Raw genomic sequence first — 57671 nt, 5'->3', positions numbered from 1 at the left:
ATCGCGGGCCTGCGCGCCAAGTACAACGAACGCCTGCGGGAAGCCCAGCGGCTCGGCTGGCACACCGGGCGCTGGGGCCGGCCGCGGCCGGTGGCCGGGTTGGGCGAAGTCGTGGGGCAACTCGGCGAGCGGGCCTTGGTCAGCTTTGCCGCCTCCGGGAACGAGCTGGTCGCGGTGGTCGTCGCCGGGGGTGAGTGCCGGCTGGTGCGGCTCGGGTCGGCCGGGGACGCCGCCGAGTCCGCGCGCGTGCTGAACGTCGACCTCGACGCGCTCGCGCCGGACAACCTGCCCGAGCGGCTGGCCGAGGTCGTCATGGTGTCGGCGCGCAAGCAGGCCGACAAGCTCGACGCGCAGCTGATCCAGCCCCTGGAGAAGCTGTTCGGCGACCGCGATCTCGTCATCGTTCCCACCGGGCCGCTGTACGCCGTGCCGTGGGGTGTGCTGCCGGGGTTGCGGGGCCGGCCGACCGTCGTCGCGCCGTCGGCGACCGCGTGGCTCGCCGCCGAGCGGACGAAGCTGTCTCGCGCCCGCAAGATCGTGCTCGTCCGCGGTCCGGGGCTGGCCGGCGCGCGCGGTGAGCTCGAGAAGCTGACCACGCACTACCGCACCGCGACGACGATGACCGGCGCCAAGGCGACCGTGAAGTCCGTGCTGCGCGCGATGGACGGCGCCAAGCTGGCCCACTTCGCCGCCCACGGCGCGCACGAGCCGGAGAACGCGCTCTTCTCGCGCCTCGAGCTCGCCGACGGCGCGCTGTTCGGGCACGAGATGGCCGGGTTGCGGCAGCCGCCGCGGCAGGTCGTGTTCGCCGCGTGCGAGCTCGCGCTCAACCGCATCCGGCCGGGCGACGAGGCCCTCGGGTTCGCCAGCGCTTTGCTCGCGAGCGGCTCGCGGACGGTGATCGCGCCGCTGTCCCGCGTCGGCGACCTCGCCTCGGCCGCCGCGATGGACGACTACTACCGGGCCCTCGCGGTTCGCGACAGTCCCGCGCTGGCCCTGGCCGACGCGATCGCGGTCGACCCGTTCCGCCGCCCCTTCGTCTGCCTCGGCGCCGGCTGACGGTCGTTTCGCCCGACGTAGTCAGGTGGATCTGGTCTGTCTGCTTCGGCGCCGGCCGGCAGTGGCCCGGTCCGAGACCCTCGAATTGGCTCTGTGGGCCGGGCCAATCCCGTCTTAGGCTGCCCGGCATGACCAAGCGTCTGCAGCAGGCCTGCGACAACGCCGTCGCGATGTGGACCGTCCTCGGCCGGGCTCGTGGCCACGACGTCCGGGAGCACGACGGCTTCGTGGCGATCGACGGCCCGGCCGGCGTGCGGATCATGCTGACCACCACGGATCCGGGGGAAGACCCGGCGCCGGCCGCGAAGACGTACCAGGACGGCGGCCGCGCCCTGGTCGTCGAGGATCCTTTCGGCACGCTCGACCTCACGGCCATCGGCATGACCGCGCGCTCCCTGCCGGTGATGGTGCGCGAACCGGCGCCCGCGCCCGCGCCCGTCGGTGTCCGCCGTGTCGAGACCGGCGACGACCTGGTCCGGGCCGGGCGCATCGTTGTGGACGGCTTCCCGCTGGAGCACTTCCGGGCCGATGACGTCTTCCCGCCGTCGCTGCTGGAGCAGGACGGTCCGGCCTTCTTCACCCTCGGCGACGCGGGTGCCTGCCTGACCATGGCCCACGGCGGCGTCGGCGGCGCGTACTGGGTCACGACGATGCCGGAGCACCGCTCGAAGGGCGTCGGGCGGACGCTGATGCACGCCGTGCTGCGGCAGTTCGACGGCCTGCCCGTGACGCTGACCGCCGCCCGGGCGGGCAAGCCGCTCTACGACTCCCTGGGCTTCACCAGCGTCGGTGACGCGCACTGGTGGAGCTGACGGCACACGGTGGACTCCGCCCTGTAGTCGCCCAGTAGGGTGACCCCCGTACGCGGCCAGGTGACGCCGGCAGGTGGAGGTCCTTCGATGGCACGCACGGGCGGTGAGGGCGAACTCCCCTCGGTCGCCGAACTGGTGAACCTCTCGCAGACGAAGCCGCTGATGATCCGCGGTGAACTCGACGCGAAGCTCGCCGAGGAGCTTGCCGCCGAACCCGAAGAGCCCAGACCCGACCCGCTCGCGATCCTCGACGCCGAACTGGCGGCCGAAGACGTCGCTGACGACCGCCCGCTCGACGCCCCGCCGGACGACCGGCCGCGGCGCACGCAGCCGTTCGTCATCGGGGCGGTCGCGGCCGTCGCGCTCGGGCTGGCCGCCGTGGTGCTGTTCCAGCCGCACGAGGTCGGCGGGACGGCCGTGCCGCCGCCGGGAGCTGCCGCGCCACCGCCGCCCGCGACCTCCAGCGAGGCCGTCGCGACGTTCAGCGCCTCGGCCGAACCGCCACCGCTCACCGCCGGACTGCAGGACACCCCCGTCAAGACGACGAGCCGGCCCGTCGCGGGGCGCAAGCCCGCGAACCCGGTGGCGACGTCGTCGACGCCGCCACCGCCCGAGGACCAGTGGCGCGACATGGTGAGCTCGGCGATCAGCTCGTGGCAGCACGGCCACGGCCGCCCCGGTCGCTGATCCGCCCCACGGTCGTCGGAGCCTCGTGCTGCCGCCGCTGTCTGACGACCGGTAACGCGGCACGGCCGCTGGTCCGCGCCGCGATCATCGGCTCGTCGGAACCTCGCGGCGCTGCCGAAGATCGGTGGCGCAGCATGGCGCCCGGTCGCTGATTCGCGTCGCGGTCGTCGGCTCGGCGAAACCTCGCGCCGCCGCCGTCCGAACGCCGGACACGACCCAGCCGCCGCGGGAGCTGATCCGCGCCAACAGCCGGTCGACCACCACGATTCCCTGCGCCGCAACGTATCGCGGCCGTCTGAGTGTTAACCGGGCGCGGGGCGAAGCGTTACTCAACGGCGTTCTGGTAACGCGCCGATGTTCCGGATGAAACCGTCCGGAAATGGTTCGCCGTTGCACTGATCGGCATGAACTTCGAGCTCGACGGCCTGCACCGGCCGGTGATCGTGGTCGGCGGCGGCCAGGCGGGACTCTCGATGTCCCACTGCCTGACCTCCGCCGGAGTCGGGCACCTCGTGCTCGAACGCGAGCGCGCGGGGCACGAATGGCGGACCCGCCGCTGGGACAGTTTCTGCCTGGTCACGCCGAATTGGCAGTGCCGGCTCCCCGGTTTCCCCTACCCGGGTGATGATCCGGACGGTTTCATGGTCCGGGACGAGATCGTCACCTACCTCGAGTCGTACGTGAAGGCCTTCGACGTCCCGCTGCGCGAGGGCGTCGAAGCGAAGCGGCTGCAGCCGCTGCCCGGCGGCGGGTTCCGGCTGACGACGTCGGCCGGCGAGCTGACCGCCGACCACGTCGTGCTGGCCACCGGCCCGTACCAGGTGCCGTTGAAGCCGCGGCTGGCCGAGCGGCTGCCGGAGCACGTCGTCCAGCTGCACTCGGCCGAGTACCGCAACCCGGACCAGCTGCCCGACGGCGACGTCCTGGTCGTCGGCACCGGGCAGTCCGGCTGCCAGATCGCCGAAGACCTGCACCTGGCCGGACGCCGGGTGCACCTCGCCGTCGGGTCCGCGCCGCGCGTCGCCCGGCGCTACCGTGGCCGGGACGTCGTGGCCTGGCTCGACGAAATGGGCTACTACGCCCGGGGAATCGACGAGTTCGCCGACGCGGACGCCGTGCGGTTCCGCGCCAACCACTACGTCACCGGACGCGACGGCGGCCACGACATCGACCTGCGCGCGTTCGCCGCCCAGGGCATGCGGCTCTACGGCCGGCTCAGCAGCGTCCGAAGTGGACAGCTGACGTTCGCCGACGACCTGCGCCGCAACCTCGACGCGGCGGACGCAGTCTCCGAAGGAATCAAGGACTCCATCGACACCTACATCGCAAAACGCGGGGTAGCCGCGCCGAGGGAGAACCGCTACAAGCCGGTCTGGGAGCCACAAGACAGCCGGAAATCCCTCGACGCGGAAGCGCTTTCCGCCGTCGTCTGGAGCACCGGCTTCGGCCGCGACCACCGCTGGATCGACGTCCCGGTGTTCGACGGCAAGGGCTACCCGACGCACCACCGCGGCGTCACCAGCTGCCCCGGCCTGTACTTCCTCGGCCTGCCCTGGCAACACACCTGGGGCTCCGGACGGTTCTGCGGCGTGGCGGCGGACGCGGAATACCTCGCGAGGCGGATCACCGGAGGCGGCCGCGGCGACGTCCGCTGGCTGTCGGGCACGCCGGTCAGCACGTACCCGGCCGACGACGACTGGGTCGCACCGAGGACGGTCGCATGAAGCGCTGGAACAACGACGCCCACCGCCACCTGGGCGTGCTCCCGCCGTTCCCGTTCTACGGCGGGCCGCCGGTCGCCCCGGCGATCGGCAGCCGTGCGACGATCGGCGACCTGCTGGCCGACCTGGACCGTGAAGGCACCGAACGCGCGCTGGTGATCCCGAACTACGGCGTCCCGGACCCGGCGATCGCGTTCTCCTTCAACGAGCTTTGCGTCGAGGCGGCGGGCAAGGACGACCGGATCAGTGCCGGGCTGTGGGTGTCGCCGCGAGCCGAAGACGCCGTTCGGACCGACGACGCGTTGAAGCTGGCGGGCGAGGACGGCGTGCGAGCGTTGAAGCTCAGTTTCCTGCTGGGCGGCAAGGCGTCCGACCCTACGTGCAAGCCGCAGCTCGACAAGATCTTCGCCACCGCACGGGAACACGACCTCGTCGTGCACGTCCACACCTCGCCGGGCGCGGCGTCGGACATCGACGAGGTCGGCAAGCTCGTCGACGCCTACGCCGGCGACGTCAAGCTGCACCTCGTCCACTTCGGCGGAGGGATGAGCGGGCACATCAAGCTCGTCGGCGGCCGCTTCTTCGACTGGATCGCCACCGGGAAACAGGTCTACACGGACCTGTCCTGGGCGATCGGCTTCACGCCGCGCTGGCTCGTCGAGGAGATCTCACGCCGGGGCCTCGGCCACGACCGCGTGCTGTTCGCCTCCGACGAACCGTGGGGTGATCACGAGGGCGAACTCGCCAAGCTGGCCGCCGCGGCCGGCGACGGCGAGCTCGCCGACCTGGTTTTCCGCGGCACGTTCGACGTGCTGTACGGACCGAAGAAAGGGAAATAGACCGATGGCAGAGCTGACCGACACCGAAAAGACCAGCCTCGACGAGATCCCGCACCCGTCGCTGCCGCAGGGCTCCAACCTGTACGGCGGGACCAAGGTCTTCCCGGACTACCAGGCCGAACCCGGCCAGAGCTACTTCACCCTGGTCCACGGCATCGCGCACGAGTCGTCGGTGAGCTTCGTGGCGATCCTGCAGGCGACCCGCGCACTGCGGAAGGGCTTCGAAGCCGCGATCTACTTCTACGGCCCGGGTTCGCTGAACTGCCTGGCCACGCGCGGCTTCCCGACCACCGGGAACGCCGCGTTCCCCGGCGAGCTGAACATCAACGACCAGCTGAAGACGTTCATCAGTGAAGGCGGCAAGGCCTACTGCTGCCGCTTCGGCCTGTCGCTGCACGGCGCCCGCGAGGAGGACCTCATCGAGGGCGTCATCCCGACGCACCCGCTGGACGTCCAGGACGCGCTGATCCACTACGCGCGCAAGGGCGCGATCATCAACTCCACCTACATGTTCTAAGGAGCGGTAGTGCGCGTTGGTATCGAAGAGGACCTGGACACCCGCGCCGACATCGCCGTCCGCGGGGTGCGAATGGACGCACCCGTACAGCGCAGCAAGGGCGCCGGGCCGAGCGACGACGGCCACCTGGTGGTCGACGGTGCCAACGCCACGCTGCCGCTGAACCCCGAAAGCCCGTACGTGGTCCGGGACGGCCGCATCTTCCGCGAGACGATCGACCTCGGCCTCAGCGTGTCCCCAGTGGACCGGCCGCGATTCTACGATCTGTCCACAGCGGATGGTGTGCCCTATCGGAAGATCGCCATGCTGCACGGGAAGGACGTCCTCGCGACGACGGTCGTCCAGACGTGCATCCGGTACACGGAGGATCAGCGCTGCCGGTTCTGCACCATCGAGGAGTCATTGCGAGCGGGGTCCACGGTGGCCGCGAAGACGCCGCAGCAGCTCGCGGAAGTCGCCGAGGCGGCGGTGCGGCTCGACGGCGTCCGGCAGATGGTGATGACGACCGGCACGACGTCCGGGCCCGACCGCGGTGCCCGGCACCTCGTGCGCTGCGTCCGTGCGGTGCTCGACGCCGTGCCGGGCCTGCCGATCCAGGTGCAGATCGAGCCGCCGGGCGACCTCGGCGTCCTCACCGAACTGCGCGACGCCGGGGCGACGTCGATCGGCATCCACGTCGAGTCGCTGGACGACGACGTCCGGCGGCGCTGGATGCCGGGCAAGTCGACGGTGCCGATGGCGGAGTACGAAGCCGCGTGGGCGGAGGCGGTCCGCGTCTTCGGCCGCAACCGCGTCTCGACGTACCTGCTGATCGGCCTCGGCGAGGACCCGGACTCCCTGGTGGAGGGGGCCGGGCGGCTCATCGGCATGGGCGTCTACCCGTTCGCCGTGCCGATGCGGCCGATGGTCGGGACGCTGGCCCGGCGGGACGGCGCCACCGCGCCTTCGCCCGCGCTGGTCGCCGACGTCACCGGCCGGATCGCGGCGCTCCTGCGGGCGGCCGGGATGACCGGCGCCGAGCAGGGCGCCGGCTGTGCCGCGTGCGGTGCCTGCGGCCTGCTCAGCGCGGCGGGAGGCTGACGTGGACCACGACATCCTCGCGTTGCTGGGTGACGTCCGCAGTGTCGCGGCGCGTCCGGCGTTCTCGATCGCCGAAGCCGACCACAGTGGACTGGCCGCGTACCGCACGTTGCGTCACGAGGCGTTCGTGGCGCGGCAGGGACTCTTCGCCGGGCACGACCTCGACGACCACGACACCGACCCGCGCACTCTGTTCCTGGTGGCGAGGGACGCAGCGGGCGAAGTACTCGGCGGCGTCCGTCTCGGCCCGGCGACCGACGGCCCGGACCTCGGCTGGTGGCAGGGCGGCCGCTTGGTCGTCGCCCCCGGCTCACCGGCCGGGATCGGCTCCGCGCTGGTCCGCGCGGCCTGCGCGCGAGCCGAAGCCGAGGGCGCACTGCGGTTCGAGGCGACCGTGCAGACGCGCACCGAGCGGCTGTTCACCCGGCTCGGCTGGCAGCGGGTGCGACCGGTGACCGTCGCCGGTCGCGACCACGTGCTGATGCGCTGGCCGATCGGCCGGATCGCTGCGCTGGCCCGCGCGACCAAGGCCGCGCTCGGCCCGTTGCTGCAGGGAATGACCGGCGTACCCGGCTTCGTCGGCGACGACGGCGTCCCGCTGCCGGGCACCGACGTCGTCGCGGCCTGCGACGCGATCATCCCGTCGATGGTCGAGCGCGACCCGGAATGGGCGGGCTGGTGCTCGGTCCTGGTCAACCTCAACGACCTCGCCGCGATGGGCGCGACACCGACCGGCTTGCTCGACGCGCTGGGTGCGCGTGACGCGTCCTTCGCCGCGCGAGTCCTCGGTGGACTGCGGAAGGCGAGCGAGGCGTACGGCGTCCCGGTGCTCGGCGGCCACACCCAGTTCGGCGTCCCGGCTTCGCTGTCGGTCACGGCGCTGGGCCGCACCACCGACCCGGTGCCCGGGGGCGGCGGCAAGCCGGGGGAGCGTGTGTGGCTCACCGCCGACCTCGCCGGCGGCTGGCGGCCCGGCTACACCGGACGTCAGTGGGACTCGACGAGCTTCCGCCGCACGCCCGAGCTGCGCGAACTGCTCGGCTCGGTCGCGAAGGCACGCCCGGCGGCGGCCAAGGACGTCTCGATGGCCGGCATCGCGGGCACCCTCGGCATGCTCGCCGAATCGTCCGGCTGCGGCGCGGTCCTGGACGTCGACAAGGTGCCACGGCCGCGCGGAGCGTCCACAGGGGACTGGCTGACCTGCTTCCCCGGCTTCGCGATGCTCACCACCGGCACGCCCGCGCCCGCGGGGCCGGCGGTCACCGCGGACTGCGGCGAACTGGTCGCGGGCACCGGCGTCACGCTGCGCTGGCCCGACGGCGAACGGACGCCCGCCATCGACGGCGGCGTCACCGGATTGGGGAACTCATGACGACACTCAGGATGGCCGCGGTCGCCGCGCCGTTCGACCGCGACCTCGAAGGCGACTTCGCGCGCATCGAGAAGCTGATCGGCGAGGCGAAGGCCGAGGGCGTGCGGCTGCTGGCGCTGCCGGAAGCGGCCCTCGGCGGCTATCTCGCCAACCTCGACGGCGGCGCCGAAGGCCCGCCCGCGCTGGCCGTCGACGGTCCGGAGGTGCAGCGGCTGGCCGCGCTGGCCGGCGACCTCGTCGTCACGGCGGGGTACTGCGAACTCGCCGGCGGCCGCCGCTACAACTCGGCCGTCTGCGTGACCGGCGACGGCGTCCTCGGAAACCACCGCAAGGTCCACCAGCCGCTGGCCGAAAACGCCAGTTACGGCGCCGGCCGCGGGTTCGCCGCGTTCGACACGCCGGTCGGGCGCCTGGGCATGATGATCTGTTACGACAAGGCTTTCCCCGAATCCGCGCGGGCGCTGGCGCTGGACGGCGCCGAGGTCGTCGTCTGCATGAGCGCCTGGCCCGGCAGCCGGACCAACGCGGCCGCCGACCTCGCGCAGGACCGCTGGAAACGGCGGTTCGACCTGTTCGACCGGGCCCGCGCGCTGGAGAACCAGATCGTCTGGGTCTCGGCCAACCAGTCCGGCACCTTCGGCGACCTGCGGTTCGTGGCCGGGGCGAAGATCGTCGACCCTGGCGGCGAGATCGTCGCGGACACCGGCATCGCCGAAGGGATGGCGATCGCCGAGATCGACGTCCAGGCCGCGCTGGCCACGGCGCGCCGGTCGATGGGGCACCTGGCGGACAGACGCCCGGACGCCTACCCCGTTAGTGTCCCGTGAATGGGGCAGATCCGGATCGCCGCCGTCGCCGCGCACTTCGGCCGCGACCTCGACTTCGACCTGCAGCGCATCGCGACGCTGATCGACCACGCGCGCTCGGCCGGCGCCGCGCTGCTGGTGCTGCCGGACGCGGCCCTCGGCGGTTACCTCGCCGACCTGCGCCATCCGGACCCGGAAGCGCTCCCGCCGGCCCTCGACCCCGACTGTCCGGAGCTGAAGACGATCCAGTCGCTCGCCGCGGAGATGGCGGTGTGCGTCGGTTACTGCGAAGCCGACGGGCCGCGGCGCTACAACTCCGCGGTGTGCGTCACGGGTGACGGCGTGCTCGGCCGGCACCGCAAGGTCCACCAGCCGCCGGGGGAGAGCATCGCGTACGAGCCGGGCGCCGAGTTCGCCGCGTTCGACACGCCGGTCGGGCGGCTGGGCATGCTGATCGACTACGACAAGACGTTCCCCGAGTCGGCCCGCTCGCTGGCGGTCGACGGTGCGGACATCGTCGCCTGCCTGAGCGCGTGGCCGACCAGCATCACCAACCGCGCGCCGCGGATGGCGCAGGACCGGCAGTCGCGGCTGTTCGACCTCTACGACCAGGCGCGGGCCGCGGAGAACCAGGTCGTGCTCGTGTCGTCCAACCAGACCGGCGCGATGGGCGGCATGCGGTTCCTCGGCCAGGCCAAGGTCGTCGGGCCGGGCGGCGAGATCCTCGCGCGGACCTGGTCCAAGGCCGGCATCGCGGTCGCCGAACTCGACGTCGAACAAGAACTCGCGAACGCCCGTCGCGTGCTGCACCACCTGGGGGAACGGAAACCCGAGGTCTACCGGGAGGCCTGATGCGCATCGCCCTGCTGAGCTACTCGACCAAACCCCGCGGCGGCGTCGTGCACACGCTCGCGCTGGCCGAAGCCCTCGCGGCGCTCGGCGAGGACGTCACGGTGTGGACGCTCGGCCGCGGCGGCGACGCCGGGTTCTTCCGGCCGGTCGATCCCGCTGTCCGATTGTCGATCGTGCCGTTCCCGGACGTCCCCGGCGAGAGCGTCGGCGCGCGGATCCTGCGCTCGATCGCGGTGCTGCGCGCGGCGTTCACGCCGGACGCGTACGACGTCGTGCACGCGCAGGACTGCATCAGCGCGAACGCCGTCGACGCTTGCGTCCGGACGATCCACCACCTCGACACCTTCACCACGCCGGAGCTGGCGGCCTGTCACGAACGCGCGATCGTCCGGCCGTACGCGCACGTCTGCGTGTCCGGGTCCGTGGCCGCCGAGGTGCGCGACGGCTGGGGCATCGAGGCGACAGTGATCCCCAACGGCGTCGACTACGACCGGTTCGTCAACGCCCGCCCGGATAGCGGCCGAGGACGTTATGTCTTGGCGGTGGGCGGAATCGAGCCGCGCAAGGGTTCGCTGGACCTGCTGGAGGCGTACGCGCTGCTGGCCGAACCGGACGTCCGCCTGGTCATCGCGGGCGGCGAGACGCTCTTCGACTACCGCGACTACCGCACCCGCTGGGAGAAACGCGCCGCCGAACTGGGCGTCGAGCCGGAGGTGCTGGGCCCGGTCGCGCACGACGAGCTGCCGTCGCTGATGGCGTCGGCCGCGGTGTTCGCCTTCCCGTCGACCAAGGAAGGTTTCGGGCTGGCCGCGATGGAGGCGCTGGCCGCCGGGGTGCCGGTGGTGACGCGGGACCTGCCCGTGCTGCGCGAAGTCTTCGGCGAGGTGGCCCGCTTCGCCGTCGACCCGCCCGGCTTCGCCCGGGAGCTGCGGACCGCGATGGCAGGGGTCGACCCGGCGCCGGGCCGCGCGCTGGCGCAGCGGTACACGTGGCCGGCGGCTGCGGAAGCGCACCGGACGTTCTACCGCTCCCTGCTCAGCGGCGGCGCTTGAAGTACGGCGCGGCGTCCACGCGGAACATCAGCGCGAACCCCGCCATCGACAAGCCCAGTACGAGCAGGAACGCCAGGCCCCGCACCAGGTCGCCGGTATCGCGGGCGGACGCGGCGAAGAGCGTGAACAGCTGCAGCACGACGTCGAGGATGCCCAGCGCGCCGGCGATCGCGAGCACGACGCGCGCCCACCCCGTACCGCGGAACACGCCGTACACCAGCGACGCCCACAGCCCGGCCGCGACCACGAACGCGAGCACCGCGACCGGCGTCGGCAACGTCGTCGCCAGCAACGCGTCGCGCTCCCCGGTCCCGCCGGCCCCGGCGCCCGGCGTGGCGTGCCCGCCCAGCAGCCGGCCGAGCAGCGAACCGAGGAACCAGCACGCCGTCGCTCCCCACCACGCGAAGGCCGCGCGCCGGACCGGTACGGGCGGCTCGGACATAACGGCAGCGTAGGCGCGGAAACCCGGGTAACGGGACCGCCGCGACCCGAACCGTTATGCACGCGGCGGAACACCGGGGTGCTATAAATCGCTACCCCAGGCGGGGCCGTGTGGTCGTAGGCGGCCGCGCCCGGTGCCGCTAGGGTGATCGCCTGCAAGGTGCCGCTGAACGGGAGAATCCGGTGACCGCCGACTCATCGTGGGATCCCCGCACCCGCTTGCGCGTGCTGCTGATCGAGGACGACGACGGCGACGCGCTGCTGGTCGACGAAATGCTCGCCGACACTTCCGTGCCGGTCGCGCTCGAACGCGTCGAGACCCTGTCCGCCGCCCTGGCCGCGCCGCTGACCGCCGACTGCGTCCTGCTCGACCTCCAGCTGCCCGACGCGATGGGGCTCGGCGGGCTCACCCGCCTCGCCCAGCACGCGCCCGGCGTCGCGGTCGTCGTGCTGACCGGCCAGCACGACCAGGCCACCGGCGTCGCCGCGGTCGCCGCCGGCGCCCAGGACTACCTCGTCAAGGACCAGGTCGACGGGCCGCTGCTGGTGAAGGCCCTGCGCTTCGCCCGCGAACGCAAGCGCGCCGAGCAGGTCGAGCAGCAGTTCCTCCAGCAGCAGCTGCTCGCCCGTGAGAACGCGCGGCTCGAGCGCGGCCTGCTGCCCAGCCCGCTGCTGCGCGACCCGCACCTGGAACTGGCCTCCCGCTACCGGCCCGGCCGCAACGGCTCCCTGCTCGGCGGCGATTTCTACGACGCCATCGAGCTCACCGACGGCAGTCTCAACATGATCATCGGCGACGTCTGCGGCCACGGCCCGGACGAGGCCGCGCTCGGCGTCGCGCTGCGGATCGCGTGGCGCTCGCTGGTGATGGCCGGCCTGCCGATGCCCGACGTGCTCAGCATGGTTGAGCGGGTCTTGGTGCACGAGCGGATCGAGCCGCTGTTCGCGACGGTCTGCATGGTCGTCGTCGCGCCGGACCGAAGATCCCTGCGCCTGTCGCTGGCGGGGCACCTGCCGCCGCTGCTGCTCACCCCCGGCGACGGGCACCTGCTCTCCGGCGAACGCCTCGGCGTCCCGCTCGGCGTCGTCGAGGGCACGAAATGGGAGGCCCTCGACGTGCCGCTGGACCCCGGCTGGTCACTGCTGCTCTACACCGACGGCGTGTTCGAAGGCCGCGTTGGCGCCGGGTCCGAACGGCTCGGCCACGAGCGGATGGCCGAGCTCGTGCTCGACATCCGCCACCAGGACGGCCTCCACGGCCGCGCCCTCCTCGACGAACTGATCGCCCGCGCCGAACGCCTCAACTCCGGCCCGCTGGACGACGACGTCGCCCTCGCCCTGCTCAACCACATCCCCGGGGAGACCAGCCGATGACCGGGACCGTGCGCGGCTGGCCGATCCGCCGCTGGCTGACCCTGCTCGCCATGACCGAGGCCGTGCTGCTGCTCGCGGCCCTGGCCGGCGGCGGGATCGCGTTGAGCAACCTCACCGACGCCCGCAACCGCCTGCTCGACGTCATCGGCTCCCAGCGGCTCGCCGCCATCCAGCTGTCGACGGCCATGCTGAACCAGGAGACCGGCGTCCGCGGCTACCAGCTCGGCCGGCAGCCGGACTTCCTCACGCCCTACACCGACGGCGTCCGCTCGCAGGCCGACGCCGTCAGCCAGCTGCGGCAGCTCGGGGCTACGCCGGGCACGCAGATCGGCGACGACCTCGACCGCGTGCTGCGAGCCGCGTCGGCCTGGCAGGCGACGATCGCGCCCACCATCACCCCGGCCGCGCCGGCGGTCACCCCGGCGCAGGCCGACCGCAGCCGGACCCAGTTCGACGCCGTGCGCGGCGCCCTCGACGCCCAGGCCGCCCACCTCACGACGCTGCGCGGCGAGGGCCGCGCCGACCTCGACAGCGCGGCGAACTTCCTGACCGCGATGCTCATAGCCGTCGCCGTGCTCATCGTGCTGTTGTTCGTCCTGCTGTTCCTGGGGCTGCGGCGCGTCATCACGCGGCCCATCCTGCGGCTGGCCGGCGAGGTCCGGCACGTCGCCGACCAGGACATCCACCGCCCGGTCCGCGGTGACGGGCCGATCGAGCTCGTCCAGCTCGGCAGCGACGTCGAGGCCATGCGGCAGCGGATCCTCGACGAGGTGGCCGAGCTGGAGCGGGCGCACGCGCTCCTGGACCGGCGGACGCACGAGCTGGAGAGGTCCAACGCCGACCTGGAGCAGTTCGCGTACGTCGCTTCGCACGACCTTCAGGAGCCGCTGAGGAAGGTGGCCAGCTTCTGCCAGCTGCTGCAACGGCGGTACGCGGGCCTGCTCGACGAGCGCGGCGAGCAGTACATCGAGTACGCCGTCGATGGCGCCAAGCGTATGCAGGGCCTGATCAACGACCTCCTGTCGTTCTCCCGTGTCGGCCGGAAGCCGGGGGAGCACGCCGTGGTCCCCGCGGGCGAGCTGGTCGACGGCGCGCTCGCGAACCTCGAAGTCGCCCTCTCGCTCAACCGCGGCAAGGTGACCTACGACGACCTGCCCGAGGTCCGCGTCGAGCCGGCGCTGCTGACGGCCGTCTTCCAGAACCTCATCGGCAACGCGCTGAAGTTCCACGGCGAGGTGCCGCCGGAGGTGCGCGTCACCGCCGACCGCGACGGCGACGACTGGGTGTTCGCGGTGCGGGACAACGGGATCGGCATCGAAGCCGAGTACGCCGACCGGGTCTTCGCGTTGTTCCAGCGGCTGCACTCCCGCAGCGCCTACCCGGGCACGGGCATCGGGCTGGCCATGTGCCGCCGGATCGTCGAGTACCACGGCGGCCGGATCTGGCTCGATACCGAGGCCGGTGACGAGGGTGCCACCTTCCGCTTCACCCTGCCCGCGCGGCTCGAGCGCGGCGCCGAGGAAAACGAGGACGCATGACCGAGGCCCTGCCCCCGATCGACATCCTGCTCGTCGAGGACGATCCCGGCGACGTGCTGATGACCCAGGAAGCGTTCGAGCACCACAAGATCCGCAACGCCCTGCACGTCGCGAGCGACGGCGTCGAAGCGCTTCGCTTCCTGCACCGCGAGGGCCCGTTCGCCGACGCGCCGCGGCCGGGGCTGATCCTGCTCGACCTCAACCTGCCCCGCAAGGACGGGCGCGAGGTCCTCGGCGAGATCAAGCAGGACCCGGCGCTGCGGACCATCCCGGTGGTCGTACTGACGACGTCGGAGGCGGAGGAGGACATCCTGCGCAGCTACGACCTGCACGCCAACGCCTACGTCACCAAGCCGGTCGACTTCGAGAAGTTCGTCGAGGTGGTCCGGCAGATCGACGACTTCTGGGTCACCGTGGTGCAGTTGCCGCACCGCTGACGCGGGCGTTGGCGCCGGGGCGCGGATTGGGGCACGATAAGTGGCCGTGAGCCCTTCACCCCGGGATCTCCCCGCCACCGAGCTGGCGGCCACGCTCGACTGGCGCGGCCAGGCCGCCGTGCTCCGCGTGGCGGGCGAAATCGACCTGCTCAGCGCACCGGACTTCGAGGAAGTCGTCGACACCGTGCTCGCCGAAGGCCCCGAAGTGCTGGTGGTCGACCTGCGAGCGGTGACGTTCTTCTGTTCGGCGGGCCTGCAGGTGCTCGCGGCCGCGCATCGCAAACTGGCGGAGCACGCGTTGCGGGTGGTCAGTGATTCGCCGGTGACGTCGGGACCGCTGACGACCACCGGGCTCGACACGTGGATCGGCGTCCACCCGACGGTCGACGAAGCCCTCCGGAAGTGACGGGCACCGCGAGCCCCGGGCCGGGCAGAAAGGCGAACCCGATGCACGAATCCGCCGGGTCGGCGGCCCCGTTCCGCTGTCACGGCGTCGCCGCCGCACCCGAGGCGTTGCGGCGCCTGCGGCACGACCTCACGGCTTGGGTCTTGGCCGCGGGCGTCGAGCCGTCCCGGGCCCAGGACATCGCGCTGGCGAGCTACGAGGCGCTGGCCAACGTGGCCGACCACGCGTACCACGGCTCGGGCTCCGGCCTGGTCGACCTCGACGCCGCGATCCACGCCGACCGCGTAGAGGTGGTCATCACGGACCACGGCCAGTGGCGCACGCCGGTCCCCGATCCCCGCCCGGTTTCGTTGCGGGGCCGGGGGTTGATGTTGCTGCGGGCGAGCGCAGACCGGGCGGACATCGCGTCCGGTGAGGACGGGACTGTGGTGACACTAGCCTGGGATCTGGACCCAGTGCGTCCATAACTCTCCGTCTTTCGCCCGATCGTGTGATGAACGGGTGTTCGATCCTGAGCTAGTGTTCGTGGTGTGGACAACGACCGGATGTGGCAGGCCGACGCGGCGGCATTAGCTGACCGCGTCGATGAGTTGGTGACCCGGATCCGTTGTGCGGAAGCGGAACTGGGCGCGGTGCTGGTCGAGATCGAGCACCGCGGCGTAGACGAGCTGTTCGGATACCGTTCAGTGGCGCGCTTTCTGGTAGACCGGGCGGACATTTCCGCTGGTGTGGCAGGAAAGCTGATGCGGCGGGCGCGAGAGTTGAACGCGGATCCCGCGCTGGCCCCTGCCACCGCCGCGGCGGCCCGGGAAGGCCGGCTGAGCAACCCGGCGATCAACACGATCCTCGACACGGTGCGTCAGATCCCAGGCGAGCATCGAGCGGATGTCGAACGCGAACTGGTGACGCTGGCCCGGACCACGGGCCGAAGACAGGTGGCCGTGTTGGGCGCGCACCTGCTCTGCCGCTTCACCCCGGACGCCACGTCTCCGCCGACTCCCGAGCGCCAGTTGTCGTTGCGGCGCAAGAGAACTGGCGTCTGGGAGCTACGCGGCCGATTCGACGACGAGACCGGCACTCGAGCCCATGCAATGCTGGATTCCCTGACCGAGCGCCGATCCGACGACCCCCGCTCTCCGAGGGAACGTTTCGGCGACGCGTTCTCGGACGTGATCGACCTGGCTCTGAATTCCCTCGAACTCCCGCGCCAGTCCGGCCGGCGAGCCCCCACGCGGGTGACGGTATCCATCGCGGACCGGAAAACCGGCACTGGCTCGAGATATCTGGACGACGCAGGCGAGATCCCGGCAGCGGATGCCCTGGTCCACGCGTGTGACGGCAGCACCATCTCCGCAGTACTGGACGGCGAGAGCGAGTCCCAGGACCCGGGCCGCCTCCGGCGCCTGATGACGGCGGGACTTCGCCGAGCCCTGCACTTGCGTGGCCGAGGCTGCGCGTTCGGTGGTTGCCACCGCCCACCCCGCCAGTGCCAGGGCCACCACATCCGACAGCAGTCCGAGGACGGCCTGGCGAGCTGGGAAAGTCCAGTCCAGCTGTGCGGTTACCACCACCGTCTGCTGCACGGGTTGGGCTGGCAGATCCACATCACCCCGGACGGTCTAGCGGAGTCCGCCCCATCGGCATCCCCCGACCGGCGCCGAAAACCCGAGCACAACAACGTCGACAGCCCGCTGCCCAGGGCGGCTTGATCGGCGGTGGGTTCCCGAACGTGGACGGTCCCAGGCCGACCAGCGAACCGCACCGCGCCAGCAGTCGCTCGCCGGCTTCGACGTCACCGTCCGGACTGATTCGAGGTACACGGCAGTCGACCTTCCGCGCCCTGAACAGCAAGACGGGCTCGCGGCCAACCTGGCCACGAGCCCGTCAAGCACCAAAACTACCGATGTGCCACGGCCCCGGTCTTCGGGTCGAGCGTCAGCTTCGACGCCTGAGGCCACCAGAAGTTGAACATGTTGGACATCGAGTTCGCCCGTGAATCGTACGAGCTGTCGCCGATGCGACCGGCGAACCAGTTGTCCTCGATGAACTTCAGTACCGAGGTCTGGTCCGTCAGTGTGTGGTCGACGTGGTTCACCTTGCTGTACGGGGAAATCACCATCAGGGGGAGCCGCGGGCCGTAGCCGCAGCGGTCCGCGTAGCCGCCCAGTGTCGTCTTCTTCGCCGTGCAGACGGCCTGGTCCTGCGAAGCGTCGTGAGAACCGTTGATCACCGGGGACGAGACGTGGTCGTACCAGCCGTCCGAGTCGTCGTACGCCAGGACGATCGCCGTCGAGCGCCAGTCGGGGGACTGCTGGATCTTGTTGACTTCGCTGACCACGAACTGCTGCTCGTCCAGCGGGTCCGAGTAGCCCGCGTGACCGTCCTGGTACTCCGGGGCCTTCAGGAAACTCACCGCGGGCATCGAGCCGGCCTGCAGGGAGTCGTTGAAGTCCGCGATGTCGTACTGGTGGTTCGCCCGGTCCGTCTGGCCGATGGCCTGGACCGACGACGGCGGCAGGTGCTTCGGGTTAGCCGTCGACGGGTAGTACTGGAACGGCTCGTGGTGCGGGCTGTAGTCCACCGCCGCCGCGCCGCCGATGTTGGCGTGCGTGGTGCCGCAGACCGCGTAACCGTTGGCCGAACCGGTCGGGCGGAAGCCGCCCTGGAACCAGCCCCACGTCACGTGGCGCTGGTTGAGCAGGTCGCCGACGTTGCGGCCGTGCATCGTGGCCAGGTTGTCCGTGCTCGTGTGGTTCTTGTCCGAGCAGTCGTCCCAGGCCGGGTCCGGGTCGTTGATCATCGTGCCGACGCCGTTCGCGTCCGGCGACTGGACCGCGTAGGCGTCGCTGACCGGCTCGTGCGTCACCGGGTTCACGGCCTGGACGCCGTGCGTGTTGCCCGAGACGAGGTTGATCGCGCCCGGGGTCGACGGTCCGAAGTTCGCGTCGAACGAGTTGTCGTTCAGCGAGTAGTGCTGCGCGTAGTTCCACATGCCGGTGACGGTGTTGCCGTCGAAGTAGTCCATCACCAGGCCGGGCTCGCCGAACAGCACGGGCTGGCCGGTGCACTTGTCCGTCTCGGTCTTCTCGACGAACTTGTCCATCTTGCCGCCGTTGAAGGCGGCCTGCTCCGCGCCGTAGTTGTGGTTCTGGTCGCAGGTCAGCGCCTGCTCGTGCGTGAGTCGCTTCGGGTTGTACGCGTTCGGGTTGTCGGTCAGCAGCTTGTGGTCCAGGCCGTTGACCTTCGGGGTGTTGCGCGCGGCCTGGAACGGCGTGCCGTCCGTGTTCGCCGCGTTCGGGTAGGTGCCGAAGTAGTGGTCGAAGGCGATGTTCTCGCCGAAGATGACCACGACGTGCTTGATCGGCGTCGAGGTGGGGATCCGCTGCGCCGGGTACGGGTGCAGCGGCTGGGCTTCCGCGGTGGTCGCCGCGGAACCGGTGGCGACGGCCAGCACGGCGACCGAGGCGAGTGCCCCGGCGCCGAGCAGGCCGCGTCGCCGCCGGCGGGGTCGGGTGTCCACTTCGGATTCCTCCTGGTGTTTCGTGGTGGTGGGGAACGGTGTCAGGTCAGTAATGCTCGGCCGTAGTGGTCGTCCGGGCCTGTGACGCCCGGCAGCGCGAAGAAGTAGCCGCCGCCGAACGGGGAGATGTAGTCGGTCAGCGGCTCGTCGGCCAGCCGGGTCTGGACCGCCTCGAACTGGCGCTCCAGGTCCTGCTGGTAGCAGACGAACATCAGGCCCATGTCGAGGTTGCCGTTGCTGTCGACGCCGCGGTCGTAGTTCACGGCGCGCCGCAGGATCCGGCTGTTGTCGGTCTCGGGGGTGCGCGGGTTGGCCTTGCGGATGTGGCTGGTCAGCGGGATCACCGTGCCGATCGGGTCGTCGGCGTAGCGAGGGACATCCTTCTCGTCGGTGCCGTCGAGCGGCGCGCCCGTGTCGCGACGGCGGCCGAACATGTTCTCCTGCTCGGCCAGTGAAACCCGGTCCCAGAACTCCACCAGCATCCGGATCAGCCGGACGACCTGGTAGCTGCCGCCCGCGGCCCACGCCGGTTCGCCGGCCCCGGTCGTCCACAAGAGGCTGTCCAGATCGGACCCTTCCGGGTTCGCGGTGCCGTCCTTGAAACCCATCAGGTTCCGCGGCGTGCCGGACGGCCGCGGCGGCGAACTGAAGCCGTTCAGCCGCCAGCGCAGCTGCATGCCGCCGCGGGTGGCGCGGGCGATGTCGCGCAGGGCGTGCAGCACCGTGTCGTTGGCGTTCGCCGAAAGCGTCAGGCTCAGGTCGCCGTGGCACTGCGCCGGGTCGAGGGCGTCGTTCGGGAACGTCGTCATCGGCTTCAGCTTGGCGGGCTTGAGCTTCGCCAGGCCGTAGCGGTCGTCGAACAGTGACGATCCGACGCCGAGGATCACGCCCAGTTCGCCGCCCGGCACGACCGGGCCGAGTACTCCGGAGTCGGCGGGCGGGCCCGTGATGCCGAGCGCGGCCGGCGCGCCGCCGCCGGTGAGGAACCGGGTCCGGTCGGTGATGGCGCGGAACAGGTCGGTCAGCTCGGCCTTCGACTCCGCGACGACATCGAATGAGGCGACGACCGTCTGGGTCGGGGGCTGCCGCAGGATCGCGGCCTGGTTGGCGCCGTGAAAGGGAACGGGCGACGTTCTGTCGGTGACGGCGGCGGACGCCCCGAGCCCGGCCCCGGCAGCCACGGTCAGGCCGGCGCCCATCGCGGCCCGGCGCAGGAACGAACGCCGAGGCAGGCCACCGGCCGGGTGCGGCACGGGACAGCGAGGCTGGTCGGTCACAGGACCCTCCTCGGTTCGGCGCCGGCGGTGATCGGTGTCGGCAGGCCACCGGCCGAGTGCGGCACGGGACACCGAGGTTGGTCGGTCACGAGACCCTCCCCGGTTCCACACGGGCGGTGAGTCGGTGCCGGCGGCCGGGCGAGGACGGGACGGCGAGGTTGGTCGGTCACACGACCCTCCTCGGTTCGGCGCCGGCAGTGGTCGGCGCCGGCGGGACCGCGGAGGTGGGGTGCGGCGCGGGACAGCGAGGCTGGTGGGTCATGAGACCCTCCTCGGCTCGGCTATCGCTGCTATCGGGGCCAGAAGCTCCGTCAGCTCGCTCACGTCGGCGTTGAGCTTCTGTCGCTGCTTCACGTCCAGCTGGGCCAGCGGGGTCCAGGTCCCGTCGGGGCGATGCGCGGCGTCCAGCGTTGTCTGTGTGCGGGTCAGCCAGCTGTCCAGCTTGGACAGCTGCTGGTAGCGCGGTGTGAGGAGCGGGCGCAGGACGTCTAGTACAGCTCGGGTGCCGTCCAGGTTGGCGCGGGCGGTGGCCAGGTTGGTGCCGCTGCCGTAGTCCGTGCGGCCCGTCAGTTCGAACTGCAGCGTGTTCTCCATGATCTCGTGCGCGCGCAGGGCTAGGTCGTTGCCGTCGACCTGGCTGTCGGCGAACGACGTCTGCAGTGCGTGGGCGTCCGTGTCCAGCTGGTCGGCGACGCCGGCGAGCGCGCCCAGGTCCTCGCCGTGCCAGAGGCCGGACTCCAGGCGGTGGAAGCCGGTGAAGCCTTCGTCGCTCGTGCCGCCGGGGAGGCCGTCCGCGGTGCCGTTGAGTGCGCCGTCCGTGTCGCCGAACGCGTCGTATGCGGCGCCCAGGCGCTCGTACGTCAGGTGTGCGGTCAGCCAGGCCGTCTCGCTCGCCGTGCGGTCGCCGCCGTGGACGGCGTTCTTCAGCGCGCCCGTGTTCGCGACCAGCTCGCCCAGGCCGGTGGTGACGTGTGCCTGGTACGCCTTGAGCGGGCCGAGCAGGTCGTTGTGCGTCACCGGCGCTACCCCCGGGCCGGTCCGGTCGGCTCCGCCGCTGATCTGCGCGGTCGGCCCGACGATCGCGCCCGCGTCCTCGGGCAGGCAGCGGAACGCGTAGCTGCCGTTGCCCAGGTTGACCTGCAGCGGCCGGGTGGTCGCCGGGCCCAGTCCCTCGATCTCGCCGTAGATCACGCCGGTGGCGGGGTCGATCAGGTCGACCTCGGCGGTCACCGAGCCGGTGTTGTGCACGCGGAACGTCTGCGGGCCCGGCTTCGGGGCCGCCCAGCCGGTGCCGCACGTCGAGCGCGACACGGCGATCTCCGGGTCCTGCGCCTCGGCGTCGCGCGGCCAGAACGCGACGACCGCGCCCGCCACGACGGCGAGGGCGACCACCGCCACGATCCAGCGGGTACGCACTGACCCCGGCACGCGCGCTCTCCCGTCACTCGATCGGACCATTCCCGGTCACGGATCATGCGAGCCTAACGCCCGTAAAACCACTACGGAGGCCGTCGGGAGGAGGAAATTCACCGGGGCTTCAGCGGCACGCTCCCGAAAAGGGGAGGATTCAGACGTTTTACTGTGCCTGTTGTGTCGTTTTGGTCCGATAAGTCGGGGTTACGCAAGTGGGGTGCCGGTCTGCGGGAGCGTCGGCAGCGGTGTGCCCTGCGGTTCCCAGCGTGACCGTGGCCTTCGTGCGGCTTTCCCTGCGCGGTTTCGGTGTTGACGCCTGCGCCTTTCACTCATTCCCGGGTGAAAGGTGCAGGCGCGGGAAAGTCCGCGTAGGGCTCGGATTCGCGGACGACCTGTTCGGAACCACTCGCTTTCCGTTCAAGCCATCGGCGAGCCTTTCCCGTCTTGAAGGAAACAACTGCCGGGCGTTTACGGGAAGCGGATCACTGCGATGCCGGCCAGTACGAAGAACACCAGGATCACGAGGGTGCTCGTCTGCCCGCCGGACGAGCGGGTCACGACCTGGTCGACCGTGCCCGTCAGCCGCACTCCGCATTCGGCGACCACCGTGTGCGGGCCCGCCTCGATCCGGGTGAACTGGACCGGTGCGGTGAAGGCGCCGGTGCTGTCGGTGTAGGCGGAGCCGACCTCGGCGCCGTCGGCCATCAGCGTCACCATCCGGCCGGGCTCGCAGCCCCTCCCGGACGCCGACAGCTCGTCGCCCGGCTGAACGCTTGGCCGATCCAGGACCAGCTCGCCCGGCTTCGGCGTGGTGCTGGTGGTCGTCGGGGCGCCGGGCGTGGTCGGCGTCGTTGACGTCGGCGGTGCGCTGGTGGTCGTGGTCGTGGGCGGGGTAGTGGTCGTCGTTGGCGGGGTCGTGGTGGGGGTCCCGGGCTTCGAGGGCTTGGTTGTCACGGGCGGCGGCGTGACCGGTGTCGTGGTCGGTGGTGGTGGCGGGGTCGTGGTGGTCGTGCCGGTCACGGTGAACCGGCTGCCCGCGCTCAACGGCCCGCCGGTGCGGGCGTTGGTGCACGTGCCGGTGACGGGGTAGGTGCCGGGCTGCGCGCCGCCGGGCACCTTGGCCGCGACCGTGCCGCTCGTGGTCTGCAGGGTGGCCGGGGTCGACCACATCGGCGTGCCGTTCCAGGAAAAGGTGACCGCGCCTTTGCAGGGGTAGAAACTCCAGGAAATGGTGAACGAGCTTCCGGCCGGTCCGCTCGACGGTTTCAAACCAACCGAAGAAGTGTATTGTGCGTTGGCGTTGGACGCGAACACGACCAGGAGCAACGCTCCGGTCACCGCGCCGAAAAACAACCGAACCACGTAACGCATCGGAACGTCCTCCCCAGGTGTGTGCTCGCTGTAGCATCCCGGACCAACTGGATTACGCAAGTAGGGGATGCCCAATGGGACGTGTCATCGCGGCGGGGGTTGCGTTGGGTTTGTGCGCGGTGCTGCTCGGCGCACCGGCCGCCTCGGCGGAGTCGGGTTCGCTCGGACTGCAGGTGTCGATCGACGATCGGCCGATCGCGGACGCCACCGTGCCGATCGACCCGGCGAGCCAGGTCAAGCTCGAGGTCGTGGCCACCAACACCGGCAACGCGCCGGTGAAGGTCCGCAGCGTGCGGGTGTCCGGCGTCGCCCTCGCGCTCACCTTCTTCGCCTACGACACGACGGCGCCGTTCGAGGTGCCGGCGCGCGGCAGCGCGACGCGGACGTTCGTGCTCGACCTCGGCGACCTGTCCGGGCAGGCGACGGGGCTGCTGCCGTCGTCGGTCGAGCTGCTCGACGCCGGGCGCGTGACGCTCGGCGAGGCGACCACGGTCGCCGACGTCCGGGGCTCGTTCTGGTCGGTCTACGGCGTCTTCGGCCTGGCGATGCTCGTGCTCACGATCCTGGCCTGGCTGACGGCGCTGCTCGCGCTGGCCCGCCACCGCCTGGCCGCCAACCGCTGGCGCCGCGGCCTGCGGTTCCTGCCCGCCGGGTTCGGCACCGGCCTGGTCGCGGTGATCACGCTGTCCGTGCTGCGGCTGGTCCCGCCGGAACCGGCGATCGAGATCCCGGTGGTGCTCGGCGCCGCGGCGATCGCGTTCCTGCTCGGCTACCTGACGCCCAACCCGGTGAAACCGGCCCCCGAGCCCGAGTACGAAACGGTCGGTGACCAGACCGTCCGGATGCGCGTGCCCGCCACCCGGGACCTCGGCCGATGAGCGCACCGGCGGACCTGATCGCCGCGCTCCCGCAGTACGACATCGGCGCCGAGATCGGCGAAGGCGGCATGGGTGTCGTGTTCGCCGGGACGCACCGGACGCTGGGCCGCAGCGTCGCGATCAAGCAGCTGCCCTGGGACGTGCTCAACCACGCCGCGAGCAGTGAGCTGTTCGACCGCGAGGCCCGCGTGCTGGCCAGCCTGGACCACCCGCACATCGTGCCGGTGTACGACTACGTCCGCACCGGTCGCGAACACCTGCTGGTGATGGAACGGCTCGACGGCGGCACCGTGCACAGCCGGTTCCACGGCGGTGGCGTCAGCGGCGAGCAGGCGTGCGCGATCGGCCTGGCGATGCTCGCCGGGCTGCACGCGGCACACCGGGCGGGTGTGCTGCACCTCGACGTCAAGCCGCGGAACCTGCTCTTCAGCACGCAGGGCGTGATGAAGGTGGCCGACTTCGGCATCGCGCGCGTCATCAGCGAAGGCGCCACGCTCGTCACGCACGGCGGCGAGATCCTCGGCACCCCGGCCTACATCGCGCCGGAGCAGGCGATGGGCAACGCGCTGAGCCCGGCGGCCGACGTCTACGCGGCCGGCACGGTGCTCTACGAACTGCTGTCCCGGCAGCTGCCGTTCGACAACACGCGCGGCGCGATCAGCATGATGCGCCAGCACATGTTCACCGACCCGCGGCCGATCGCGGGGGTGCCGATGCCCATCGCGGGCGTGATCATGCGCAGCCTCGCCCGCGAACCCGAGTCACGCTACCGGGAGGCCGAGGCGTTCGCGGCCGACCTGGCCGGCGCCGCCACCGCCGTCTACGGCCCGGGCTGGCTCGAACGCGCCGGCGTGCCGGTGCTGCACCTGACGCCGCGGGTGATCTCCGGGCTCAACTCGCCGACCGCGCCGGCCCCGCCGGCAGACGCCCGGACGCGGCCGGTCCAGCGGCCCGCGCCGGACCCGACGTTGTCCGCCACGCGCATTCCGCAGCAGCAGCCCGTGCCCGAAGAAGCGACGCCGTCGTCGGCGGCGACGCTGTGGTTCCGGCTCGCCGCGGCCGCCGCGCTCATCGCGCTGGTCGTGCTCGCGCTGCTCACCCCGGAACGGCTGCCGCACCAGGCGTCGCCCACGCTGAAACTGGGCGACGCGCCCGTGTCGGCGCCGGTCGAGGTGGACCTGAGCAAGCCGCTGACGGTGACCGGCCCCGGCAACCCCGGCCGGATCGCGCTCGACCTGACCGCCGCCGGGATCCCGCTCGGCTCCGCCGAGACGACGGCGAAGGCCGCCGGCAACGGCTTCACCGCCCAGCTCGAGCTGCCGGGCCTGGCGCGGTGGATCGTCGGCGGCGCGGTCACCGCGACCATCCAGACCGGGACCGTCACCCAGACGTTCACCCTGCTCACCTCGCAGCACCCGCTGGCCAGCGCGATGGGCGCGGGCAGCCTCATCCTGGCGCTGTTCGCGCTCGCCTACCTGGAGTCGGTGCTGCGGAACGTCCGCAACGGCCACCGCGGGCGGGGCGCGCTGGTCGCCGGGCCGGTGCTCGGCGTGCTGTTCGGCGCCGCGGTGTGGCTGTGTGTGTCGGTGCTGCGCGTGCACGAACCGGCCGCGGGGTTCGGCGCCGGGTGCGCGGTGGCGGGCGCCGTCGCGGCCGGGTTCGTCGTCGCGGCGGCCCGGCGCAAGTCCACTGTGGCTAGTCGATCAGTGGCTAGTCGATCATCCGGACGGTGACGTTCGGGCTGTAGGTCTTGCGCCGGCTCCACCCGAGCTCGGCGCACAGGCTCAGCTGGATCGAACGGTCGGCGGGCGCCCAGTAGCCGGTGCGGACGAAGTAGCCCTCCATCGTGCTGAGCGCGCCGAGGCTCTTGCGGGCCGAGCACATCTCCCAGCCCCACTGGCGCCCGGACTTCTCGACGCCGTTGCGGCGCACGGACAGGCGCGGGTTGCCGACCGCGCGGATGTCGGCGTCGCCCTGCGCGACGTAGACGACGCCGTCGATCTTGTAGAACCGGTTGTTGTCGAGCAGGGTCACCTGGCCGGAGAGGGTGACTTCGACCCGGCCGCCGTCGTCGCCGGTGAGTGTCCAATCGAGACAGTATTCCTGGAGTGGGAGTTCCAGCGACTGGGTCATGGTGCCTTTCCCCTGTTCTGGCCGTGGCGTCCCTTCCAGAAGATAGGGATTTTCCGGACGCCGGGAAGAGGTGGGGAAGATCTTCACCCGAAGCGGTTCCGGGCCGTCGAATGCCGTGCCACGCATGGGTTTTCAGGCGAGTGGGTGACGGTGGACACGGGACGTGAGAACCGGTCCCACCTCGGAGTGGTGTGGCCCCGCCGCCGGGGTGCCCGGTGCGGACGGTCACCGGCGAAGTCACGGTCCGGAGTCGAAGGTAAAGGAACCATTACCTTCGGCCGGGCGTTGTCAGGGCATGAGCGAGCCCACCGTCATCGAGCTCGGCCCGCGTGACCTGCTCGTCGTCGCCGGGCTGCCCGGCGCGGGCAAGACCACCATGCTCCGCCACGCGGCCGAGGGGCTGCCGGTGCTCGACTCCGACCAGGTCCGGGCGCGGCTGGCGACGGTGCTGCCGGACGCGGTGCCCTACCGCTGGTACCGGCCGCTCGTGCACGCGGGGCACCGGCTGCGGATCGTCGGGCGGGCCATCTCCGCCGACGGGCCGCTCGTCGTCCACGAGCCTTCGACGCGGGCGTCGACCCGCGCACTGCTCGCCGTCGTCGGGAGGCTGACCGGGCGTTCGATGCGGCTGCTGTTCGTCGACGCCACCGCCGAGCAGGCCCTGGCGGGCCAGCGCAGCCGGGGCCGGATGGTGCGGCCGCGCTCGTTCGACCGGCACGTCCGCCGCACCGGGAAGTGGCGGGCGGAGCTGCTCGCCGCCCGGGTGCCGCCCGGCTGGCGCAGCGTCCAGGTGGTCGACCGCGCCGGCGCGAAGCGCACCCGCCTGGTGGCCCGGCTGTTGGTCGCTTGCTGACGAGTTGGTCTGGACATTTCACTCAGTGGTCTAGACAATATGGTTCTCCGCGGTGCTACCGCGTCCCCACTGGAGGACCCGATGAGGCGTTCCAGATTCTCCGCAGCACTCGCCGCCCTCGCGCTGGCGCTCTCCGGCCTGGTGGCCGGCGGAGGCACCGCCGACGCGGCCAACCTGCTCACCAACCCCGGTTTCGAGGCCGGCTCGCTGTCGGGCTGGACGTGCTCGGGTGGCACGGCCGTGACGACGCCGGTGCACTCCGGCGGCTACGCGCTGGCCGCCACCCCGGCCGGCTCCGACTACGCCCAGTGCGCGCAGACGGTGTCCGTGCTGCCGAACACGACCTACACCGTGTCCGCGTGGGTCCGCGGCAACCCGGTCTACCTCGGCATCACCGGCGGCGCGTCGACCTGGTCGGGCAACGCGGGCGCCTACAACCAGCTTTCACTGTCGTTCACCACGACCGCGAGCCAGACGTCGGCCCAGCTCTACCTGCACGGCTGGTACGGCGCGGGCACCTACTACGCCGACGACGTCGTCCTCGACGGTCCCGGTGGCAGCACTCCGGGCACCCCAGGCGCGCCCGGGGCGCCGGCGGTCGGCGCCGTCACGACCTCCTCGATCGCCCTGAGCTGGGGCGCGAGCGCGGGCACCGTCACCGGCTACCGCGTCTACGAAGGCAGCACGCTCCGTACGACCGTCACCGGAACGAGTGCCACCCTCACGGGGCTGACGGCCTGCTCGACGCACAGCTACACCGTCGCCGCGTACAACACCGCCGGCGAGTCGCCGCGCACCGCCGCGGCCACCGGCAGCACCACCGGCTGCGTCGACACGGGGCTGCCCAAGCACTCCCTGATCGGCTACCTGCACGCGAGCTTCGCGAACGGCTCCGGGTACGTCCGGATGGCGGACGTCCCGGCGGCCTGGGACATCATCGACCTGTCCTTCGGCGAGCCGACGTCGGTGACCTCCGGCGACATCCGCTTCAACCGCTGCTCGGTCACCGAGTGCCCGAACGTCGAGAGCGACGCCGACTTCATCGCCGCGATCCGCGCGAAGCAGGCGCAGGGCAAGAAGGTGCTGATCTCCATCGGCGGCCAGAACGGCCAGGTCCAGCTGACCACGACCGCCGCGCGCGACACCTTCGTCAGCTCCGTCTCGGCGATCATCGACAAGTACGGCCTCAACGGCCTCGACGTCGACTTCGAAGGCCACTCGCTCTCGCTCAACGCCGGCGACACGGACTTCCACTACCCGACGACGCCGTCGATCGTCAACCTGATCTCCGCGCTGAAGTCGCTGAAAGCCAAGTACGGCGCGGGTTTCGTGCTGACGATGGCGCCGGAGACGTTCTTCGTCCAGGTCGGCTACCAGTTCTACGGCGGCTCGGGCGGCGGTGACGCGCGGACCGGCGCGTACCTGCCGGTGATCAACGCGCTGCGCGACTCGCTGACCGTGCTGCACGTCCAGGACTACAACTCCGGCCCGGTGATGGGCCTGGACAACCAGTACCACAACATGGGCGCGGCGGACTTCCCGATCGCGATGGGCGACATGCTCAAGGCCGGTTTCAGCGTGGCGAACACCGGTCAGTTCTTCCCGGGGCTGCGGCCGGACCAGATCGCGGTCGGGCTGCCGGCGGCGGTCAGCGCCGGCAACGGGTACCTCGCGCCGTCCGTCGTCCAGACGGCGGTGACCTGCCTGGCAAAGGGCACCGGCTGCGGCTCGTACACGCTGCGCGGCGGTGCGTCGCCGGCGTTGCGCGGGCTGATGACGTGGTCGATCAACTGGGACAAGTACTACAACTGGGAGTTCCAGAACAGCCACGAGCCGTTCCTGAACGCCCTGCCGTGACGCGTCGCGGTGTGCCCCGCCTCCGGGTGGGGCACACTGCCTGACGTGGTGAGACCGGCCCACGGCGAGTCCGTGATTTCGCGCGTCGTTCGCGTCTTCGAGACGTTCGGGCCGGACACGCCGGCGCTGCGCGTGTCCGACGTCGCGCGGCGCGCGGGCCTGCACGTCGCGACGGCGTCGAGGCTGATCGACGAGTTGGTCGGGCACGGCTGGCTGCGGCGTGACCCCGACCGGCAGGTCCGGGTGGGTGTCCGATTGTGGGAGCTGGCGTCGCGCGCGTCGCCGACGCTCGGGCTGCGCGAAGCGGCGCTGCCGTTCATGGAGGACCTGCACGCCGTCGTCGGGCACCACACCCAGCTCGCGGTGCTGGAGGACCGCGAGGTGCTGTTCGTCGAGCGGCTTTCGGCGCCCGGCGCGGTTGTCAACGTGACGCGGGTGGCCGGGCGGCTGCCGCTGCACGCGTCGTCGTCCGGGCTCGTGCTGCTCGCCCACGCCCCCGCCGAGCTGCGGGAAGAGGTGCTGGCCGGGCCGCTTCCGGCGTACCGCCGCACCACGCTCACCGAGCCCGCGCGGCTGCGGCGGTTCCTCGCCGACGTCCGGCGCGACGGCTACGCGTACTGCGCGGGCTTCATCGACGAGGAGACGACCGGCATCGCCGTGCCGCTGCGCGGGCCGGCCGGCGACGTCGTCGCGGCGCTGTCGGTGATCGTGCCCACCGGCCGGAACGCCCGGATGCAGATCCCGGCCCTGCTCGCCGCGGCGCGCGGTATTTCGCGGACAATCTCTCAATGAATGAGAATGGCCTGGTGTGACGCGTGCTCTCGGCGTCATCCTCGGGGTTCAGCCGTCGAAAGGACGTTCCGCGTGCGCACCCAGGTCGCCATCGTCGGCGCCGGCCCGGCCGGGCTGCTGCTGTCCCACCTGCTCGGCCTCGAGGGCATCGACTCGGTGCTGCTCGAACGGCAGACCGCGGAGTACGTCCAGGCGCGCATCCGCGCGGGCATCCTCGAAGCCGGCACGGTCGAGCTGCTCCGGAACACCGGCCTCGGCGACCGGCTCGACGCCGAGGGCATGGAGCACCGCGGGATCCACCTCCAGTGGCCGGGTAACCGGCACCACCTGGACTTCGTCGACCTCACCGGCCGGTCGGTGACGGTCTACGGCCAAACCGAGGTGACCAAGGACCTGATGGCGGCGCGGGAAAAGGCCGGGCGGCCGGCGTTCTACTCCGTCTCCGACGTCGAGCTGCACGACGTCATCGGCTCGCCGTCAGTGTCCTTTGTGGATGGTGACGGGCGCGCGCAGCGGATCGACGCGGACGTCGTCGTCGGCTGCGACGGTTTTCACGGGCCCAGCCGGGAGTTCATGCCGCAGCAGAAGGTCTGGGAGCGGACGTACCCGTTCGCGTGGCTGGGGGTGCTGGCCGACGTCGCGCCGTCGACCGACGAGCTGATCTACGCCTGGCACCCGGACGGGTTCGCCATGCACAGCATGCGCTCGCCGCACGTCAGCCGGTTCTACCTGCAGGTGGCGCCGGACGAGGACATCGCGCGGTGGGGCGACGACCGCATCTGGACGGCGCTGTCGGAACGGCTGGGCGTCCCGGGCTGGACGTTGCGGACGGGACCGATCACGGAGAAGAGCGTGCTGCCGATGCGCAGCTTCGTGACGACCCCGATGCGGCACGGAAACCTTTACCTGGCCGGGGATGCGGCCCACATCGTCCCGCCGACGGGCGCCAAGGGCCTGAACCTCGCGGTGGCCGACGTCGCCCTGCTTTCCACGGCCCTCACGGCTTCGTTCCGGGGCGACGGCAGCCTCGTCGACGCCTATTCGGCGACGGCGTTGCAGCGGGTCTGGCGCTGCACGCACTTCTCGTGGTGGATGACGTCGATGCTGCACCGCCACGGCGACGACTTCGACGCGCAGCTCCAGCTGTCCCAGCTCCAGCGGACGGTGACGTCGGAAGCCGCGGCCACCGAGCTGGCGAACAACTACGCGGGCCTGCCGCTCTAGCTCTCTGCCGCAGCCGGTCGTGAGTGTTTAGGGCGGTTCTAACCGCCCTAAACACTCACGACAAGCCGCGGCAGACCCACACTCTTGACTTCAGGCCTGTCCCTCGCGCACCATACGCCGGTAGTAATTCGTATTACTCCGGCAGTGTGGCGAGATGCGGGAAGGCTCATGAGGGAACTGGACACGGAGATTCTGGTCGTCGGCGGCGGGCTCGGCGGGGTCGCCGCCGCGCTGGCGGCGGCCAAGGCCGGGCGGCGCGTGGTGCTCACCGAGGCGACCGACTGGCTCGGCGGGCAGCTGACCGCGCAGGCCGTGCCGCCCGACGAGAACCCGTGGATCGAACGGTTCGGGTCCACCCGCACCTACCGTGAGCTGCGCGAAGGCATCCGCGGCTACTACCGGCGCCACTACCCGCTGCGCGCCGAAGCCGCCGCCCTGGCCGAGCTGAACCCCGGCGCCGGGAAGGTGAGCAAGCTCTGCCACGAACCGCGCGTCGCGCTCGCCGTCGTCGAGAGCCTGCTCGCGCCGCACCGCAGCGCCGGGCGGATCCGCGTGCTCCTCGAACATCGGCCGGTCGACGCCGTGACCAGCGGCGATCGCGTCGACGCCGTCACCCTCGAAGGCCGCGACGGGGAGCGCGTCACCGTCAAAGCGCGGTACGTCCTCGACGCCACCGAGGACGGCGACCTCCTGCCGCTCACCGGCACCGAGCACGTCACCGGGGCCGAAGCGCAATCCGAGCACGACGAGCCCCACGCCCCGGCGGTCGCCGATCCCGCCAACCTGCAGGGGATCACCTACTGCTTCGCCGTTTCGCACCACGAGGGCGAGCACCACGTCATCGACCGGCCCGAGATGTACGGCTTCTGGCGCGACTACCAGCCCGACTTCTGGCCCGGCCCGCTGCTCGGCTTCGTCGCCCCCGACCCCCGCACGCTCGAGCCCGTGAAACGCGCCTTCGTGCCGAACCCGGCCGGCGACCCCCTCGCCGTCAGCGCCGACCAGAGCGCCGATGCGGGGGACAAGGAACTCTGGGCGTTCCGGCGCATCCTCGCCCGCGGCCTGCACGCCGACGGCGCCTTCGACTCCGACATCACCCTGGTCAATTGGCCGCTCAACGACTACTGGCTCAAGCCCGCGCTCACCATCCCCGGGCACGCGGACGAAGCCGTCGTCAAAGAGGCGCACCACGAAGCCAAGCAGCTGAGCCTGTCCGTCCTGTACTGGCTGCAGACCGAAGCGCCCCGCGCGGACGGCGGCACCGGCTTCCCCGGCCTGCGGCTGCGTCACGACGTCACCGGCACCGACGACGGCCTCGCGAAGTCGGCGTACGTCCGCGAAGCGCGGCGGATCAAGGCCGTCACCACCGTCACCGAGCACGACGTCTCGGCGGAGATCCTCGGCGTCGACGGCCGGGTGCGGCGCGCGGACGCCGTCGGGGTCGGGAGCTACCGGATCGACCTGCACCCGTCGACCGGCGGGGACAACTACGTCGACGTCGCGAGCGTGCCGTACGAGATCCCGCTCGGTGCGCTGGTGCCCGTCCGGGTGCGCAACCTGCTGCCCGCGTCCAAGAACGTCGGCACCACGCACATCACCAACGGCTGCTTCCGGCTGCACCCGGTCGAGTGGAACATCGGCGAGGTCGCCGGGCTGCTCGCCGCGTTCGCCGTGCGCGAGGGTGTCGAGCCGCGGGCCGTCCAGGCCGACGGCCGGCTCTTCGAGGAGTTCGCGCGCGAGCTGGACGCCGCCGGGGTGGAGCGCCGGTGGCCGGAAGTGCGGGGGTACTGAAAGTGCCGCCTGTACTGTGCCGATTGTCCGCGGCAGTCGCGCTGGAGGGAGTCATCGATGACGGCGGGTTCGGGCCGGGTCACGCAGGCCCAGGTGGCACGCCTGGCCGGCGTCTCGCAGGCCGTCGTCTCGATGGTCCTGAACGGCTCCGACAGCCTGCGCATCACGCCGGAGACCCGCGAACGCGTGCAGCAGGTGCTCCGCGAGACCGGGTACACCGTGGACATCATGGGCCGGCGGCTGCGCGGCAAGTCCAACCAGATCCTCGGCGTGTTCACCTACGAGTCGGTGTTCCCGTCCGGCGTGGCCGACTTCTACCGCCCGTTCCTGCTCGGCATCGAGGAGGAGGCCGAGGCGCAGGGCTTCGACCTGCTGCTGTTCACCAGCGGTGGCCGCCGCGACGGGCGCCGCCGCATCTACGACCAGGGCACGAACCGGCTGCGCATCGCCGACGGCTCGGTCCTGCTCGGCCGGCACAACGACCCGCAGGAGCTCGCGCAGCTCGTCGAGGAGCAGTTCCCGTTCGTGTTCGTCGGCCGCCGCGAGTCGCCGACCGGGCCGATCAGCTACGTCGGCGCCGACTACGTCGCGGCCACCCGTGAGGTGCACGAGTGGCTGTGGCAGCTCGGGCACCGCAAGATCGGCCTGCTGAGCGTCACCGAGGAGAACGAGCCGACGCTCGACCGGCGCACCGGTTACGACGCGGCGGCGCGCAAGCACCGCCGGCCGCCGCTGGTGTTCCTCGCCGACGACCCGGCGCTCGCGCTGCGGCAGGCGCTCGACGAAGGCGTCACCGCGCTGCTCGTCGAGAGCTCGGCGATGGCCGACGGCATCCTGGCGTGCGCGCACGACCTCGGCCTGGCCGTGCCCGACGACCTTTCCCTCGTCGTGCTGGGCGACGCCGACCCGTCGCAGCAGCCGGCGGCGCACGCGGTGCCGAGCACGGCCACCGACTGGTCGATGTTCCGCATCCCGCGGCACGAGATGGGCGCGCACGCGGTGCGCGTCCTGGTCGAGCTGCTCGCGGATCCGAAGCCCCGGCAGCTGCTGCTGCCGTGCACGTTCCACGAGGGTGCCACCGCGGCGGCACCCTCCACAGTGCACACTCAGAACTAGGCGCACTGGCTGTTGACAGCCTACGAACGAGACGTTTACCGTCGCTGCTAATTCGAATAACCAGGAGGCATTGTGGCCTACCCGAGAACCCGGCTGCTCATCGCCGCGGCGTTGTCCGCTGTCGCACTGGCTTCGACCGCCTGCTCGGGCGGCGCCGGCGACGACACGAACGTCGCACTGCGCATGACGGTCTGGACGACGGACAAGAACCAGCTCGCCCTCTTCGACTCCATCGCCGCCGAGTACCGCAAGGCCCACCCCGAGGTCGCGTCGGTGAAGTTCGACGTCGTCCCGGGCGACACGAGCGCGTACTCGGCCGCGCTGACGACGCAGATGTCCGGCGGCAACCCGCCCGACCTCGCGTGGATCCTCGAGCGTGACGCCCCGGACTTCGTCCAGTCCGGCGCGCTCACCGACCTGAAGCCGACGCTGACCGCGACCGCGGGGTACAACGTCGGCGAGCTCGTCCCGTCCGCCACGAAACTGTGGACCAAGGACGACAGCCTCTTCGCCTACCCGTTCTCGACGTCGCCGTTCGGCATGTTCTACAACAAGAACCTGCTCACCCAGGCCGGCGTCACCGAGACCCCGGACCAGCTGCTCGCGAGTGGCAAGTGGACCTGGGACGCCGCCAAGCAGATCGCCACCCAGGTCGCCGCGCGCGACACCGGCAAGGCCGGCCTGGTCGTGCGCGAGTTCGAGTACAAGCAGTGGGTGCTGCTCGCCTCGGTCTGGCGCGGCTTCGGCGCCGACGCCTGGGGCCCGGACGGCAAGACCTGCGGGTTCGCGACGCCGGAGATGACGTCCGCGATGACCTTCCTGCACCAGGCGATCTTCACGGACAAGGCGCTGCCTGGCCCGGGCACGACGGCGGACTTCTTCGCCGGCGAAGCGGGCCTGACCATCGCGCAGATCAGCCGGGCCGGGCTGCTGAAGGCCAAGCCGTTCGACTGGGGCATCGTCCCGCTGCCCGCCGGGCCGAAGGCGAACGCGCAGGTCATCGGCCAGGCCGGGATCGGCGTCCCGGTGAAGGGCAAGCACGCCAAGGCCGCGGCGGACTTCCTGGCGTTCTTCACCGACCCGGCCAACTCGGCGAAGCTCGGGCAGTACTTCCCGCCGGCGCGCGACAGCCTGATCAACGCGGCCACCCTCGCCAAGGCGAACCCGTTGTTCAGCCAGGAACAGCTGCAGAACGTCGTGGTGAACGGGATCAAGAACGGCGCGGTGCTGCCGTCGCACACGGGCAGCGCGCGGATCGCGTCGCTCGTCCAGTCCGCGTTGGACCCGATGTGGAAGCCGGACGCGAACGTGCCCGCCGCGCTGGCCGGGGTGTGCCAAGCCATCGACCCGGTGCTGAGCCGGTGACTCTCACGTCGAAGAAGCGCGAAGAGCTCGCGGGGTGGATCTTCATCGCCCCGCAGGCTCTCGGCTTCCTCGCCTTTGTCGTGGCGCCGCTGGCCGCGGTCGTCTGGTACAGCTTCCAGGACGTCAACCTGCTGGCCGGGACGTCGTCGTTCGCCGGGGCGGACAACTACGCGAAGCTCTTCGACGACCCGACCGCGCCCAAGGTCGCCCGCGCGACGGCGATCTTCTGCGTCGGCCTGGTCGTGCTGAACCTCGCGCTGGCGCTCTCGCTCGCGTTGCTGCTGAACCTGAAGCTGCGCGGCACCACGGTGTTCCGGACGATCTTCTTCTCGCCGGTGGTTATCACGCTCGTGGCGTGGACGATCGTGTGGAACTTCCTGCTGCAGGACAACGGCGGGATCAACTCGCTGCTGCAGACGATCGGGATCGACGGGCCCAACTGGCTGCGCGGCAACGGCAGCGCGATGGTGTCGGTGATCGTGGTTCAGGTTTTGAAGAACGTCGGGCTCAACATGGTCCTGTTCCTGGCCGCGCTGCAGGGGATTCCGGCGTCCATCATGGAGGCGTCCCAACTGGACGGTGCCGGGCCTTGGCGCCGGTTCCGCTCGGTGATCCTGCCGATGATCAGCCCGACCACGCTGCTCACCGCGATCATCACGGTCGCCGGCGCGCTGCAGGTGTTCGCGCAGATCCAGGTGCTGACCCTCGGCGGGCCCGCGGACAGCACCAACGTGCTCGTCTTCTACTTCTACCAGCAGGCCTTCGCCAACCACGACCTCGGCTACGGCGCCGCGCTCGCCGTCGTGCTGTTCCTGGTGATCCTGGTGCTGACGCTGCTGCAGTGGCGGATGCGGAGGCGATGGGTGTTCCATGAGTCGTAGGGCGAAGATCACCTGCTACGTGGTGATGGTCGTGCTGGCGGTGCCGTTCGTGTTCCCCACCTGGTGGATGATCACGGCGTCGCTGCTGCCGGCCAACGAAGTGCTCGCGTACCCGCCGAAGCTCTTCCCGAACCAGCCGCAGTGGGAGAACTACAAGGCCGCGTTCACCGACTTCCCGTTGGCGCGGCAGTATTTCAACAGCCTGTACATCGCGGTGCTCGTCACGCTGGGCACGATGTTCTTCTCCTCGCTGGCCGGCTACGCGTTCGCGCGCATCCGGTTCCGCGGCGAGAAGTTCTTCGGGCTGATCCTCGTCGGGCTGATGGTGCCGAGCGAGGTCACGATCATCCCGCTGTTCCGGCTGGTCGACGACCTCGGGCTGACGAACACGCACTGGCCGCTGATCATCGTGCCGATCTTCGGCGCGCCCAGCGTGCTCGCGACGTTCGTGATGCGGCAGTTCTTCATCACGATCCCGGGCGAGCTGGAGGAGGCGGGCCGGCTCGACGGCCTGTCGCGCTTCGGGCTCTACCGGCGTGTCGCCATGCCGATCGCGAAGCCCGCGCTGGCGGCCGTCGCGATCTTCACGTTCCTCAACACGTGGAACTTCTTCCTGGAACCGCTGGTCTACCTGACCGACAAGAGCATGTACACACTGCCGGTGGCGCTGACGCAGTACGTCGACGTCTACGGCGGGCACCTCTGGAACGTCCAGCTCGCCGCCGCGACCACGACGGTCGTGCCGGTGCTGCTCGTGTTCGTCATCGCGCAGCGCCAGTTCGTCGAAGGCCTCGCCCAGAGCGGCCTCAAGGGGTAGCTTTCGGCAGCCGGACGGTGAACGTCGACCCGGCGTCCACTTCGGACTCGACGTCGATGGTGCCGTCGTGGGCCTGCACGAGGTGACGCACGATGGCGAGGCCGAGCCCGCTGCCGCCGGTCTGGCGGCTGCGGGACTTCTCGGCCCGCCAGAACCGGTCGAACACGTGCGGCCGGTCCTCGGCGGCGATGCCGGTGCCGGTGTCCGCGACCGCGAGCACCACTTCGTCCACAGTGGACGAGACGTGGATCGTGACGCGGCCGCCGGGCGGGGTGTGCCGGATGGCGTTGGTCACCAGGTTGCCGGCGACCTGGCGCAGGCGGACCGGGTCGGCCGTCAGCCGGGCTTCGCCGGCGGCCTCGACGCTCAGCGTGACGCCGGCCGCGGCGGCCCGGTCGGCGTGCGCGGCCGCGACCTGGGCGGCCAGCTCGGCCGCGTCCACGGCCTCCGGGAACAGCCGCAGGTGCCCGGCGTCGGCCGCGGCCAGGTCCTGCAGGTCCTCGACGATGTGCTGCAGCAGCACGGTTTCCTCGAGCAGCGACGCGGACAGCGCGTGGTCGAACGGCAGGTGCCCGTCCTCGGCGGCCTCCAGCCGGCCGCGGATGACGTTCAGCGGGTTGCGCAGCTCGTGCGCGATGTCGCTGACCATCGCCTTGCGCTGCTCCTCGATGCGTTCGCGGCGTGCGGTGAGGTCGTTGAACGCGGTCGCGAGGTAGCCCACCTCGTCGCGGGACTTCACCGGCGCCGGCCGGTCCTGCTCCGCCGCCTCGGTCAGCGCCCGCAGCGGCCGGGACAGCCGCGTCGAGACCAGCACGGTGACCGCCACGGCCAGCGCCAGCACCCCGCCGGTCACCGCGAGGATCCGCGTCAGGTTCTCCCGCGACAGCGTGAACGTCGGCAGCGGCGAGTCGCCGGGCCCGAGCGTGAACAGCAGCGCGGGCGGCGCGACGTACGGGGCGAGCTGCGCCCGCCGGGCCGTGTCGACGCAGGTCTGGGTGGGGCCCTGGTCGGGGGCGCCGAGCGCCTCGAAGTCGAGGCTGAGCTTCACCTGTTCCCCGCCTTGGTGGGCGAGGCAGGCGTTCACGGCGTCGTCGAGACTGCCGAGCGCGGCCTGCTCGGTCGGCGTGGGCGCCGTGAGCTCGTAGATCCCGCACTTGGCCGCGAAGTAGCGGACGGTGACGGCGTCGGGTGAGCTGATCTGCGGCCGGCCGCTCGGCGACTGCCGCACGTCGCTGCGCAGGCCCATGTCGCCCAGGCAGGCGACGACCTTCTCGGCCATGGCGGCGACGTCGTCCCGTTCGCGGGGCGGCAGCCGGAACGGCCCCACCGCGCGCGGATCGATGCCGCTGGTCCCGGCGCCCGGCAGCAGCACCGGGTCGACGTGCAGCGGGTCCACCGACGCGCTCGCCTTCACCGGCAGCGTGACCGGCGCGCCGCCGGAGTCGGCGAGCACCCGCCGGTCGATCGTGGTCACGACGATCCGGCGGCCGGTCTCCCCGGCCAGCGCCCGCAGTTTCGGAGCGGCCTGGTCCCAGGTGTGGTTCGCCGCGGCGAAGCCGAGCAGCTCGGTGTAGATCGTCGCGTCGTCGGAGAGGGCCTGGCCCTGCTCCTGCTGGATCGCGCGGGTGGTGGTCTGCACGGCGAGCCACGCCGTCGCGGCGATCGAGCCGAGCGCGATGAGCAGCGAGACGGCCGAGAGCCGCAGGACCAGGCTGCGGCGCCGCGGGAAGCGGCGCCGGCGACCTTCAGTCGCCATTCTCGGCGGCCAGCTTGTAACCGACGCCGAACACCGTCAGCAGGTACTGCGGCTTCGCCGGGTCCGGCTCGAGCTTCTTGCGCAGGTTGAGCACGTGGACGTCGATGATCCGGGTGCTGACGAACCGGTCGTCGCCGCGGGTCAGCTCCAGCAGCTGCCGCCGGGTGAACACCCGGCCCGGCTGCTTGATCAGCGTCTCCAGCAGCAGGAACTCACCCGGCGTCGTGTCCACCGGCCGGCCGGCGACCGACACCTCGTGCCGCACCGGGTCGAGCCGCAGCCCGCCCGCGCGCAACGTCGTGTCGGGCGGTTCGCGCCGGGCGGCGGTCCGCCGCAGCAGCGTGCGGACGCGCGCCATCAGCTCGCGCGGGCTGTACGGCTTGGTCAGGTAGTCGTCGGCGCCGAGGTCCAGGCCGAGCAGCAGGTCGTCCTCGGTGGCCCGGGCGGTGAGCATCAGCACGGCGACGTCGGACTCGCCGCGCAGGATCCGGCAGACGTCCAGGCCGTCGACCTTGGGCATCATCACGTCGAGGACGAGCAGGTCGGGACGGTCGCGGCGGGCCTCGTCGAGAGCGGCCCGGCCGTCCGGGGCCAGCACGACGGTGTGGCCTTCGCTCTCGAGGTAGAGCCGGAGGACTTCGGCCTGCTTCTCGTCGTCCTCGGCGACCAGTACACGTGCGCACACGGCGTAGACAGTAGGCGTCCTGACACGGTGAGGACCCCATCCTGACCGGATCTTCATACCTCGGGGGAACGGGTCAAGTCTTTGTCAAAGTGTTGACCGCGCCCCCGGCGGCACGCAAAGGTCGGATGTCCAGGGCAGTTTTGTCTGAGCAGCCGCGGGAGGGCACCGGTGCGATACAGATTCTTGGCCGCGATCGTCGCGACGGCGGTGATCGGCGTACCGGCTGTCGCTTCGGCGGCGCCGACAACGATGTCACCAGTAATTCCGCTGGTCAGCGACCCGTCGGCGTACGTCGACCCGCTGATCGGGACGGGCAGCGGCGGCAGTTCGGTGGGGGAGATCAACAACTTCCCCGGCCCGGCGACGCCGTTCGGGATGATGCAGTTCTCGCCGGACACCCAAGGCGCGTACGCCGGCTACCAGTACCACAGTGATCAGATCCGAGGTTTCAGCCTCGACCACGCCTCGGTCGGCTGCAACGCGTTCGGCGACGTGCCGATCCTGCCGATCACCGGCGACGTCGGCAGCGCGCCCTGGGACCGCACCGAGCACTTCACCCACGACGACGAGAAGGCCGAGCCGGGCTACTACGCCGTGACGCTCGCCGACTCGAAGGTCCGGGCCGAGCTGACCGCGACCACGCGCACCGGGCTCGCCGCGTTCACCTTCCCGGCCGGCGCGAACGCGCAGGTGCTCGTCAAGGGCGGCGCCAGCCTCGCCGGGAACTCGCACGCCGACCTGAAGATCACCGGCGACCGCGAGGTCAGCGGCTCGGCCACCACCGGCAACTTCTGCGGCAAGCCGAACAAGTACACGGTCTACTACGACATCACCTTCGACCAGCCGTTCACCGCGCACGGCACCTGGGACGGCTCGAGCGTCAAGCCGGGCACCGACAGCGTCGACTCGCCGAAGGCGGGTGCGTACCTGACCTTCGGTGCCCAGAACGTCGTGCACGCCAAGGTGTCGATGTCCTACGTGGGCGTCGACGGCGCGAAGGCCAACGCGGCCGCGGAAGTCCCGGGCTTCGACTTCGCCGCCGTCCGCAAGGCCACGAGGGACAAGTGGACGCAGGCGCTGGGCAAGATCCGGGTGGCGGGTCGCGATGCGGCTCAGCTCAAGACGTTCTACACCTTCCTGTACCACTCGCTGATGCACCCGAACACGTTCGACGACGCCGACGGGCGCTACATCGGCTTCGACGATCAGATCCGGACGTTGCCCCAGGGGCGGCACCAGTACGCGAACTTCTCCGACTGGGACACCTACCGCTCGCTCGCGCCGCTGCAGGCGATGCTGTTCCCGAAGGAAGCCAGCGACATGGCGCAGTCGCTGACCAACGACGCCGTGCAGGGCGGCTGGTGGCCGCGCTGGCCGATGGCGAACGACTACACCGGCCAGATGACCGGCGACAGCTCGGTCGCGCTGATCTCCAACCTGTACGCGTTCGGCGCGCGGGACTTCGACGTCAAGACGGCGTTGAAGTACCTGGTCAAGGGGGCGACTTCGGTCGACAACACACCTGGCGCGTACCAGGAACGCAAGGGCATCGCGGACTACGTCGCCCGCGGGTACATGCCGAACAACGACGCCTCGCGCGGCGACCACGCCCGCGTCGGCGCGTCGATCACCCTGGAGTGGGCGATCGACGACTTCGCCATCGCGCAGTTCGCCCAGGGCATCGGCGACCGGGACGTCGCGCGCGAGTTCACCCAGCGCGGCCAGAACTGGCAGAACATCTTCAACCCGCTCACCGGCTACCTGCAGCCGCGCGGGCAGGACGGCCGCTTCCCGGACGGCCCGGCCTACGTCCCACCGCCGCCCGGCAAGTTCGGCCAGGACGGCTTCGACGAGGGCAACGCCGCGCAGTACACCTGGCTGGTGCCGCAGGACCCGGCCGGCCTGGTGACGGCGATGGGCGGGCCGGCCGCGGTTTCACAGCGGCTGGACACCTTCTTCCAGAAGCTCAACGTCGGCCCGAACGAGCCGAACATGTGGGCCGGCAACGAACCCGACTTCGGCGTCCCGTGGCTGTACAACCACGTCGGGCAGCCGTGGAAGACGCAGCAGGTGGTCCGCGAGATCGCCACGACGCTGTTCAGCGCGACGCCGGACGGCGAACCGGGCAACGACGACCTCGGCGCGCAGTCGTCGTGGTACGTCTGGGCCGCGCTCGGCATCTACCCGGCCACGCCGGGCACGCCGGACCTGGTCGTGCACAGCCCGCTGTTCGAGCGCGCGGTGCTGTCCCTCCCGAATGGACGGACGATCGACATCCGCGCCCCGAAGGCGACTTCGGGCACCCCGTACGTCCACGACCTGTCGTTGAACGGCCGTGACTGGGACCGCACGTACCTGCCCGCGAACACGGTCCGCGACGGCGCCCGGCTGGACTTCTCCCTGCAGTCCACTCCGGACAAGCGGTGGGCCGCGAACTCGGCGCCACCGTCCTACCAGGACAACGAGAAGCCGTTCCTGGCGTCGGCGACCAACCAGGTCGTCGTCGAACCGGGCAGCACGGGCGAGGCCACGGTCAGTGCGCAACGGCTCGGCGGGCACGACCGCACGCTGGACGTCACGACGAAGGCGCCCGCCGGCCTGAAGGTCACGGGGCCGCGGCAGCTCCGGCTCGACGACCGGACCGGCAGTGGCACCGCGAAGCTGACGGTTTCGGTGGCCGCCGGGACACCCGAGGGCTACTACCAGGTCCCGGTGACCGTCCGGGGCGGCTCGACGTCGGTGCCCGGCTCGGTGATCGTGCTGGTCGCGCCGAAGGGCGGGCTCACGGCCGCGTATTCGAACGTCGGCATCTCGGACGACGGCGACGTCGGCTCGGCGGACATCGACGGCGCCGGGAACAGCCTGTCCCGGGAGGCGCTGGCCACGGCGGGCCTGGTCGGCGGCAAGACGTCGCAGGCCGTGGGCACGTCGTTCGTGTGGCCGGCCGCACCGGCCGGACGTCCGGACAACGTCGTCCCGGCCGGGCAGACGGTCCGGCTGTCGGGGACACGGCTGTCGTTCATCGGCACGGCGTCGAACGGCGACCACCAGGCCAAGGCCACGGTCACCTTCACCGACGGCACCACCGGGCAGGCCGACCTGTCCTTCGGTGACTGGGTGTTCCCGGGCGGCGGCACCGATCCGGTGTTCGGCAACACGCTCGTCGCGCGCGCCGACCACCGCAACCAGCCGGGCGGCCCGGGCGGCGGCGCGTCGGTCTACGCGACGGCGCCGTTCGACGCCCCGGCGGGCAAGCAGATCGCGTCGGTCACGCTGCCGACCGACGCGAACCTGCACGTCTTCGCCATCGGTCTCGGCTAAGGACGTCGTGAGTGGTAATGAGGGTTCTAACCCTCATTACCACTCACGACCCCCAGCGCCAGCGGAAGGCGTAGGCGTCCAGGGCCGTGGCGAGCGGCGCCGAGGGCGGCGCGGCGATGACCACCACGGGTTCGTCGCGGTCCAGCTCGACTGTCACCTTGGCGTCGAGGTCCAGGGCGGCGACCTCGGCCTCGGCCACCCGGCGCAGGGTGTCCTGGCGCAGGGCCGGTTTGTACTGCTTGCCCACTGCCGTCAGCGGGATCTCCGGGACGACGTGGACGGCCTTCGGGACGGCCGCGCGCTCGGGGACCCGCGTGGCCGCCCACTCCAGCAACTCGGCGGAGGGTGTCGGGGCGTGCAGGGTTACGTAGACCACCGGGACCTCGCCCGAGTGGCGGTCGGGGCGTCCGATGGCGGCCGCGGCCGACACCGCCGGGTGCGTCAGCAGGGCCTCCTCGATCGTCGCGGGGTCGATGTTGTGGCCGCCGCGGATGATCAGGTCCTTCGCGCGGCCGGCCAGCCGGATGAACCCCTCGGCGTCGACGCTGCCCAGGTCGCCCGTGTCGAGCCAGCCGTCGATGACTTTGCCCGCCGGGTCCGGCTCGCCGTCGCGCAGGTAGCCGGGGAAGACGTTCGGGCCGCGGATCACGAGCACGCCCGTCTCGCCGGGGAGCAGGTCGGTCCAGCCGTCGCCGTCGATCCGGACGGCCTTGACCTCCTGGTACGGCATCCGCTGCCCGACCGTGCCGGGCCGCGACACTCCGGGGCTGTGACATTCCAAGAAACCGCGGGCGGACGCGCAGGTGCCCTCGGTCAGGCCGTAGCCCTCGACCAGTTCGGTGCCGGTGCGCTCGCGCCACTGCCGTCGTACCGCCGCGGGCAAGGGCGCCGCGCCGACGATCGGGAACGTGAGACTGGAGATGTCCGCGTCGACCGGCAGGTGCGCGAGCACGGCGTAGACCGTCGGCACGGCGGACATCGCGCCGATCCGGTAGCGCTCGACGATCCGCCAGAACACCGGGTAGAGCGCCGGGTCGCGGTAACCGAGCGGGCCCGCCCAGACGACGTGCTGGCCCTTGAACAGCGGCGCCAGCCCGGTCACGAGCAGCGCGTTGACGTGGAACAGGGGGAGCGCGGCGAGCAGCACGAGGTCGTCGTCGCCGGTGGACGCGGCGAGCGTCCAGGCCATGGCGACCTCGCCAGCCTGGGTGTGCACGGCGATCTTCGGCGTGCCGGTGGAGCCGCCGGTGTGGAAGTAGCCCGCGAAGTCCGTGCCCCGAGGCGGCTCGGCGTGCAGCCGGACCGGATCGGCGGCGTCGGCGCGTGCCGCCAGCTCCGTGAGCGAGAGGACCGGGCGGCCGACGTCCAGGTCCGGGTCGGCCGCGATGACCAGACGCGCGCCGGACGTCTCGAGCAGCTCCCGAACCTGGTGCGGCGCGAGGCCGGGGTTGACCGGCGCGGCGATGCCGACGGCCTGGGCCGCCAGCGTCGCCGCGAAGACGTCGCCGCTGTTGGGCGCGAGCAGCGCGACCGCGTCCCGCCGGGTGACGCCCAGGTCGGTGAGCACGTTCGCGATCCGGTGGACGCGGGCGAGCAGGTCGCCGTACGTCCAGGTCTCCGCGTGCTCCCACGCCTCACCCGACGGCAGGAGCGTCAGCGCCGGACGATCGGCGAACCGGCTCCCGGCCCGCCGGAGCAGCTCGTACGTGCTCTCCGGCAGGCCGCGGTCCGCCAGCGGGACGGCCTCGATCGCCGCGAGGTCCTCGGGGCCGTCGTAGCGGGGCCAGGTCATCCGGGCGAGCCCACGGCGCAGATCCGGATCGGCGCGGCGTGCGCCGGGTCGAGCGCGTTGCGGACCAGGTGCCAGACGTTGAGGTCGTAGGCCTCGCCGATGTGGCCGACCGGGTCGAACGGGCAGGAGTCCTGGACGTAGCGGTTGTGCACGCCGGGCTCGCGGATGAACGACGTCTCGGTCGGGGTGACCAGCTCGTCGTAGCGCGAGGTGATGATCGTGTAGTCGATGCCGGGCTGGGCGACCGGCCCGGTGTTGAGCGCGACGATCGCGGCGCCGCCGTCCAGCTCGTCGGCGAAGATCGGCAGGCCGATCGTCTTGACGACGTTGTCCCACGTGCTCTTGCCGAGCAGCGTGTAGGCCAGCGTCAGCAGCCCGGACGCGTTGGCGCCGTGGGTCGGCGGCGCGATCGCGACGACCTTGCCGATCTCGCTCTGGATGCCCTGCATCTTGGCCAGGTAGATCGACTGGAGGCCGCCTTCGGAGTGCCCGACGACGTCGACCTTGGCCGCGCCGGTGGCCGCGCGGACCTTCTCGACGTAGTTCTTGATCTCTGCCGACGACTCCGCGACCGGCTTGAGGCCGCCCACGAACGGGAACTGCGGGTAGGCGCCGTAGGTCAGCGAGAACGTGCAGTAGCCGCGAGCGGCCAGGTCGGCCTGCAGGAAGTTGAGGTCCTCGTAGTAGGTGGCGAAGGTGCCGTGGAGCAGCACGACCGGGTTCGGGTGCGCGGCGCTCGGACGGCAGCCGAAGTCGTTGTTGCCGCCGCTCGCGGCCTGGGCCGGTGCCGCCAAGCCCAGTGCGAGCAGGCTCGCGATCCCGAGCCCGGCCAGCCATCGTTTTGTTCCCCGCGCCATTGCGAAGTCCCTTCAGTCTGGTTGCTCTGCACAGAATGCGGCACAAGATCAAGGCTGTCTGCTGGCAGAACGCGCAGAAAGTTGCCGTGGCCGTTTGTGCATGGTGACAATGTGGCATGGATTCCGTGGCCGAGCTGTTCCCTCGATCGGGTGAGATCGCCAGCGCGATGATCACTCGCTGCGCGGCCGAGATCCCCGAATACCGCCTGCTGCCCGCGAGCGTGCTGGCGGGTGACCTGGTCGCCAACGCGACCGCGGTGTTCGAGCTGTTCCTGACCACCGTCGCCGAAGGCCGGCGCCCGACCGACGACGAGCTGGCCCTGCCGATCGCCTGGGGCGCCGAGCGGGCCCGCGACGGCCTGCCGCTCGAAGCCGTCCTCAAGATCTACCCGCTCGCCGCGAGCGTCGCGTGGGAACGGCTGACCGGCGACCGGGCGCTGCTCGGCGCGCGGATGCTCGACTTCCTCGGCGAGGTGATGCCGCGCGTCGCCGAGGCGTACCTGCGCGAGCGCGAAGACCTCGACTGGGAACAGCGCGAGGACCGGCAGAACCTCGCGTCGAGCCTGCTCGCCGGCCGTCCGGTGCGCCACCGCGAGCTGCCGCCGGGCTACGACGTCGTCGTGTTCCACCTGCCCGCGCTGCCCGCTTCGGCCGGTTCCCGGGCGGCGACGGACCTCTTCCGCGCGGTCCGGTCCGATGTGGACAGTGCGGTCCTGGTGACCTTCAAGGGTGACGGTGGCGTGCTGCTCGTGCCGGACGGCGTCGCGGTGGACGCCGTCGCCGCGCGGGTCGACCGGATCTGCGGCCGGCCCTGCACCGCCGCCGCGGCGCGGGCGGCGACCCACGCCGATATCCCGGCCGCGCACGCCGAAGCCGTGGAAGTACTGGCCCTGGCGGAAAATCTGCGCCGGCCCGCGCGGCTCTACCGGCTGGCCGACCTCGCCATCGAGTACCAGCTCGCCCGCCCGGGCCCGGCTCGCGACGCGCTCGCGCGGGTGCTGGACCCGCTCGAAGACCACCCGCACCTGATCGACGCCCTGCGCGCGTTCGTCGTCTCGGGGTACAACCGAGGCGAGGCGGCGAGCGCGTTGAGCATCCACCGCAACACCCTCACCTACCGCCTCGGCCGGATCCAGCTGATCACCGGGTTCGACGCGACGCGGGCCGCCGACGCGCGGCACCTGGCCGCCGCGATGACGGCCTACGACATCACGCGGCAGAACGTCTGAATCCAACGGGATAACGCTTGGGTCGCGTTCTCCGGAAACTGTTGCAGAATTCCGCGGGCGGCCGATTCCTGGGGTGGCGAACACGGAAGAAGCTGATTTCCCATGAAACCCACCGGAATTCTCGTCGGCGCCCTGCTCCTGGTCGGTGCCGCGGCCTGCGGCGTGCCCGTGGCGGGCGTGCCGGTCCCGGTCGCGGTGACCCCGCAGGCGGCGACGACCAGCGTCATTGCTGTGCCCGCACCGCAAACGGTCTACGTCCAGCAGCCGCCGGTCTACGTCGCGCCGGTGGACCCGTCGGCGGCCCAGGCGGTGATCTCCTACTACGACGCGCTGAACCGCCGTGATTTCACCACGGCGTGGTCGCTCGGTGGCAGCCGCATCGCCGGGAGCGGCGGGTACACCAAGTACGTCAACGGTTTCTCGACGACGTCGTGGGACACGCTGACCGTCACCGACGTCCGCGGGAACACCGTGTACGTCGTGCTTTCCGCGATTCAGGCCGACGGCAGCACCCGCGTATTTTCCGGTTCCTACACCGTTTCCGGCGGCGTTCTCACCGGCAGCCACATGACCCGGACGAAATGAGCAGGACCATGCGTATTCTCCGCGCCGTGACGGCGCTTTCCGCGGTGCTCGCCCTGGCCGCGTGCGGGCTTCCCGGGCGCACGCTCGCCGGCAGCCCGGCCCAGGCCCCGGCCGTGACGGCGACCGTCACGGCCCCCAGCACCCCGACCGTCACCGCGCCCGTGCCCCAGACGGTCGTCGTGCCGGCGCCGCAGACCGTCTACGTCCAGCCGAAGAGCCCGGGCGTCGCGGTGACGAGCCAGTGGTACGCCCAGCCGAGCTGGTACAACGCCCAGCCGTGGATCTCCATCACCAACTCGGGCAGCCAGACGCCGTGCCAGTGGCTGTACTCCCGCGGCTACACCTACGCCCAGGCCTACGCGGCGTGGGCGCAGAACGGCTACCCGGCGAGCTGGTCGGCCACCGGCGACGGCTACCCGTGCCAGAAGTCCTACGGCGCGCAGCACTGATCAGGTGGAAGCGACCCAGGCGCGGACGACGTCGTCCAGCACCTTCAGCGGCACCGGCCCGCTGCCGAGCACGACCCCGTGGAACTCCTTGATGTCGAAGGCGTCCCCGAGCGTCTCCTCGGCGAACCGGCGCAGGCGGACGATCTCCAGCCGGCCGGTCATGTAGGCCAGCGCCTGCCCGGGGCACTCGATGTACCGGTCGGTCTCGGACTGCACCTCGACCTCGCTGAGCACCGTGTGCGTGCGGAGGAAGTCAACGCACTGCTCGCGTGTCCAGCGCAGCGCGTGCAGGCCGGTGTCGACCACCAGCCGCGCGGCGCGGACGGAGTCCTCGGCCACCATGCCGAGGCGCATGACGTCGCCGGAGAACAAGCCCATCTCGTCGGCCAGCCGCTCGGTGTAGAGCCCCCAGCCCTCGCTGTAGGCGGTCACCGGCGCGATCCGGCGCAGCTGCGGGAGCCCGGTCAGCTCCTGCGCCAGCGAGACCTCGAAGTGGTGCCCCGGCACGGCTTCGTGGAACGCGACGGTCTCGGCGATGAACCGGTCTCGTGTGCGCACCTCGTGGGTGTTGGTGAAGTAGGCGCCGGGCCGCGAGCCGTCGGGCGCGCCCGGCAGGTAGTACGCGGGGGCGGCGACGGGCGCGTCCGCGTCCGGGACGGCGCGCACGACGCACTCGGCGGCCGGCATCCGCGGGAACCAGCCCGGCGCCGCGGCGGTCGCGCGGGCGACGGCGGCGCGGGCGGTGTCGAGCATCTCCTCGGCGTCGCGCCAGCGGAGGCTCTCGTCGGTCCGCAGCCGGCGGCGCACCTCGGCCGGCTCGGTCAGCCCGAAGACGCGCTCGCCGAGCTCGGCGTACTCGGCATCGAGCCCCGCCAGGACGTCCAGGCCGAGCTGGTGCAGCTCCGCGGGCATGTGGTCGGTGGTCGTGTGCATCCGGGCCAGGGCCGCGTACGTCGCTTCGCCGTCTTCGAGCCAGCAGAGCCCGGGCCGCTCGTCTGGCCGGCCGTGCCCGGCGATCTCGGTCGTGAGCACCTCGCGGTAGCGCGTCAGCGCGGGTCGTACGACGTCGGCGACCAGCTGCTCGTGGCCGGGGAACGGCGTCTCCTGCGCGAGGAAGCGGTCGAGGAACGCGACGGCGCTGCCGACCATCCGCTCGACCGGCGTCCGTCCGGCCTCCAGGCCGTCGCGGTGCCGCTGGGCGAGAGCTTCGTAGAGCGCGGGCAGGGCGGCCAGCCGGGCCCGGAAGCCGGTCGCGTCCTGCTCGCCGGACGGCGCGAGCTGGGGCAGGAAGGCGAGGTGGCTGATCCCGACGGCGAACATCGGAGCGGCCAGGGTGAACTCCACGACCCGCGCGTCGAGCTGGGTGAGAATGGCCTCGGCCTGCTGGACGACGACGCCGAGCGTGACGTGGTCTTCGTCGGTCGAGGCCTGCGCCCGGGCGAGGATGTCCGCGGCCCGCGCTTTCAACGCGTCGTGGGCGGCTTCGCCGGGATCGGTCAGCTCGGCGTCGTGGCCTTCGATGCCGACGAAGGTCGCTTCGAGCGGCTGCCAGGTGCCCAGGACGTCGAGGAGTTCGTCGGCGAGCGCGATCGCGTCGGTGGTCATCACTTCATCGTGGCGGAAAACGGACCGGGCCGGGAGCGGATTCCGCTCCCGGCCCGGCCGGTGCTCAGGTCAAGCTCGAACAAGGTCTCGCATCGGGATCCTTGGCCCCGTTGGGGACCCACCGCACGTTCGCGAACGACGCCTGGAACGCGGCGTCGGTGTAGACCAGGAACGGGGTGTTGATGTGCTCGAAGTCGAGCCCGTTGTTGAAGCAGGACAACGGGATCTTGACCGTCGTCTTGGCGCCGCCCGCCAGGTCGGTGAACAGCTTGGTCGCGTTCACCTCGGAGAAGCACGGGTAGACGCAGTGCATGCTGATCACCGTCCGGTTGACCGGTGCCTGCTGCACGACGGTGTCGAACTCCAGCGCCCCGTCCGCGTTCAGGTAGCTGCGGAGGTCGTCCGTGCCCGCCGGGTTCTGGAGGTAGAGCTGGGCGGCACCGGTGCCGGTCCAGGTCGTCTTCAGGCCGTCACCCTGCACGTTGACGTCCGTCGGGACGGTGTTGATCTCGCTGTGCGCGGCGGTGCCGTCCGGGCCGATCTCGGTGCCGCCCCAGTTCTCCGCCGAGCCGATGAAGCTCTTGTACGGGGCGACGTCGGTCCGGTCGAAGATCGACAGGTCCTCGGTCGCCGTCCCGCCGCCGCCGGTGGACCCGCAGGTCGCCGGGCCGGGGGTCTCGTCCAGCTGGCCGATGGTGACGCGCTGGCCGGTCTTGAGGCCGTAACCCAGCTTGAACAGCGGGTCGTAGTCCGGGGACCACGGGTTGAGCGGCGACTGGCACGCGCTCTTCGGCCACGAGTAGGACAGCGTGCCCTGGTAGCCGGTGCCGTCCTTGCCCTTGACGAGCATGTCGGCGACGCCGCCGCCCTCGGTGCCGGGCAGCCAGGCCGCGACGAACGCGTCCGAGCGGTTGATCTCGTGGTTCATGTAGAGCGGACGGCCGCCGACGTAGACGGTGACGACCGGGGTGCCCTTGCCGCTGACCTTGTCCAGCACGGCCGCGTCCTCGGGGTAGAGCTTCGAGGCCTCGAGGGTCTTGCGGGTCAGGTCGCCGACGCCCTCGGCGTACGGCGTCTCACCGATCACGGCGATGACGGCGTCGTAGCCCTTCGGGTCCACCGTGCCGGTGGCGTCGAAGGTGACGTTGGCGTCGCCGAGGTCCTGCTTGATGCCGGTGAGGATCGAGGTGGCGTTCGGGAAGTCGGCGTTGGTGTTGCCCGTGCCCTGCCAGCTCAGCGTCCAGCCGCCGGTCTGGTTCGAGATGTTGTCGGCGCTCTTGCCGACCACCAGGACCTTGGACTTCGGCTTGAGGGGCAGCACGTTGCCGTTGTTCTTCAGCAGCGTCTGCGACTCGCGGGCCGCGTCGCGGGCCAGCCAGTTGTCCTTCAGCGCCTCGTCCGAGTTGGCGTAGGAGCGGTCGGACGGCTTCTGCGACTCGAAGATGCCGTCACGGATCTTGACGCGCAGGATGCGGGTCACGGCGTCATCGATGCGCGACATCGGGATCTGGCCGCTCTGCACCTGGGCGACGGTGTTGGTGATGAACGCCTTCCAGTCCGCGGGCACCATCACGACGTCGATGCCGGCGTTGATGGCCTGCGGGCAGGAGGAGTTCGTGCAGCCGGGGACCTGGCCGATGGCGTTCCAGTCGGACACGACCAGGCCGTCGAAGCCGATCTTGCCCTTCAGGATCTCGTTCATCGCCTTGCTGCTGCCGGTCAGCTTGCCCTCGTTGATGCCGAGGTCCGGGTTGGTCCAGCTGTTGAACGAGACCATCACGGTCTGGGAGCCGGCGGCGAGCGCGCCGTAGTAGCCCTGGCCGTGGAGGTTGATCATGTCGGCCTCGGACGACGGGTTGACGCCCTGGTCCTGGCCCTTGGCCGTGCCGCCGTCACCGATGAAGTGCTTGGCGGTGGCGATCACGCCGTTGTAGCCGATGCGGCTGGTGGCGCCGTCCTGGAGGCCGTTGATGTCCTCGTAGCCGTAGGAGCGCGTGATCCGCGGGTCCTCGGAGAAGCCCTCGTAGGTGCGGCCCCAGCGGTCGTCCTGGACGACGGCCAGCGTCGGCGAGAACGCCCAGTCCTGGCCGGTCGAGCGGACCTGGCGGGCGGTGGCGCCGGCGACGTCGCGGACCAGGCACGGGTCGTGCGCCGCGCCGAGGCCGATGTTGTGCGGGAAGACGGTGGCGCCGTAGACGTTGTTGTTGCCGTGCACGGCGTCGATGCCCCAGATGACGGGGATCTTCGTGCGGCTGGTCTTGGAGGCGTTCCAGTAGGAGTCGGCGAGGTTCAGCCAGTCCTGCTGGGTGGCGTGCTTGTTGGCGCCGGGCCACGCGCCGCCGCCGTTGAGGACGGTGCCGATGGCGTACTGGCGGACCTCGTCGGGGGTGATCGAGGTGATCTCGGGCTGCGTCATCTGCCCGACCTTCTCCTCGAGAGTCATCCCCGAGAGGATCTGGGCGATGCGGGCCTCGTCGCCGGCCTTCCCCTTGAGCTGGCTGTCGACCTTGGGCCAGTCCGCGAGGGTCGGCAGGGTCTTCTCGATCTTGGCGCAGCCGTCCTTGTCGAGGGCGGGCTTGCCGATGACGGGCTGTGCCGGTGCGGCCTGGGCCTGCAGCGGTGCCGCCTGCGCGACCCCGCCGAGCAGGCTCAGGCTCATCAGCGTGACGAGCGAACTTCGACGCGCACGCGACCACGCGCGTGATCTTCCGGCCATGGTCTGGTCCATTCTGCGAGGGCGGCGGACCGGCCGATCCTCACCGGGCAAAGGGGACTGCGTCAATAGTTTCCGGCCGGTACGCTCTTCGTTAATTCTCGCCATAAAATAAGAGTCGTCCGGTGGGCGGCACCCCATTACCGCGCAGGTCGGGCCGGGTCAAGGGTGCGCGGGGGCAGCCGTTCTGCCCGCGGAGGCTGAGCTGTTTGCCAGGATGGCCGGATGGACATCCGCCGCATCACGACGGCCGAGCCGGCGCTGGCCGCCGCCGACCTCTTCGACGACCCGCCGGTTTCGGCGGCCCTTGAGCGATTCCTCGCGTCGGAGGGGCACCACCTGCTGATCGCGTACGTCGACGACGTCCCGGCGGGCATGGTGACCGGCGTCGAGATGACGCACCCGGACAAGGGGACGGAGATGTTCCTGTACGAGCTGGGCGTCTCCCCGTCGTTCCAGGGTCGCGGTCTCGGCTCGGCCTTGGTGACGGAGCTGGCCGCACTGGCCCGTTCGCGGGGGTGTTACGACATGTGGGTGGTGACGGAGGAGGACAACGCCGCGGCCCAGGCGACGTACCGCCGCGCCGGCGGAGCCGGGACGGGCCGCCAGGTGGTCCTGGAGTGGGACTTCACGTAGCCAACTCGCGTGTTCTCGTGTGACTGGGCCCGGATCTCGCGTGTCTGGAGGCGGATCTCGCGTGATTGGGCGCGTGACTCGCGTGATTGGGGAGACGACACGCGTGATTGGAGGGACGACACGGGGGTCAGGCCAGGACTGAGCCGGGGAGTTCCTCGAAGATCAGCCACGTCCTTGTCGAGCGGACGCCGTCCAGGGCCTGGAGGCGCTCCAGGACCACGTCGCGCAACGTCGTGTTGTCCGGGGTCCGGACCAGCAGCAGGATGTCGAAGTCGCCGCCTACCAGGGTGACGTGGTCGACGTACGGGATCTCGTGCAGGTCCGTGGCCATCGTGCGCCAGGACGTCTGCTCCACCGTCACCATGATGTACGCCGACGTGCCCAGGCCCGCGCGGCGCGGGTCGATGCGGGCGCCGAAGCCCGTGATGACGCCCTCCGCCATGAGGCGCTCCAGCCGCGCGTACGCGTTCGTGCGCGAGATGTGCAGGCGCTCCGCCAGCGCCCGGACCGCCAAGCGGCCGTCGGCCGACAGCTCCGCCAGCATCGCGCGGTCGATGTCGTCCAGCGGTGCGACCGTCCGTCCCGGGTGAGCGCCCTGCGCCGGATCCGGAAAAGACGTTTGGTCACCGTAAGCCCCCAGAAAAGACTGTTTGTCGCTCATTTCGCGCAACCCTTGTACACAACACCGCCGAGAACCACCATCTGAGCATCATATGTCTGCGAGAGGTGGTGTGCGTCATGGCGACGGAAACCCTGCTGCCGTCCGCGTCGCCGGTGCGGTTCGTCGCCGAGGACGGGACGCGTGTCGACCAGCACGGCCCCTACGGAGAGCCGGCCGAAGCGCGGCTCAAGGAGGCCTACCGGCTGATGGTCCTGGGCCGCCGGTTCGACGTCCAGGCGACCGCGCTCACCAAGCAGGGCCGCCTCGCCGTCTACCCCTCCAGCGCCGGCCAGGAGGCCTGCCAGGTCGCCGCCGCGCTCACCCTGAGCAAGCAGGACTGGCTCTTCCCGACCTACCGCGACTCCGTCGCCCTCATCGCGCGCGGCCTGAAGCCCGGCGAAGTCCTGACGCTGCTTCGCGGCGACGCGCACTGCGGCTACAACCCCGCCGAGACGCGCGTCGCGCCCCAGTGCACTCCGCTCGCGACGCAGACCCTGCACGCCACCGGCCTCGCGCACGCGATGCGGCGACGCGGTGAGGACGGCGTCGCGCTCGCGCTCATCGGCGACGGCGCCACCAGTGAAGGCGACTTCCACGAGGCGCTCAACTTCGCCGCCGTCTTCAAGGCGCCCGTGGTGTTCTTCGTGCAGAACAACCGCTACGCGATCTCCGTGCCGTTCGAGAAGCAGAGCGCCGCGCCCGCGCTGGCGTACAAGGGGATCGGCTACGGCATGCGCTCGGAGCAGGTCGACGGCAACGACGCCGTCGCGGTGCTGAGCGTCCTCGACGACGCCGTCCGGCACGCCCGCGAAGGCCGCGGCCCGGTCCTCGTCGAGGCCCACACCTACCGCATCGACGCCCACACCAACGCCGACGACGCCACCCGCTACCGCGACGCCGCCGAAGTCGCGAAGTGGCGCGAAGCCGACCCGGTCACCAGGCTCGAGACCTACCTCAAGGCGCGGAACGCCCTGCAGGACAACGAGATCGAGCAGTTCCGCAACGACGCCGAGGACTTCGCCCAGACCGTTCGCGACACGCTCAACGCCGAGCCCGAGCTGGACCCGCTGTCGCTGTTCGACCACGTCTACGCCGAGCCGACCCGCCACCTCAAGGCGCAGCGGGCCGCTCTCGAAGCCGAGCTGGAGGCCTGATGACGACCACGATGGCGCAGGCGCTCAACGCCGCCCTGCGGGACGCGCTCAAGGACGACGACAACGTGGTCGTGTTCGGCGAGGACGTCGGCGCGCTCGGCGGCGTCTTCCGGGTCACCGACGGCATCACCGCCGACTTCGGCGAGGACCGCTGCTTCGACACCCCGCTCGCCGAGGCCGGCATCGTCGGGTTCGCGGTCGGGATGGCCATGGGCGGCTTCCGCCCGGTCGTCGAGATGCAGTTCGACGCCTTCGCCTACCCCGCGTTCGAGCAGATCACCTCGCACGTCGCGAAGCTGCGCAACCGCACCCGCGGCGCGCTTTCGCTGCCGATGGTCATCCGCATCCCCTACGCCGGCGGGATCGGCGGCGTCGAGCACCACTGCGACTCCAGCGAGGCCTACTACACGCACACGCCGGGCCTGCGCGTCGTCACGCCGGGCACCGCGCAGGACGCCTACGACCTGCTCCGCGACGCCATCGACTCGCCGGACCCGGTCGTCTTCCTCGAGCCGAAGTGCCGCTACTGGTCGAGCGAAGAGGTGAGCTTCACGCGCAGCGGCCCGGCCGTGGACCAGGCCGTGGTCCGCCGGAGCGGCAAGGACGTCACGCTCATCGCGTACGGCCCGATGGTCGCCACCGCGCTGGAGACCGCCGAAGCCGCGAAGGACGAGGGCTGGGACGTCGAGGTCGTCGACCTGCGGTCGCTGAGCCCGTTCGACGACGAGACCGTGACGGCTTCGGTGCGCCGCACCGGTCGCGCCGTCGTGGTGCACGAAGCCGCGGGCTTCGGCGGTTACGGCGCCGAGGTCGTCGCTCGCGTCACGGAGCAGTGCTTCCACCAGCTGCACGCGCCGGTGCTGCGCGTGACCGGCCTCGACATCCCGTTCCCGGCGCCGAAGCTGGAGCGTCACCAGCTGCCGGACGTCGACCGGATCCTCGACACGATCGCCCGGCTGCAGTGGGCCGACACGCCGGTGGTGGCCGGTGCCTGACTTCCTGCTGCCGGACCTCGGCGAGGGCCTGACCGAGGCGGCGATCCTGAACTGGCACGTCAAGATCGGGGACACGGTCAAGATCGACCAGATCGTCGTCGAGGTCGAGACGGCGAAGGCCGCGGTCGAGGTGCCCGTGCCGTTCGCCGGTGTCGTGTCGGCGTTACACGGCGAACCCGGCCAGCTGCTGCCGGTCGGCGCGCCGCTGCTGAGCGTCGGCGGGTTCGCCGAGCCGGGCGTCACAGTGTCGACCACGTCATCGGGCAGCGGCAACGTCCTCATCGGCTACGGCACCGCGCCGACCACGCGCCGCAAGCGCGTCCGGCGGGTCGAGGCGCCCGTCGTGAAGGCCAAGGCGCCCGGCGTGATCTCGCCGTTCGTCCGGAAGATGGCCGCGGACAACGGGATCGACCTCGCGAAGGTCACCGCCACCGGCCCGGACGGCATCATCCGCCGCGCCGACGTCGAAGCGCTGCTGAACAAGCCCGCGCAGCAAGACGGCGAGCGCCGGATCCCGCTCACCGGCGTCCGCAAGGTCGTCGCCGACAAGCTCACGGCGTCGCGGCGCGAGATCCCCGAGGCCACGGTCTGGGTGGACGTCGACGCGACCGAGCTGGTCGCCGCGCGGGTGGCCCTGAACGCCAAGACGGACCGTCCCGTCAGCCTGCTCGGCCTGATCGCGCGGTTCGCCGTGGCGGGCCTGAAGAAGTACCCGGAGCTGAACTCGCGCGTCGAGGGCGACGAGATCGTGCTGCTGCGCGGCATCCACCTCGGGTTCGCCGCGCAGACCGGGCGCGGGCTCATGGTGCCGGTCGTGCGCGACGCCGGTGAGCTGTCGACGCGGGACCTGTCGGCGGCGATCGGCGACCGCGCCCGCACCGCGCGCGACGGCAAGCTCGCGCCGGCCGACCTGACCGGTGGCACGTTCACGGTGAACAACTACGGCGTCTTCGGCGTCGACGGCTCGGCGGCGATCATCAACCACCCCGAGGCCGCGATCCTCGGCATCGGCCGGATCATCGACCGGCCGTGGGTGGTCGGCGGCGAGCTGGCCGTGCGGAAGGTCTGTGAGCTGACGCTGGCGTTCGACCACCGCGTCTGCGACGGCGGCACGGCGGGCGGGTTCCTAAGGTTCGTCGCGGACTGCGTCGAGTCGCCGGTCACGGCCCTGGGCGACCTGTGAGACTCACCGGCCGCATTGGCCGGATGTGACGGTGGTGGCACTTAAAGTGTTCGCGTGACGACTCCAGCCCAGCACGACCGGGACCAGTCGGCGGCGCGCGTGGGCCGGCTCAAGCAGGACCTGGCGGGCCGGCTCGACACGGCGCCGGAGCCCGGTGCCGAGGACGCCGAGCCGATGGACCGGCTCGTGGCGGCGGCCGTCCGGCTGCTGGACGCCGAGGCGGACCACGACGAGGCCGTGCACCGGCTGGTGGCGGCGGAGCTCGGTGCCCGCCACGCGGCGACGCAGCGCGCGGTCGTGTTCTTCGCGGCCGGTCCGGTGCTCGCCGGGCTGGTCTCGGCCGCGCTCGTGCTGTTCGGCGTGCTGTCGCCCGGGTGGCTGCCGTTGCTGGTCCCGCTGTTCGCGGCCGGGATGTGGGTCGGGTTCGCGCCCGTCCGGGAGGTACCGGCGGTGCTGCGCGAGCGGACGCGGGCGGCCCGGGCGGGCACGCTGGCCGCGGTGTTCCTGGTGGTGGCGTTGCTGCCGTGGCCGTCGAGCACGGCGAACGTGGTGAGCACGATCCTGGCGGTGCTCGGGACGGCGGGCGCGATCGCGGGCCTGGTCCGGGAAAGCCGGATCCCGTGACGCGCGGCTACGCCACCTACGGCGACGACCCCGACTTCGAGGCGGAGTACGCCGACTACGCCGAGCCGGCCGACGACACGCGCCGCGACCTCGACGAGCTGTTCGCGGCCGTCGACGGGCTGCGCACCGCCGTCCAGGACGTCGACGCCCGCGACGCCGGGCTGCGCCAGGAGTTCGCGGACCTGGCCGACCGCGTCGGTCCCGGAGCGCCCCAGGAGCACCGGATCGACCAGCTCGGCCGGCAGCTCGAACGGCTGCAGCAGCAGGTGCAGGCGCTGGAGCGCGCGGTGCGCGTGTCCGACGGCGTGCCGCAGGCGAACCTCGACGACGTCGGCGCGGAGACGCGCGCGCTGGCGGCGCAGGCCGCGCGCTGGGACGACCTGCACAAGGAACTGGTGACGAAGGAGCAGCGCGCCCGCCACGAGCAGGAGATCGCGCGGCTGGGGGACGTGCGCGAAGCGGGCGCGCGCTGCGACGCCGACTTGCTGGACGTCATCCGCCGCCTCGCCACGACGGACCGCGGGTCCCGCGCTCGCGGGGACGCCGAGTCGTCGCTGCGCGCGTTGAGCACCCGGCGCCGCACGCTGCTGGACGAGGAGATCCCCGCGGCCTTCGACGCCGCGGAGCAGGCGCGGCTCGCGTTGCGGGAGGCCGACGCGGTCGACGCGCGCGTGGTCCCGCAGCTGGAGCGGGCCGAACGCGCGTGGCAGGACCTGCAGGTCCGCCTGCGGACCCGGATCACCGACGCGCTCGGCTCCAACGCGCTGCTCCCGATGTGGTTCAGCCACGCGCTCGGCGTCGCCCCGCCGTCGGGAACTTCGGGCGACGCCTGGATCCGCACGGCGGCTTCGGTGCTCGCGTACCGGGTGACGTTCGGGATCAAGGACCCGGCCCTGCCGCTGGGTCCGCCGTCGACCGACGGCGCCGACACGACCGAGCGCCGCTGGACCTGGCGGGCCCGGCTGGAGTCCGATCTGGACGAACTGTCCCGCTAAGGCGGCGCGGTGTTCCGGCGGTGTCCGCGCGGGGCGTGGTGGGTGATGTAGTCGGACAGGACCGCGTCGCTCGCCCGCGGTTTCGCCCGGCGCAGCAGCATGCGCAGGCCGATCAGGAAGACCACCCGGTCGGCGATCCGCGCGACGCCG

The 57671-nt window shown here is 71.3% G+C and carries 52 protein-coding genes (2 of these 52 only partly in view); 38 read left to right on the top strand and 14 right to left on the bottom strand.

Annotated elements, in window-relative coordinates:
• From OG439_RS29200 to OG439_RS29150, 11 genes are all read left to right on the top strand, one after another.
• Positions 1-1059: the final stretch of a CHAT domain-containing protein gene (locus OG439_RS29200; protein WP_326944000.1), read on the top strand. Its footprint begins 1551 nt before the window's first position; only the last 1059 of its 2610 coding nucleotides appear in the window; the start codon falls outside the window, past its left edge; its stop codon occupies positions 1057-1059.
• A 128-nt stretch (positions 1060-1187) separates the two neighbouring features.
• Positions 1188-1871 carry a GNAT family N-acetyltransferase gene (locus OG439_RS29195; RefSeq protein ID WP_326943999.1) on the top strand — a complete coding sequence of 228 codons (684 nt, stop codon included), beginning with the start codon at positions 1188-1190 and terminating at the stop codon, positions 1869-1871.
• Between the two features lie 87 nt (positions 1872-1958).
• Positions 1959-2558, top strand: a complete 600-nt coding sequence (locus tag OG439_RS29190; protein WP_247056811.1) for a hypothetical protein — start codon at positions 1959-1961, stop codon at positions 2556-2558.
• A gap of 404 nt (positions 2559-2962) precedes the next feature.
• Positions 2963-4282 (top strand): MSMEG_0569 family flavin-dependent oxidoreductase, encoded by a 1320-nt coding sequence (locus OG439_RS29185; RefSeq protein WP_326943998.1) that lies wholly within the window; start codon positions 2963-2965, stop codon positions 4280-4282.
• Positions 4279-5118: an amidohydrolase family protein gene (locus OG439_RS29180; RefSeq protein ID WP_326943997.1), complete on the top strand. Its 840-nt coding sequence runs from the start codon at positions 4279-4281 to the stop codon at positions 5116-5118. The genes OG439_RS29185 and OG439_RS29180 overlap by 4 nt, the downstream gene beginning before the upstream one ends.
• A gap of 4 nt (positions 5119-5122) precedes the next feature.
• Complete coding sequence (locus tag OG439_RS29175; RefSeq protein ID WP_285484086.1) at positions 5123-5635, top strand: MSMEG_0572/Sll0783 family nitrogen starvation response protein; 513 nt, start codon at positions 5123-5125, stop codon at positions 5633-5635.
• Between the two features lie 9 nt (positions 5636-5644).
• Positions 5645-6715, top strand: coding sequence for an MSMEG_0568 family radical SAM protein (locus OG439_RS29170; protein ID WP_326943996.1), 1071 nt, complete (start codon positions 5645-5647; stop codon positions 6713-6715).
• A gap of 1 nt (position 6716) precedes the next feature.
• Positions 6717-8087, top strand: coding sequence for an MSMEG_0567/sll0787 family protein (locus OG439_RS29165; protein WP_326943995.1), 1371 nt, complete (start codon positions 6717-6719; stop codon positions 8085-8087).
• Complete coding sequence (locus tag OG439_RS29160) at positions 8084-8914, top strand: carbon-nitrogen hydrolase family protein (RefSeq protein WP_326943994.1); 831 nt, start codon at positions 8084-8086, stop codon at positions 8912-8914. The genes OG439_RS29165 and OG439_RS29160 overlap by 4 nt, the downstream gene beginning before the upstream one ends.
• Positions 8915-9745 (top strand): carbon-nitrogen hydrolase family protein, encoded by an 831-nt coding sequence (locus OG439_RS29155; protein ID WP_326943993.1) that lies wholly within the window; start codon positions 8915-8917, stop codon positions 9743-9745.
• Entirely contained in the window at positions 9745-10797 is a 1053-nt protein-coding gene (locus OG439_RS29150) for an MSMEG_0565 family glycosyltransferase (protein ID WP_326943992.1), read from the top strand. The genes OG439_RS29155 and OG439_RS29150 overlap by 1 nt, the downstream gene beginning before the upstream one ends.
• On the opposite strand, the gene OG439_RS29145 is transcribed toward OG439_RS29150, so the two are convergent.
• Positions 10781-11239 (bottom strand): hypothetical protein, encoded by a 459-nt coding sequence (locus tag OG439_RS29145; RefSeq protein ID WP_326943991.1) that lies wholly within the window; start codon positions 11237-11239, stop codon positions 10781-10783. The two genes, OG439_RS29150 and OG439_RS29145, sit on opposite strands and share 17 nt — an antisense overlap.
• 182 nt (positions 11240-11421) lie before the next feature.
• Here OG439_RS29145 and OG439_RS29140 point away from each other — a divergent pair, with 182 nt between their 5' ends.
• The 6 genes from OG439_RS29140 (at position 11422) to OG439_RS29115 (ending at position 16702) form a co-directional block, all read left to right on the top strand.
• Positions 11422-12612 carry a PP2C family protein-serine/threonine phosphatase gene (locus OG439_RS29140; protein WP_326943990.1) on the top strand — a complete coding sequence of 397 codons (1191 nt, stop codon included), beginning with the start codon at positions 11422-11424 and terminating at the stop codon, positions 12610-12612.
• Positions 12609-14150: a sensor histidine kinase gene (locus tag OG439_RS29135; RefSeq protein ID WP_326943989.1), complete on the top strand. Its 1542-nt coding sequence runs from the start codon at positions 12609-12611 to the stop codon at positions 14148-14150. The genes OG439_RS29140 and OG439_RS29135 overlap by 4 nt, the downstream gene beginning before the upstream one ends.
• Positions 14147-14587, top strand: a complete 441-nt coding sequence (locus OG439_RS29130) for a response regulator (RefSeq protein WP_247056788.1) — start codon at positions 14147-14149, stop codon at positions 14585-14587. Before OG439_RS29135 ends, OG439_RS29130 begins: the two co-directional genes overlap by 4 nt.
• 46 nt (positions 14588-14633) lie before the next feature.
• Complete coding sequence (locus OG439_RS29125; protein WP_247056786.1) at positions 14634-14993, top strand: STAS domain-containing protein; 360 nt, start codon at positions 14634-14636, stop codon at positions 14991-14993.
• Positions 14994-15034: 41 nt separating this feature from the next.
• A complete protein-coding gene (locus OG439_RS29120; RefSeq protein ID WP_326943988.1) occupies positions 15035-15460 on the top strand; it encodes an ATP-binding protein in 426 nt (141 codons plus the stop codon).
• Positions 15461-15523: 63 nt separating this feature from the next.
• On the top strand, positions 15524-16702 hold the full coding sequence (locus OG439_RS29115) for an HNH endonuclease signature motif containing protein (RefSeq protein WP_326943987.1): 1179 nt from the start codon (positions 15524-15526) through the stop codon (positions 16700-16702).
• A 188-nt stretch (positions 16703-16890) separates the two neighbouring features.
• On the opposite strand, the gene OG439_RS29110 is transcribed toward OG439_RS29115, so the two are convergent.
• The 4 genes from OG439_RS29110 to OG439_RS29095 form a co-directional block, all read right to left on the bottom strand.
• A complete protein-coding gene (locus OG439_RS29110) occupies positions 16891-18513 on the bottom strand; it encodes a phospholipase C (RefSeq protein WP_326943986.1) in 1623 nt (540 codons plus the stop codon).
• Between the two features lie 41 nt (positions 18514-18554).
• Entirely contained in the window at positions 18555-19712 is a 1158-nt protein-coding gene (locus OG439_RS29105) for a Dyp-type peroxidase (protein ID WP_326951642.1), read from the bottom strand.
• 336 nt (positions 19713-20048) lie between these two features.
• The gene (locus OG439_RS29100; protein ID WP_326951641.1) at positions 20049-21206 is read right to left on the bottom strand and encodes an EfeM/EfeO family lipoprotein; all 1158 of its coding nucleotides are present in this window, start codon (positions 21204-21206) and stop codon (positions 20049-20051) included.
• Between the two features lie 465 nt (positions 21207-21671).
• Positions 21672-22574, bottom strand: a complete 903-nt coding sequence (locus OG439_RS29095) for a hypothetical protein (protein ID WP_326943985.1) — start codon at positions 22572-22574, stop codon at positions 21672-21674.
• A gap of 74 nt (positions 22575-22648) precedes the next feature.
• Between OG439_RS29095 and OG439_RS29090 the strand changes: the two genes are divergently transcribed.
• Positions 22649-23452 (top strand): hypothetical protein, encoded by an 804-nt coding sequence (locus tag OG439_RS29090; RefSeq protein WP_247056774.1) that lies wholly within the window; start codon positions 22649-22651, stop codon positions 23450-23452.
• Entirely contained in the window at positions 23449-25185 is a 1737-nt protein-coding gene (locus tag OG439_RS29085; RefSeq protein WP_326943984.1) for a serine/threonine-protein kinase, read from the top strand. Before OG439_RS29090 ends, OG439_RS29085 begins: the two co-directional genes overlap by 4 nt.
• Here the strand turns inward: OG439_RS29085 and OG439_RS29080 are convergent.
• Positions 25163-25585 (bottom strand): hypothetical protein, encoded by a 423-nt coding sequence (locus tag OG439_RS29080; RefSeq protein ID WP_326943983.1) that lies wholly within the window; start codon positions 25583-25585, stop codon positions 25163-25165. The two genes, OG439_RS29085 and OG439_RS29080, sit on opposite strands and share 23 nt — an antisense overlap.
• A gap of 295 nt (positions 25586-25880) precedes the next feature.
• Between OG439_RS29080 and OG439_RS29075 the strand changes: the two genes are divergently transcribed.
• The 9 genes from OG439_RS29075 to OG439_RS29035 all read left to right on the top strand — a co-directional run bounded on the left by OG439_RS29075 (position 25881) and on the right by OG439_RS29035 (position 36281).
• Positions 25881-26438 (top strand): AAA family ATPase, encoded by a 558-nt coding sequence (locus tag OG439_RS29075; protein WP_326943982.1) that lies wholly within the window; start codon positions 25881-25883, stop codon positions 26436-26438.
• Between the two features lie 81 nt (positions 26439-26519).
• Complete coding sequence (locus OG439_RS29070; RefSeq protein ID WP_326943981.1) at positions 26520-28295, top strand: chitinase; 1776 nt, start codon at positions 26520-26522, stop codon at positions 28293-28295.
• Between the two features lie 48 nt (positions 28296-28343).
• On the top strand, positions 28344-29087 hold the full coding sequence (locus OG439_RS29065; protein WP_326951640.1) for an IclR family transcriptional regulator: 744 nt from the start codon (positions 28344-28346) through the stop codon (positions 29085-29087).
• A gap of 72 nt (positions 29088-29159) precedes the next feature.
• Positions 29160-30311 (top strand): 4-hydroxybenzoate 3-monooxygenase, encoded by a 1152-nt coding sequence (locus OG439_RS29060; RefSeq protein ID WP_326943980.1) that lies wholly within the window; start codon positions 29160-29162, stop codon positions 30309-30311.
• A 168-nt stretch (positions 30312-30479) separates the two neighbouring features.
• On the top strand, positions 30480-32102 hold the full coding sequence (locus tag OG439_RS29055) for an FAD-dependent oxidoreductase (RefSeq protein ID WP_326943979.1): 1623 nt from the start codon (positions 30480-30482) through the stop codon (positions 32100-32102).
• Positions 32103-32159: 57 nt separating this feature from the next.
• Positions 32160-33218: a LacI family DNA-binding transcriptional regulator gene (locus OG439_RS29050; protein WP_326943978.1), complete on the top strand. Its 1059-nt coding sequence runs from the start codon at positions 32160-32162 to the stop codon at positions 33216-33218.
• 72 nt (positions 33219-33290) lie between these two features.
• The gene (locus tag OG439_RS29045) at positions 33291-34583 is read left to right on the top strand and encodes an ABC transporter substrate-binding protein (RefSeq protein ID WP_326943977.1); all 1293 of its coding nucleotides are present in this window, start codon (positions 33291-33293) and stop codon (positions 34581-34583) included.
• Positions 34580-35464, top strand: a complete 885-nt coding sequence (locus OG439_RS29040) for a carbohydrate ABC transporter permease (RefSeq protein WP_247056754.1) — start codon at positions 34580-34582, stop codon at positions 35462-35464. Before OG439_RS29045 ends, OG439_RS29040 begins: the two co-directional genes overlap by 4 nt.
• The gene (locus tag OG439_RS29035) at positions 35454-36281 is read left to right on the top strand and encodes a carbohydrate ABC transporter permease (RefSeq protein WP_326943976.1); all 828 of its coding nucleotides are present in this window, start codon (positions 35454-35456) and stop codon (positions 36279-36281) included. The genes OG439_RS29040 and OG439_RS29035 overlap by 11 nt, the downstream gene beginning before the upstream one ends.
• Here OG439_RS29035 and OG439_RS29030 read toward each other — a convergent pair.
• Positions 36271-38037, bottom strand: a complete 1767-nt coding sequence (locus tag OG439_RS29030) for a sensor histidine kinase (RefSeq protein WP_326943975.1) — start codon at positions 38035-38037, stop codon at positions 36271-36273. The genes OG439_RS29035 and OG439_RS29030 overlap by 11 nt on opposite strands.
• Positions 38027-38722, bottom strand: a complete 696-nt coding sequence (locus tag OG439_RS29025; RefSeq protein WP_326943974.1) for a response regulator transcription factor — start codon at positions 38720-38722, stop codon at positions 38027-38029. The genes OG439_RS29030 and OG439_RS29025 overlap by 11 nt, the downstream gene beginning before the upstream one ends.
• Positions 38723-38890: 168 nt before the next feature.
• Between OG439_RS29025 and OG439_RS29020 the strand changes: the two genes are divergently transcribed.
• On the top strand, positions 38891-42043 hold the full coding sequence (locus OG439_RS29020) for a GH92 family glycosyl hydrolase (RefSeq protein ID WP_326943973.1): 3153 nt from the start codon (positions 38891-38893) through the stop codon (positions 42041-42043).
• Positions 42044-42086: 43 nt separating this feature from the next.
• On the opposite strand, the gene OG439_RS29015 is transcribed toward OG439_RS29020, so the two are convergent.
• Both OG439_RS29015 and OG439_RS29010 read right to left on the bottom strand, forming a co-directional pair.
• Positions 42087-43835: an AMP-binding protein gene (locus tag OG439_RS29015; RefSeq protein ID WP_326943972.1), complete on the bottom strand. Its 1749-nt coding sequence runs from the start codon at positions 43833-43835 to the stop codon at positions 42087-42089.
• On the bottom strand, positions 43832-44692 hold the full coding sequence (locus OG439_RS29010) for an esterase/lipase family protein (RefSeq protein ID WP_326943971.1): 861 nt from the start codon (positions 44690-44692) through the stop codon (positions 43832-43834). Before OG439_RS29010 ends, OG439_RS29015 begins: the two co-directional genes overlap by 4 nt.
• A gap of 116 nt (positions 44693-44808) precedes the next feature.
• Here OG439_RS29010 and OG439_RS29005 point away from each other — a divergent pair, with 116 nt between their 5' ends.
• The 3 genes from OG439_RS29005 to OG439_RS28995 all read left to right on the top strand — a co-directional run bounded on the left by OG439_RS29005 (position 44809) and on the right by OG439_RS28995 (position 46955).
• On the top strand, positions 44809-45921 hold the full coding sequence (locus OG439_RS29005; protein ID WP_326943970.1) for a PucR family transcriptional regulator: 1113 nt from the start codon (positions 44809-44811) through the stop codon (positions 45919-45921).
• Positions 45922-46023: 102 nt separating this feature from the next.
• Positions 46024-46506, top strand: a complete 483-nt coding sequence (locus OG439_RS29000) for a hypothetical protein (RefSeq protein WP_326943969.1) — start codon at positions 46024-46026, stop codon at positions 46504-46506.
• Positions 46507-46532: 26 nt separating this feature from the next.
• Positions 46533-46955, top strand: a complete 423-nt coding sequence (locus OG439_RS28995) for a hypothetical protein (protein ID WP_326943968.1) — start codon at positions 46533-46535, stop codon at positions 46953-46955.
• On the opposite strand, the gene OG439_RS28990 is transcribed toward OG439_RS28995, so the two are convergent.
• Entirely contained in the window at positions 46956-48560 is a 1605-nt protein-coding gene (locus OG439_RS28990; RefSeq protein WP_326943967.1) for a DUF885 domain-containing protein, read from the bottom strand.
• A 64-nt stretch (positions 48561-48624) separates the two neighbouring features.
• Positions 48625-51219, bottom strand: coding sequence for a glycoside hydrolase family 3 protein (locus tag OG439_RS28985; RefSeq protein ID WP_326951639.1), 2595 nt, complete (start codon positions 51217-51219; stop codon positions 48625-48627).
• Positions 51220-51498: 279 nt separating this feature from the next.
• On the opposite strand from OG439_RS28985, the gene OG439_RS28980 reads away from it, so the two are divergent.
• Positions 51499-51909, top strand: a complete 411-nt coding sequence (locus OG439_RS28980) for a GNAT family N-acetyltransferase (RefSeq protein ID WP_326943966.1) — start codon at positions 51499-51501, stop codon at positions 51907-51909.
• Between the two features lie 127 nt (positions 51910-52036).
• Here OG439_RS28980 and OG439_RS28975 read toward each other — a convergent pair whose 3' ends face one another.
• The gene (locus OG439_RS28975; protein ID WP_326943965.1) at positions 52037-52570 is read right to left on the bottom strand and encodes an Lrp/AsnC family transcriptional regulator; all 534 of its coding nucleotides are present in this window, start codon (positions 52568-52570) and stop codon (positions 52037-52039) included.
• Between the two features lie 77 nt (positions 52571-52647).
• Here OG439_RS28975 and pdhA point away from each other — a divergent pair, with 77 nt between their 5' ends.
• Genes pdhA through OG439_RS28950 form a run of 5 tightly spaced genes read left to right on the top strand, consistent with a single transcriptional unit; the run spans position 52648 to position 57521 of the window.
• Positions 52648-53724 (top strand): pyruvate dehydrogenase (acetyl-transferring) E1 component subunit alpha, encoded by a 1077-nt coding sequence (gene pdhA, locus OG439_RS28970; RefSeq protein ID WP_326943964.1) that lies wholly within the window; start codon positions 52648-52650, stop codon positions 53722-53724.
• Positions 53724-54719 (top strand): alpha-ketoacid dehydrogenase subunit beta, encoded by a 996-nt coding sequence (locus tag OG439_RS28965; RefSeq protein ID WP_326943963.1) that lies wholly within the window; start codon positions 53724-53726, stop codon positions 54717-54719. The genes pdhA and OG439_RS28965 overlap by 1 nt, the downstream gene beginning before the upstream one ends.
• Positions 54712-55902 (top strand): dihydrolipoamide acetyltransferase family protein, encoded by a 1191-nt coding sequence (locus OG439_RS28960; RefSeq protein WP_326943962.1) that lies wholly within the window; start codon positions 54712-54714, stop codon positions 55900-55902. The genes OG439_RS28965 and OG439_RS28960 overlap by 8 nt, the downstream gene beginning before the upstream one ends.
• A gap of 54 nt (positions 55903-55956) precedes the next feature.
• Entirely contained in the window at positions 55957-56526 is a 570-nt protein-coding gene (locus tag OG439_RS28955; protein WP_326943961.1) for a hypothetical protein, read from the top strand.
• The gene (locus OG439_RS28950) at positions 56523-57521 is read left to right on the top strand and encodes a hypothetical protein (protein WP_326943960.1); all 999 of its coding nucleotides are present in this window, start codon (positions 56523-56525) and stop codon (positions 57519-57521) included. Before OG439_RS28955 ends, OG439_RS28950 begins: the two co-directional genes overlap by 4 nt.
• On the opposite strand, the gene OG439_RS28945 is transcribed toward OG439_RS28950, so the two are convergent.
• A protein-coding gene (locus OG439_RS28945; protein WP_326943959.1) for a hypothetical protein crosses the window boundary here: on the bottom strand, positions 57518-57671 show its 3' portion. 65 nt of this gene lie beyond the right edge of the window; the window shows 154 of its 219 coding nt (coding positions 66-219); the start codon falls outside the window, past its right edge — the gene reads right to left on this strand; the stop codon is at positions 57518-57520. The genes OG439_RS28950 and OG439_RS28945 overlap by 4 nt on opposite strands.

It is taken from the genome of Amycolatopsis sp. NBC_01307 (assembly GCF_035975215.1).
Taxonomy (GTDB): Bacteria; Actinomycetota; Actinomycetes; order Mycobacteriales; family Pseudonocardiaceae; genus Amycolatopsis.
This window is presented reverse-complemented; position numbering and strand designations above follow the sequence as displayed.

Coding starts and splice junctions, on each gene's coding strand:
- OG439_RS29095 (WP_326943985.1), bottom strand. CDS start 22,574: ATGCGTTACGTGGTTCGGTTGTTTTTCGGCGCGGTGACCGGAGCGTTG.
- OG439_RS29000 (WP_326943969.1), top strand. CDS start 46,024: ATGAAACCCACCGGAATTCTCGTCGGCGCCCTGCTCCTGGTCGGTGCC.
- OG439_RS29055 (WP_326943979.1), top strand. CDS start 30,480: ATGAGGGAACTGGACACGGAGATTCTGGTCGTCGGCGGCGGGCTCGGC.
- OG439_RS29080 (WP_326943983.1), bottom strand. CDS start 25,585: ATGACCCAGTCGCTGGAACTCCCACTCCAGGAATACTGTCTCGATTGG.
- OG439_RS29030 (WP_326943975.1), bottom strand. CDS start 38,037: ATGGCGACTGAAGGTCGCCGGCGCCGCTTCCCGCGGCGCCGCAGCCTG.
- OG439_RS29035 (WP_326943976.1), top strand. CDS start 35,454: ATGAGTCGTAGGGCGAAGATCACCTGCTACGTGGTGATGGTCGTGCTG.
- OG439_RS28990 (WP_326943967.1), bottom strand. CDS start 48,560: ATGACCACCGACGCGATCGCGCTCGCCGACGAACTCCTCGACGTCCTG.
- OG439_RS29070 (WP_326943981.1), top strand. CDS start 26,520: ATGAGGCGTTCCAGATTCTCCGCAGCACTCGCCGCCCTCGCGCTGGCG.
- OG439_RS29150 (WP_326943992.1), top strand. CDS start 9,745: ATGCGCATCGCCCTGCTGAGCTACTCGACCAAACCCCGCGGCGGCGTC.
- OG439_RS28965 (WP_326943963.1), top strand. CDS start 53,724: ATGACGACCACGATGGCGCAGGCGCTCAACGCCGCCCTGCGGGACGCG.
- OG439_RS28975 (WP_326943965.1), bottom strand. CDS start 52,570: ATGAGCGACAAACAGTCTTTTCTGGGGGCTTACGGTGACCAAACGTCT.
- OG439_RS29135 (WP_326943989.1), top strand. CDS start 12,609: ATGACCGGGACCGTGCGCGGCTGGCCGATCCGCCGCTGGCTGACCCTG.
- OG439_RS29130 (WP_247056788.1), top strand. CDS start 14,147: ATGACCGAGGCCCTGCCCCCGATCGACATCCTGCTCGTCGAGGACGAT.
- pdhA (WP_326943964.1), top strand. CDS start 52,648: ATGGCGACGGAAACCCTGCTGCCGTCCGCGTCGCCGGTGCGGTTCGTC.
- OG439_RS29075 (WP_326943982.1), top strand. CDS start 25,881: ATGAGCGAGCCCACCGTCATCGAGCTCGGCCCGCGTGACCTGCTCGTC.
- OG439_RS29105 (WP_326951642.1), bottom strand. CDS start 19,712: ATGGGCGCCGGCCTGACCGTGGCTGCCGGGGCCGGGCTCGGGGCGTCC.
- OG439_RS29050 (WP_326943978.1), top strand. CDS start 32,160: ATGACGGCGGGTTCGGGCCGGGTCACGCAGGCCCAGGTGGCACGCCTG.
- OG439_RS28980 (WP_326943966.1), top strand. CDS start 51,499: ATGGACATCCGCCGCATCACGACGGCCGAGCCGGCGCTGGCCGCCGCC.
- OG439_RS29005 (WP_326943970.1), top strand. CDS start 44,809: ATGGATTCCGTGGCCGAGCTGTTCCCTCGATCGGGTGAGATCGCCAGC.
- OG439_RS29185 (WP_326943998.1), top strand. CDS start 2,963: ATGAACTTCGAGCTCGACGGCCTGCACCGGCCGGTGATCGTGGTCGGC.
- OG439_RS29195 (WP_326943999.1), top strand. CDS start 1,188: ATGACCAAGCGTCTGCAGCAGGCCTGCGACAACGCCGTCGCGATGTGG.
- OG439_RS29175 (WP_285484086.1), top strand. CDS start 5,123: ATGGCAGAGCTGACCGACACCGAAAAGACCAGCCTCGACGAGATCCCG.
- OG439_RS29015 (WP_326943972.1), bottom strand. CDS start 43,835: ATGACCTGGCCCCGCTACGACGGCCCCGAGGACCTCGCGGCGATCGAG.
- OG439_RS29190 (WP_247056811.1), top strand. CDS start 1,959: ATGGCACGCACGGGCGGTGAGGGCGAACTCCCCTCGGTCGCCGAACTG.
- OG439_RS29155 (WP_326943993.1), top strand. CDS start 8,915: ATGGGGCAGATCCGGATCGCCGCCGTCGCCGCGCACTTCGGCCGCGAC.
- OG439_RS29090 (WP_247056774.1), top strand. CDS start 22,649: ATGGGACGTGTCATCGCGGCGGGGGTTGCGTTGGGTTTGTGCGCGGTG.
- OG439_RS29120 (WP_326943988.1), top strand. CDS start 15,035: ATGCACGAATCCGCCGGGTCGGCGGCCCCGTTCCGCTGTCACGGCGTC.
- OG439_RS29085 (WP_326943984.1), top strand. CDS start 23,449: ATGAGCGCACCGGCGGACCTGATCGCCGCGCTCCCGCAGTACGACATC.
- OG439_RS29010 (WP_326943971.1), bottom strand. CDS start 44,692: ATGGCGCGGGGAACAAAACGATGGCTGGCCGGGCTCGGGATCGCGAGC.
- OG439_RS29180 (WP_326943997.1), top strand. CDS start 4,279: ATGAAGCGCTGGAACAACGACGCCCACCGCCACCTGGGCGTGCTCCCG.
- OG439_RS29160 (WP_326943994.1), top strand. CDS start 8,084: ATGACGACACTCAGGATGGCCGCGGTCGCCGCGCCGTTCGACCGCGAC.
- OG439_RS28985 (WP_326951639.1), bottom strand. CDS start 51,219: ATGAGCCTGAGCCTGCTCGGCGGGGTCGCGCAGGCGGCACCGCTGCAG.
- OG439_RS29145 (WP_326943991.1), bottom strand. CDS start 11,239: ATGTCCGAGCCGCCCGTACCGGTCCGGCGCGCGGCCTTCGCGTGGTGG.